At 43.1% G+C, this 57,505-nt stretch carries 54 protein-coding genes and 3 pseudogenes (1 of these 57 only partly in view); 47 read left to right on the forward strand and 10 right to left on the reverse strand.

Annotated features, from left to right (window positions below; translation table 11 throughout):
- The 8 genes from AC6I8Y_RS17935 to AC6I8Y_RS17970 form a co-directional block, all read left to right on the forward strand.
- On the forward strand, positions 1-47 hold the final stretch of the coding sequence (locus tag AC6I8Y_RS17935) for a heparin lyase I family protein (RefSeq protein WP_498022492.1). Its footprint begins 697 nt before the window's first position; the window shows 47 of its 744 coding nt (coding positions 698-744); the start codon falls outside the window, past its left edge; it ends in the stop codon at positions 45-47.
- Positions 48-50: 3 nt separating this feature from the next.
- Positions 51-1,292: an O-antigen ligase family protein gene (locus AC6I8Y_RS17940; RefSeq protein WP_498022493.1), complete on the forward strand. Its 1,242-nt coding sequence runs from the start codon at positions 51-53 to the stop codon at positions 1,290-1,292.
- Positions 1,293-1,528: 236 nt separating this feature from the next.
- The gene (locus AC6I8Y_RS17945) at positions 1,529-2,425 is read left to right on the forward strand and encodes a hypothetical protein (protein ID WP_498022495.1); all 897 of its coding nucleotides are present in this window, start codon (positions 1,529-1,531) and stop codon (positions 2,423-2,425) included.
- An 83-nt stretch (positions 2,426-2,508) separates the two neighbouring features.
- Positions 2,509-2,934, forward strand: a complete 426-nt coding sequence (locus AC6I8Y_RS17950) for a hypothetical protein (RefSeq protein ID WP_498022496.1) — start codon at positions 2,509-2,511, stop codon at positions 2,932-2,934.
- On the forward strand, positions 2,927-4,201 hold the full coding sequence (locus AC6I8Y_RS17955) for an ATP-binding cassette domain-containing protein (protein WP_498022498.1): 1,275 nt from the start codon (positions 2,927-2,929) through the stop codon (positions 4,199-4,201). Before AC6I8Y_RS17950 ends, AC6I8Y_RS17955 begins: the two co-directional genes overlap by 8 nt.
- Positions 4,202-4,208: 7 nt before the next feature.
- The gene (locus AC6I8Y_RS17960) at positions 4,209-5,519 is read left to right on the forward strand and encodes an HlyD family type I secretion periplasmic adaptor subunit (RefSeq protein WP_498022500.1); all 1,311 of its coding nucleotides are present in this window, start codon (positions 4,209-4,211) and stop codon (positions 5,517-5,519) included.
- Positions 5,520-5,582: 63 nt separating this feature from the next.
- Positions 5,583-6,470: a UTP--glucose-1-phosphate uridylyltransferase GalU gene (galU, locus tag AC6I8Y_RS17965; RefSeq protein ID WP_498022502.1), complete on the forward strand. Its 888-nt coding sequence runs from the start codon at positions 5,583-5,585 to the stop codon at positions 6,468-6,470.
- A 104-nt stretch (positions 6,471-6,574) separates the two neighbouring features.
- The gene (locus tag AC6I8Y_RS17970; RefSeq protein WP_498022504.1) at positions 6,575-7,582 is read left to right on the forward strand and encodes an acyltransferase family protein; all 1,008 of its coding nucleotides are present in this window, start codon (positions 6,575-6,577) and stop codon (positions 7,580-7,582) included.
- Here the strand turns inward: AC6I8Y_RS17970 and AC6I8Y_RS17975 are convergent.
- Positions 7,564-8,465, reverse strand: a pseudogene (locus AC6I8Y_RS17975) (LysR family transcriptional regulator). The gene AC6I8Y_RS17970 and the pseudogene AC6I8Y_RS17975 sit on opposite strands and share 19 nt — an antisense overlap.
- A gap of 109 nt (positions 8,466-8,574) precedes the next feature.
- Here AC6I8Y_RS17975 and AC6I8Y_RS17980 point away from each other — a divergent pair.
- The 6 genes from AC6I8Y_RS17980 to AC6I8Y_RS18005 all read left to right on the forward strand — a co-directional run bounded on the left by AC6I8Y_RS17980 (position 8,575) and on the right by AC6I8Y_RS18005 (position 14,332).
- Positions 8,575-9,516: a DMT family transporter gene (locus AC6I8Y_RS17980; RefSeq protein WP_498022506.1), complete on the forward strand. Its 942-nt coding sequence runs from the start codon at positions 8,575-8,577 to the stop codon at positions 9,514-9,516.
- A gap of 115 nt (positions 9,517-9,631) precedes the next feature.
- Positions 9,632-11,776 (forward strand): LruC domain-containing protein, encoded by a 2,145-nt coding sequence (locus AC6I8Y_RS17985; protein ID WP_498022508.1) that lies wholly within the window; start codon positions 9,632-9,634, stop codon positions 11,774-11,776.
- A gap of 10 nt (positions 11,777-11,786) precedes the next feature.
- Complete coding sequence (locus AC6I8Y_RS17990) at positions 11,787-12,284, forward strand: hypothetical protein (protein WP_498022510.1); 498 nt, start codon at positions 11,787-11,789, stop codon at positions 12,282-12,284.
- 119 nt (positions 12,285-12,403) lie between these two features.
- Positions 12,404-12,919, forward strand: coding sequence for an RNA-binding S4 domain-containing protein (locus tag AC6I8Y_RS17995; protein WP_498023049.1), 516 nt, complete (start codon positions 12,404-12,406; stop codon positions 12,917-12,919).
- Between the two features lie 108 nt (positions 12,920-13,027).
- Positions 13,028-13,771: a phosphatase gene (locus tag AC6I8Y_RS18000; RefSeq protein ID WP_498022512.1), complete on the forward strand. Its 744-nt coding sequence runs from the start codon at positions 13,028-13,030 to the stop codon at positions 13,769-13,771.
- A gap of 150 nt (positions 13,772-13,921) precedes the next feature.
- Positions 13,922-14,332, forward strand: a complete 411-nt coding sequence (locus AC6I8Y_RS18005; protein WP_445206124.1) for a cytochrome b562 — start codon at positions 13,922-13,924, stop codon at positions 14,330-14,332.
- Positions 14,333-14,413: 81 nt separating this feature from the next.
- On the opposite strand, the gene AC6I8Y_RS18010 is transcribed toward AC6I8Y_RS18005, so the two are convergent.
- The gene (locus tag AC6I8Y_RS18010; protein ID WP_498022514.1) at positions 14,414-16,117 is read right to left on the reverse strand and encodes an FAD-dependent oxidoreductase; all 1,704 of its coding nucleotides are present in this window, start codon (positions 16,115-16,117) and stop codon (positions 14,414-14,416) included.
- A 213-nt stretch (positions 16,118-16,330) separates the two neighbouring features.
- Between AC6I8Y_RS18010 and AC6I8Y_RS18015 the strand changes: the two genes are divergently transcribed.
- From AC6I8Y_RS18015 to AC6I8Y_RS18040, 6 genes are all read left to right on the forward strand, one after another.
- Entirely contained in the window at positions 16,331-16,609 is a 279-nt protein-coding gene (locus AC6I8Y_RS18015; protein WP_252017229.1) for an ArsR/SmtB family transcription factor, read from the forward strand.
- A 91-nt stretch (positions 16,610-16,700) separates the two neighbouring features.
- Positions 16,701-17,117: a YeeE/YedE family protein gene (locus AC6I8Y_RS18020; RefSeq protein WP_234496785.1), complete on the forward strand. Its 417-nt coding sequence runs from the start codon at positions 16,701-16,703 to the stop codon at positions 17,115-17,117.
- 9 nt (positions 17,118-17,126) lie between these two features.
- Entirely contained in the window at positions 17,127-17,570 is a 444-nt protein-coding gene (locus AC6I8Y_RS18025) for a YeeE/YedE family protein (RefSeq protein ID WP_252017183.1), read from the forward strand.
- A gap of 180 nt (positions 17,571-17,750) precedes the next feature.
- The gene (locus AC6I8Y_RS18030) at positions 17,751-18,755 is read left to right on the forward strand and encodes an efflux RND transporter periplasmic adaptor subunit (protein ID WP_394151041.1); all 1,005 of its coding nucleotides are present in this window, start codon (positions 17,751-17,753) and stop codon (positions 18,753-18,755) included.
- 8 nt (positions 18,756-18,763) lie between these two features.
- The gene (locus AC6I8Y_RS18035; protein WP_498022517.1) at positions 18,764-21,952 is read left to right on the forward strand and encodes an efflux RND transporter permease subunit; all 3,189 of its coding nucleotides are present in this window, start codon (positions 18,764-18,766) and stop codon (positions 21,950-21,952) included.
- Between the two features lie 88 nt (positions 21,953-22,040).
- Entirely contained in the window at positions 22,041-22,229 is a 189-nt protein-coding gene (locus AC6I8Y_RS18040) for a YgaP family membrane protein (RefSeq protein ID WP_252017186.1), read from the forward strand.
- 123 nt (positions 22,230-22,352) lie between these two features.
- Here the strand turns inward: AC6I8Y_RS18040 and AC6I8Y_RS18045 are convergent, their stop codons facing one another.
- Positions 22,353-23,159 (reverse strand): endonuclease/exonuclease/phosphatase family protein, encoded by an 807-nt coding sequence (locus AC6I8Y_RS18045; protein ID WP_498022520.1) that lies wholly within the window; start codon positions 23,157-23,159, stop codon positions 22,353-22,355.
- A gap of 386 nt (positions 23,160-23,545) precedes the next feature.
- Between AC6I8Y_RS18045 and nrdD the strand changes: the two genes are divergently transcribed.
- From nrdD to AC6I8Y_RS18065, 4 genes and pseudogenes are all read left to right on the forward strand, one after another.
- Complete coding sequence (gene nrdD, locus AC6I8Y_RS18050) at positions 23,546-25,666, forward strand: anaerobic ribonucleoside-triphosphate reductase (protein WP_498022521.1); 2,121 nt, start codon at positions 23,546-23,548, stop codon at positions 25,664-25,666.
- A gap of 39 nt (positions 25,667-25,705) precedes the next feature.
- Positions 25,706-26,177, forward strand: a pseudogene (nrdG, locus tag AC6I8Y_RS18055) (anaerobic ribonucleoside-triphosphate reductase-activating protein).
- A 209-nt stretch (positions 26,178-26,386) separates the two neighbouring features.
- Entirely contained in the window at positions 26,387-27,574 is a 1,188-nt protein-coding gene (locus tag AC6I8Y_RS18060; RefSeq protein ID WP_498022522.1) for an amino acid aminotransferase, read from the forward strand.
- Between the two features lie 41 nt (positions 27,575-27,615).
- Complete coding sequence (locus AC6I8Y_RS18065; RefSeq protein WP_498022523.1) at positions 27,616-28,317, forward strand: ATP-dependent zinc protease family protein; 702 nt, start codon at positions 27,616-27,618, stop codon at positions 28,315-28,317.
- 102 nt (positions 28,318-28,419) lie between these two features.
- Here the strand turns inward: AC6I8Y_RS18065 and AC6I8Y_RS18070 are convergent, their stop codons facing one another.
- On the reverse strand, positions 28,420-28,956 hold the full coding sequence (locus AC6I8Y_RS18070) for a hypothetical protein (protein ID WP_234496775.1): 537 nt from the start codon (positions 28,954-28,956) through the stop codon (positions 28,420-28,422).
- Positions 28,957-29,196: 240 nt separating this feature from the next.
- Here AC6I8Y_RS18070 and AC6I8Y_RS18075 point away from each other — a divergent pair, with 240 nt between their 5' ends.
- The 4 genes from AC6I8Y_RS18075 to modC are packed head-to-tail and all read left to right on the forward strand — an operon-like array spanning position 29,197 to position 33,260.
- Positions 29,197-30,675 (forward strand): cobyric acid synthase, encoded by a 1,479-nt coding sequence (locus tag AC6I8Y_RS18075; RefSeq protein WP_394151048.1) that lies wholly within the window; start codon positions 29,197-29,199, stop codon positions 30,673-30,675.
- Between the two features lie 7 nt (positions 30,676-30,682).
- Positions 30,683-31,438 (forward strand): molybdate ABC transporter substrate-binding protein, encoded by a 756-nt coding sequence (gene modA / locus AC6I8Y_RS18080; protein ID WP_498022525.1) that lies wholly within the window; start codon positions 30,683-30,685, stop codon positions 31,436-31,438.
- Between the two features lie 20 nt (positions 31,439-31,458).
- Positions 31,459-32,151 (forward strand): molybdate ABC transporter permease subunit, encoded by a 693-nt coding sequence (gene modB, locus AC6I8Y_RS18085; RefSeq protein WP_394151050.1) that lies wholly within the window; start codon positions 31,459-31,461, stop codon positions 32,149-32,151.
- Positions 32,148-33,260, forward strand: a complete 1,113-nt coding sequence (gene modC, locus AC6I8Y_RS18090) for a molybdenum ABC transporter ATP-binding protein ModC (protein ID WP_394151051.1) — start codon at positions 32,148-32,150, stop codon at positions 33,258-33,260. The genes modB and modC overlap by 4 nt, the downstream gene beginning before the upstream one ends.
- A gap of 45 nt (positions 33,261-33,305) precedes the next feature.
- Here modC and AC6I8Y_RS18095 read toward each other — a convergent pair whose 3' ends face one another.
- A complete protein-coding gene (locus tag AC6I8Y_RS18095; RefSeq protein WP_498022527.1) occupies positions 33,306-33,743 on the reverse strand; it encodes a DUF3069 domain-containing protein in 438 nt (145 codons plus the stop codon).
- A 235-nt stretch (positions 33,744-33,978) separates the two neighbouring features.
- On the opposite strand from AC6I8Y_RS18095, the gene AC6I8Y_RS18100 reads away from it, so the two are divergent.
- A complete protein-coding gene (locus AC6I8Y_RS18100; protein ID WP_128648724.1) occupies positions 33,979-34,941 on the forward strand; it encodes a GGDEF domain-containing protein in 963 nt (320 codons plus the stop codon).
- A gap of 156 nt (positions 34,942-35,097) precedes the next feature.
- A pseudogene (locus AC6I8Y_RS18105) lies at positions 35,098-36,050 on the forward strand (Solitary outer membrane autotransporter beta-barrel domain).
- A gap of 19 nt (positions 36,051-36,069) precedes the next feature.
- Here AC6I8Y_RS18105 and AC6I8Y_RS18110 read toward each other — a convergent pair.
- Entirely contained in the window at positions 36,070-37,308 is a 1,239-nt protein-coding gene (locus AC6I8Y_RS18110) for a GGDEF domain-containing protein (protein WP_394151053.1), read from the reverse strand.
- 297 nt (positions 37,309-37,605) lie between these two features.
- Between AC6I8Y_RS18110 and AC6I8Y_RS18115 the strand changes: the two genes are divergently transcribed.
- From AC6I8Y_RS18115 to AC6I8Y_RS18145, 7 genes are all read left to right on the forward strand, one after another.
- Positions 37,606-37,881 (forward strand): HlyU family transcriptional regulator, encoded by a 276-nt coding sequence (locus AC6I8Y_RS18115; RefSeq protein WP_234496768.1) that lies wholly within the window; start codon positions 37,606-37,608, stop codon positions 37,879-37,881.
- A 388-nt stretch (positions 37,882-38,269) separates the two neighbouring features.
- Positions 38,270-39,808 (forward strand): Re/Si-specific NAD(P)(+) transhydrogenase subunit alpha, encoded by a 1,539-nt coding sequence (locus AC6I8Y_RS18120; protein WP_498022530.1) that lies wholly within the window; start codon positions 38,270-38,272, stop codon positions 39,806-39,808.
- 9 nt (positions 39,809-39,817) lie between these two features.
- Positions 39,818-41,221 carry a Re/Si-specific NAD(P)(+) transhydrogenase subunit beta gene (gene pntB, locus AC6I8Y_RS18125; RefSeq protein ID WP_234496765.1) on the forward strand — a complete coding sequence of 468 codons (1,404 nt, stop codon included), beginning with the start codon at positions 39,818-39,820 and terminating at the stop codon, positions 41,219-41,221.
- Between the two features lie 63 nt (positions 41,222-41,284).
- Positions 41,285-41,437, forward strand: a complete 153-nt coding sequence (locus AC6I8Y_RS18130; RefSeq protein ID WP_498022532.1) for a hypothetical protein — start codon at positions 41,285-41,287, stop codon at positions 41,435-41,437.
- Positions 41,438-41,676: 239 nt separating this feature from the next.
- Positions 41,677-42,162, forward strand: a complete 486-nt coding sequence (locus AC6I8Y_RS18135) for a hypothetical protein (RefSeq protein ID WP_498022534.1) — start codon at positions 41,677-41,679, stop codon at positions 42,160-42,162.
- A 296-nt stretch (positions 42,163-42,458) separates the two neighbouring features.
- Positions 42,459-42,752, forward strand: coding sequence for a hypothetical protein (locus AC6I8Y_RS18140; RefSeq protein WP_498022536.1), 294 nt, complete (start codon positions 42,459-42,461; stop codon positions 42,750-42,752).
- 9 nt (positions 42,753-42,761) lie between these two features.
- A complete protein-coding gene (locus AC6I8Y_RS18145) occupies positions 42,762-43,205 on the forward strand; it encodes a hypothetical protein (protein WP_498022537.1) in 444 nt (147 codons plus the stop codon).
- Positions 43,206-43,240: 35 nt separating this feature from the next.
- On the opposite strand, the gene AC6I8Y_RS18150 is transcribed toward AC6I8Y_RS18145, so the two are convergent.
- Positions 43,241-43,702, reverse strand: coding sequence for a hypothetical protein (locus AC6I8Y_RS18150; RefSeq protein ID WP_498022539.1), 462 nt, complete (start codon positions 43,700-43,702; stop codon positions 43,241-43,243).
- 150 nt (positions 43,703-43,852) lie between these two features.
- Positions 43,853-45,379, reverse strand: a complete 1,527-nt coding sequence (locus AC6I8Y_RS18155; RefSeq protein WP_498022540.1) for a hypothetical protein — start codon at positions 45,377-45,379, stop codon at positions 43,853-43,855.
- 332 nt (positions 45,380-45,711) lie between these two features.
- Here AC6I8Y_RS18155 and AC6I8Y_RS18160 point away from each other — a divergent pair, with 332 nt between their 5' ends.
- The 7 genes from AC6I8Y_RS18160 (at position 45,712) to AC6I8Y_RS18190 (ending at position 52,124) form a co-directional block, all read left to right on the forward strand.
- Positions 45,712-46,563, forward strand: coding sequence for a TIR domain-containing protein (locus AC6I8Y_RS18160; RefSeq protein WP_498022541.1), 852 nt, complete (start codon positions 45,712-45,714; stop codon positions 46,561-46,563).
- A 152-nt stretch (positions 46,564-46,715) separates the two neighbouring features.
- Entirely contained in the window at positions 46,716-46,886 is a 171-nt protein-coding gene (locus tag AC6I8Y_RS18165; RefSeq protein ID WP_498022542.1) for a hypothetical protein, read from the forward strand.
- A complete protein-coding gene (locus AC6I8Y_RS18170) occupies positions 46,870-47,802 on the forward strand; it encodes a BT4734/BF3469 family protein (protein WP_498022543.1) in 933 nt (310 codons plus the stop codon). Before AC6I8Y_RS18165 ends, AC6I8Y_RS18170 begins: the two co-directional genes overlap by 17 nt.
- Positions 47,803-47,808: 6 nt before the next feature.
- Entirely contained in the window at positions 47,809-47,964 is a 156-nt protein-coding gene (locus AC6I8Y_RS18175) for a hypothetical protein (RefSeq protein WP_498022545.1), read from the forward strand.
- Positions 47,961-49,886 (forward strand): helicase C-terminal domain-containing protein, encoded by a 1,926-nt coding sequence (locus tag AC6I8Y_RS18180; RefSeq protein WP_498022547.1) that lies wholly within the window; start codon positions 47,961-47,963, stop codon positions 49,884-49,886. The genes AC6I8Y_RS18175 and AC6I8Y_RS18180 overlap by 4 nt, the downstream gene beginning before the upstream one ends.
- 968 nt (positions 49,887-50,854) lie before the next feature.
- Positions 50,855-51,634, forward strand: a complete 780-nt coding sequence (locus AC6I8Y_RS18185) for a hypothetical protein (RefSeq protein ID WP_498022548.1) — start codon at positions 50,855-50,857, stop codon at positions 51,632-51,634.
- A 22-nt stretch (positions 51,635-51,656) separates the two neighbouring features.
- Complete coding sequence (locus AC6I8Y_RS18190) at positions 51,657-52,124, forward strand: hypothetical protein (protein WP_498022550.1); 468 nt, start codon at positions 51,657-51,659, stop codon at positions 52,122-52,124.
- Between the two features lie 43 nt (positions 52,125-52,167).
- On the opposite strand, the gene AC6I8Y_RS18195 is transcribed toward AC6I8Y_RS18190, so the two are convergent.
- Positions 52,168-53,028 (reverse strand): hypothetical protein, encoded by an 861-nt coding sequence (locus AC6I8Y_RS18195; protein WP_498022551.1) that lies wholly within the window; start codon positions 53,026-53,028, stop codon positions 52,168-52,170.
- Positions 53,029-53,190: 162 nt separating this feature from the next.
- On the opposite strand from AC6I8Y_RS18195, the gene AC6I8Y_RS18200 reads away from it, so the two are divergent.
- From AC6I8Y_RS18200 to AC6I8Y_RS18210, 3 genes are read left to right on the forward strand one after another with little or no spacing between them, the layout of a single operon-like run.
- A complete protein-coding gene (locus AC6I8Y_RS18200) occupies positions 53,191-54,300 on the forward strand; it encodes a hypothetical protein (RefSeq protein ID WP_498022553.1) in 1,110 nt (369 codons plus the stop codon).
- Entirely contained in the window at positions 54,278-54,676 is a 399-nt protein-coding gene (locus AC6I8Y_RS18205) for a hypothetical protein (RefSeq protein ID WP_498022554.1), read from the forward strand. The genes AC6I8Y_RS18200 and AC6I8Y_RS18205 overlap by 23 nt, the downstream gene beginning before the upstream one ends.
- Positions 54,673-55,350, forward strand: a complete 678-nt coding sequence (locus tag AC6I8Y_RS18210) for a hypothetical protein (RefSeq protein ID WP_498022555.1) — start codon at positions 54,673-54,675, stop codon at positions 55,348-55,350. The genes AC6I8Y_RS18205 and AC6I8Y_RS18210 overlap by 4 nt, the downstream gene beginning before the upstream one ends.
- Positions 55,351-55,377: 27 nt before the next feature.
- On the opposite strand, the gene AC6I8Y_RS18215 is transcribed toward AC6I8Y_RS18210, so the two are convergent.
- Complete coding sequence (locus tag AC6I8Y_RS18215; RefSeq protein ID WP_498022556.1) at positions 55,378-57,327, reverse strand: recombinase family protein; 1,950 nt, start codon at positions 57,325-57,327, stop codon at positions 55,378-55,380.
- Between the last annotated feature and the right edge of the window lie 178 nt (positions 57,328-57,505).

A 57,505-nucleotide genomic window follows, 5' to 3' on the forward strand; every position in this document is an offset into this window, starting at 1 on the left:
AGAATGATCATATTGCATTATCGGTCAGAAATGTGGAGTTTGAGTAAGTTATGTTGATCAATAGAGATAAATTTGACTCATTTTGCTTAAGCTGCATGTTAGCGCTGTCATTCTTTCGCTCAACAAGTATGTGGATTGGCTATCCATCAGCTCAACACCAACTTGCTCAAATCACCTACATGCCTCAAAAACTAATGCAAATACTCGTAATGTTATTGCTCATGGCTTACTTAGTTTTTTCGGGTTATCGGCTTTTGTTGGATATTAGATTAAAGAAAGTCGAGTGGTTGGTGATAGTTTCTATACTATTTTCAGTCGTATTGTCAGATTACAAAGTCCTATCAATGCGCTATTTTGTTTCATTTATGGTGATTACGTTACCACCCATATTTTATTATCATCGTTATGGACCTGAAGCATTACTTGTCTTCATAACAAAAATAATATCACTAACTGTGCTTGCAAACTTTGTTTATGTATTAGTTTCCCCCGGTTATGCCATCATGTCTGGTGTACATGAGGGCGCTTGGCGAGGTATGTTCGTACATAAAAATGTAGCGGGAGCTTATTTTGCATTAGTTAGTGTTATTTTTATTTCAAAGTGGTTCTACTTAGAAAATCTCAGGACTAGATTCGATCTAATACTATTTGTATTATGCTGTGTAATGGTGTTTGGATCTAAATCAATGACAGCGATACTAACATTTTTTATCGTACATCTTTCTTTCTGGCTATCTTACCTAATACTTAAGCATTCACTCGTCTCTCAAAGGCTTTTCATCGTCACAACGTATCTCCTAGTGCTAGTTGGCGGCGGATTTGTTGTAAGCTCGTATTTTGATGAACTTATGACCTTGCTAGGTCGAGACCCATCGCTTACGGGAAGAACCGGGCTCTGGGAGGTCTTATTACCTCTCGTTATTGAGAAACCTGTCTTTGGCTATGGCATCGGAGTATTCTCTCGCCCGGAGATTATGTACGAGTATTCCTTAGCCTTTGGGTGGATGGCGAAATCAACACACAGTTCCTTTTTAGATATATTATTAGGTGTGGGTTTTATAGGTGCTACATCAGTATTGGCTTGGTTATTTTACTGCTTGTTTTCCACTTTTCTGAAACAAGTGATTACTGCTAGATATGCTTTTCAATTATCCGGAGCTGTGAGTGTCATAATTGGCTGTCTCATAATTGCGACATCCTCAAGTGGGGTGTTAATTAGTGCAAATATATTTTGGATCCTTATTATTTGTATGGTTTACTTCTGTTATTCGCAGGAAGTTATTGAGGAATAAATTCCCATTCAACTTTTGATGAGGCTAAATTATTATTTAGCTAATACTTCTTGCCAGTGTCATAAAGTCTATCTCATTGCTGTTTTTAATGGGTACGTTAAAACGCTATGGCTTCAGTGTGCCTAGTTATTAGTGGGTGCATCATAATAAAAGTGATTTTAATCACGGGTAATAATAGAGAGTGTTACTTTTTATTCTATCAAAGTATTAGAGCATTTAATTATCAGGAGAAGACAATGAGTACTATCTATACAGGATCAACTAACACAACAGGTACAGGGTCCGCGACTGGGTTAACCGCAGAAAACGCATTCTTGGCCGTATTTTCGGGGGATTGGGTTCTTACAGAAGAATCGGTTTTTGTCAGTGATCTAGGTAATGATGTAATTGCTACCAACCAAGGCAAGTGGAACCAAGCTGGATATAAAGAAATAAGCATAGAAACGGATAAGAACTTTATCTTTGTAGACAATTTTGTCGACGTTGATGTCTTAGCGACGTCCAACCGAGGCACTGATGTCACGGTCCTTGATGCAAAGCGTGGCGATATTACCACAGGTAACGGGCGCGATGTTGTTGAGATCTCTGCCTACTCCAATGCTTCTAGCGCTACTGGGTGGGGGAATATGTTTAATGTAGATACCGGTGCTGGTAGTGACATTATCCAAATGACTCATAGTAAAAACTCACAATGGACAGAGTTCAATATTGATGCAGGACGTGGACACGACTTTGTCGATGTTTCTGAGTTGTATGACTCAGTTTCTGGGGTAAGCCGATTTGCTGATGGTGGTAGAGGCGTCGACTTTCTGAAGTTCTCCGGCGATAACACTTTAGAGTTTGAAAATTTTGAGGTAGTGATTGGTGGTGACAGCGCTGCTTTAGAGCTCGATGAAGATTTACTAGAAAGTAACGATTCACTCGCAGCTCTCAATATCGGCCTCGTGCTGAGCAATATTAACCTATCTACTGATCTGGCTTTTGAAACGAATGAGGGTCTATCTGTACAAGAGGTTCTTTTGCTTGAAGCTAGTGGTTTTGACTCGGCCGAGTTTACGTCAGTCACCCTGATGGGAGAAGGTGATAGTGAATACACCGTGCTCACCGACAGTGATGACTTTGCCATAGTTTAAGGCTTAGTTGCTTATCTAGTTTTGCTATAGAGAGCACTCAGTTTATGAGTGCTCTAGTTATCAACTAAAGATTGGTATGGTCTATGAAGGAACAATGGACATCATTCTTAGCCTATCGAAGGAAAGCACTCGTTTTCTTTGAGCTATTCTCTGTGTTCGCAAATATGCTGGTTTTAGTGTTACCAATATACAGCTTACAGGTGTTCAATAGAGTGTTGAGTTCAAAAAGCTTGGAAACGTTGTTGTATCTTACAGTGATTGCATGCTGTCTATTGCTACTTCAGCAGGTGTTGGAATATACACGTCAACGAATCTTAGGTAACTTAAAGAATATCTACGAGGCGACATTTGATACTAATGCGTTGTCTATTGCCCTGTCTAACACCAACGAAGACCCGACAGAGGTGCTAAAAAAGGCATCGCCAAGCCGCACTTTACCTGTCCTCACCTTACAAGCGTGCAAAATCGGATCTTCCATGGTCTATAGCATTTATTTTGGTCATGTTTAGCTTACATCCAGTCCTGGGAAGTTACGCGTTGTGTACTTCCATACTCTTGATTCTCATGATAGTGATGTTTTCAGGTTCAGTTAGGCAATTAGAAATGAGCTATCAACACTATAAGGGTGTCCAGACATCAGGGGCCGCTAGAATCGTTAGTCAAGCAGTACTTGCTAGATCTCTACGAATCTCGAATAAACTGATTGCTATATGGGATCATAAAAATCAACACACCTCACAATTACAACTTGATGCTTCCTCGAAAACAGCAGTGTTGCAATCGTCTATAAAGCTGTTGAGAACATTAATACAAGTCGGAGTTTATGCTGTTGGCGCAGTATTGGTTATCAAGGGTGATGTCTTAGCAGGAGCCTTACTTGCCTCTGCGATACTCATCAGCCGTATTGTTACTCCTATAGAACTTGCTTCCCAGCACTATAAAGAGTTCCAAGCACAGCGAGACTCATTTAATTGGCTCAATCATATACTAACCAGTCATAAATCGGTGACTAAGTTTGAAGTGGAACTTGATGATATAAAAGTACGCTTGCAAGACGTGTCTTTTAGCTGCCATGAGCGTGCACTTCTCAAAAGCATTAACTTTAAGTTAGCTCAAGGAAAGTGCTTGGAAATCAAAGGGCCCATGGGGTCTGGTAAAACGTTATTAATGGACACTCTGTCCAACCGTGTGCAACCGACGGACGGCAAAGTGTTGTTCAACGATATAGATATACGCAATATTGATGAAAATACGCTATCAGAAAGCGTTGGTTATCTTAGTCAAAATCCAAGCTTTTTTAATGGCACCATTGCAGAGAACATATGTGGCTTTCATGATGTCGCATCGAATTCAGAAAAAATATTGGCGACAAGTGAAGCTGTTGGTCTGGTCGATGAGGTTACAAGACTGCCGGATAACTACAACACGGTTTTAGAGAGCGACGACATAAATTTGTCACAGGGACAAAAACAAAAGCTCGCATTAGCTCGCTGCTTTTATGGCAACCCCAAACTCGTTCTTTTAGACAACCCGACAGTCGCGTTAGATTCCACTACAAAAGTAAAACTGTTGAATACGCTCATTAGTCTAAAAGAGAGTGGAACGACCATTATTTTTATAAGTGATGACGCCTCGTTACAGAGCCTTGCCGATTATGTTGTTGAGCTCCAAGAAGGCACTGTCGTGAAAGGTTACTCAATCAACAAAAACTCATCAGGCAGTAAAAACGTGACCGATCTAAAGCCTGCAGCGCAATATCAAAGTATTACTTATTGAGTAGCTTATGAACCATTTGGACTCAGATTTAACACAAAACAATAACAAACTTGTTTTGACCACGCTTTTAATCCTCGTGATCGGAGTTGTTCTGTTCGTTGGTTGGTCACTCAAGGCTAAGCTAAGCTCCGCAGCGATTGCACCGGGGCTTATTGTTGTGGAAAACAAACGCAAAACGATTGAGCATTTAGAAGGGGGAATCGCGTACTCTGTGCTCGTATCTGATGGTGAACACGTAGTTGTTGGTCAGCCTCTGCTTAAAATTGCTGACATTGCAACACAAAGTGCGCTTAGAAGGGGGACTCTTCACTGGTTGAGTAAACGTGTTGAATATATGAGATTGATCGCCGAGCGAGATAACAAAGAAGAGTTTGAATCGTCACTCGAGCATGAGCAGTTTGCGGGATTACGTCTCGAATACATAACCATGGTTGAAAACCAGCAGTCGCTTTTTGCTAGTCGTAAACAGATGCGTGCCCTTGAACTATCGATTATGTCTTCAAGAAAGGCAGAGCTAGAAGCCAGAAGATCCTCATTTCGTAGCAAGCTTAGCCAAAATTCTCTAGCTAAAGGCTACTTGCTAGAAGAGATAAAGATGCACGAGCGGCTACTTGAAGATGGCTACACTTCTCGGATAAAACTGCTTGAATTGAAGCGCTCACAAGTCCTTCTAGATTCAGACATTATTGGGATTCGAGCAGAACTCGCCTCAATTGAACAAAGCATCATTGAGGTTACACGTCAATTACACGCTATTGAACAAAAACATACTTCAGAAATAGAGCAGTTGATCGCCCAGGTGAAGAACGATCTTATCGCTGCGGAGGCCGAGCTGAAGATAGCGAGAGACAGCCATGAACGCTCGCTCATCACTAGTCCTTCCGATGGAATCATACAAAACATTACCGTTCACTCGTCAGGACAGGTGATTAAAGCTGGTGAAGTGCTCATGGAAGTCGTACCGAACAATGATCGCTTGATCGTTGAAGCGATTGTCTCGCCACAAGACATCGATATGGTTCAAAGCGGCCAGAGCGCATCGGTGCGATTATCCGGTTTGAATCATATGACAGTACCACCTGTTAGCGGGGAAGTTATCTACGTCGATGCAGATGTGTCGGAAAGTCCAGATGGGTCTTCGACAGGTTTTAAAGTCAAAGTTAGCATCAACCAAAACAGCATTGAGGGTCTATATCAAGTTGATCTTACACCAGGAATGCCTGCAGAGGTGTTCGTTCTGTTAGAGCAAAAGAGACCAATTGATTACTTGTTAGAGCCTTTATCAAATAGCTTTTATAAAGCTTTTAGAGAGCAATAATTTTAGTTAGTGACGTTCACTAACACTTTAACCATTACTTTTATAAAACAAGGAAGTGTCGAAATGATTAAACATTGCTTATTCCCGGCAGCGGGTTATGGAACGCGTTTTTTGCCTGCAACCAAATCCATGCCTAAAGAGATGATGCCGATTGTAAACAAACCATTAATTGAATACGGAGTCGATGAAGCGATTCAAGCCGGTATGACAAACATGGCAATTGTCACCGGACGTGGGAAGAACTCTCTTATGGATCACTTTGATAAAAACTATGAGCTAGAGCACCAGATTAGTGGAACTAACAAAGAAGAGATGCTTGTTGATATTAGGTCACTCATTGACTCCGCGCAGTTTACTTATATCCGCCAGAGAGAAATGAAAGGGCTAGGGCATGCCATTCTTACGGGTAAGCAGTTGATAGGAGATAACCCGTTTGCTGTCGTTTTGGCTGATGACTTGTGTGTCAATGAAACGCAAGGCGTGCTTGAACAGATGGTTAAGCTGTTTAAGCAATTCAGATGCACAATTGTTGCTGTTGAGGAGGTGCCTAACGATGAGACGCACAAATATGGGGTTATCGCAGGTGAGCATTTAAGTGATGATCTGATCCGAGTGACTGACATGGTTGAAAAGCCAGAACAAGGAACCGCGCCTAGCAATTTAGCGATTATTGGTCGTTATATTCTCACACCGGATATCTTCGAACATATTGAAAACACTGAACCTGGGAAAGGTGGTGAGATACAAATAACCGACGCCATTCTAAAACAGGCCAGCAATGGGTGCGTTATCGCCTATCGCTTTAAGGGAAAACGGTTTGATTGCGGTAGCGTGGATGGGTATATCGATGCGACAAATTACTGTTATGAAAACATATACTTAAAAGATGACAGCGTGGAACTCAAGAAGCTTGCTACGTTCAAAAACGATCATGATCGAAAATGTGCTTGATTGAACTTGGCTTGTTAGTAGTGGCAAGGCTATGAGCAGAGCGCTGCTTTGCTCTGGTCTTGTTATGTTGCTCGTTTTCTTACACATATGGCTAAGGAACAGTGATGAATGAGAAATTGAGAATAGACACATTGCGTGGGACTGCGTGTGTGCTATTGGTGTTTTTCCATGTTATTGGCTCTAACCCAAACAATGGATTAAAAATCGACGATGGCTTTTATCGCGATTTCAACGACGTGCTCGGTTATCTGCGCATGCCACTGTTTACATTTTTATCGGGTTACGTTTATGCCTATCGGCCTTTTCAAGTAGGAGCGACGAGCTTTCTATTCAAAAAGGCGCGACGATTGTTGGTTCCAATGTTGACTGTAGGTTCGGCGTTTGCGGTTCTTCAGAGTCTGACCCCAGGGACCAATGTTGAAGGGTATAACTGGCTATTGTTACACATTAAGCCTGTCGCGCACTTTTGGTTTATTGAAGCGCTGTTTCTAATATTTATTCTTATCGTCATATTAGAGAAATCAAATGCATTTGAGTCTCTAGCGAGATGGGTTCTGGTATTGGCTGTCACTTCTGTGGTTTACATTTCGCCTTTGTCTATCGACTATTTTTCGATAAATGGATTCATCTACCTTTGCCCGTATTTTGTTTTAGGTATGGGTGTGAATAGATTTAAACTATTGAAATGGTTAAGGGTAGAAGCAGTTTTCATAATGCTGCTAGGGGTAGGCTTGGTTTTATCTTTATTGTACTTTGATGTACTCTCAGCCGATTCAAAGAGGACGCTGCTAGCATTAATACTTGGAATGCTAGGCTGTATTGGTTTGTTGGGCTTAAAGCTTAAGTTTAACTTTCTGGCTGTAATTGGTGCTTTTTCTTATTCAATCTATCTCTATCATGTGTTCTTCACATCCTTTACTCGGATTTTGATAAACAAAATGCCCGTTAATCTTGGCCTGGAAGTGGTCGTCTTGTTAGGTGTTGCTGCTGGCGTTCTGGGACCCATAGTTGTTCAAAAAATAATGGCTAATAATAATACAACCCGTCTGCTTTTTTTGGGTATGGGTAAACAGAAGAACATTCAAACGAATACTCAGTCGTTGGCAACTTGAAACTCCTTCTTAAGCCACCGCCTCAGTGCCAGTGTGCTCTCTAGTTTTAACTGCTCAGGTAGACAAGCAAAGTGATATTCCTGATGAGGGTTGACGACCGGACTGCCAATCTCGATTAAAAACTGGTTCTCAACTTCGTCTTTAATAAACAACCTATGTGTCACCAGCATGCCCAAGCTTCTTATTGCGGCGTGAATGGCTTGTACTGACGCGTTGAATTTGAGTGTTCCATGTTTACTAGGTGATGAAATGTTATGGGCCATACACCATAAGTCCCAATCGTGTTTTCGTCGATCGTTCGTCACCCAGATGCTAGGGTATCGTTCTAAAAGTCCTTCTACATCGTCCTTTGAATAAGATTTGGCTATGGAGGGACTGCATACCATAACTAACTCGTCATCCCCAAGTTTTTCACTGTAATAATCGCTCCAATCGTCGATGTTGCCATGGACTATGGCAACATCGACCCCTCACGTTCTAAGTCGAATGGACCAATTAAGTTAGAAATTCGAACATCTAGCGATGGAATTTCTTTTTGTAAATCTTCGACTCGGGGAATCCACCAGTGAAGCGCTAATGAGTTAACCATGTTAATCGTTAGTCGTTCGTCTCTATGCTTGTTAAGCAGTGCCTCGCTTGCTCGTACAATTTGCTCTAAAGCGGGGCCAACATCTCTGTAGTAATTCTTTCCTTCTTTTGTGAGTTCTACACGACGTCCTACGCGATGAAACAGCTTGGTATTAAGTTGAGATTCAAGACTTTTGATGCTCTGACTAATGGCTGAGTGACTTACGAATAAGTGCTCTGCGGCTAAAGTCATGCTACCGAGCTCTGCGACGGCAACAAAAGAATAAAGAGACTTTAATGCAACGTGTTGCTTCATAGTATTAATCTGTTAGTAAAACTTACATTAAGCTTAACTAAAACTCGTTATTTTTCAGAGAAACGTATCACTATAATGCGATTATGATTTGAATTTTCGAGATGTATCAATGAAAGTGAGCCAGTCAACCCTTGCTATGAGCTATATGCTGTCCTCAACCCTGAGTTTGTCCGTAACTGGTTTGATAACTGGGTATTTAGCGAATTATTTTGTTGCTGTCGATCTTGCTCTGATTCGATTCTTAGTTCCTGCCGTTATTCTGTTTGTTGTCCTTACAATAACGGGTTTGCGATTACCTCCCACATCGATGCGTAAAGTGTTAGCGATACGCGCGTTTAGCATCGCAGCTTGTCAGTTGTGCTTTATCTATGCGTTGGGGAAACTGTCACTAATCGAAAGTGTTGTGTTATTTGGTACTGGTCCTCTGTTTATCGCACTGTTCGAGAAGTGCCTTTACAACATTGAGCTTGCTGTTCGGACTACCACTGCATTGCTGTTTACGTTTATTGGGGTGATTTTCTTGGCTGGCGACCCCTCAGGTTTCACTTTCAAGCCTGAACTCCTTATAGGGTTATTGTCGGGAGTGTTTAATGCAGGTTCACAGTTGAGTCTACATCGTGCATCAAAAGGAGAGATGTCGGGAGTTGAAAACAACGCGTGGACGTTCTTAATCGCGGGTATCTTCTTAATACCTTTTGCTGTGATATTTCATAAGACCATAGGTGTTGATTACGGTATTGGAGACATATCAACCATTATGTATGCCGCCATTGCAGTGTTAACAGTGATGATCATCAACACTCAGGTATGTAGATACAAAGCTTACAAGAGTGCAGCAACCAACACGCAAGTTGCTCCACTGATCTATACCAATTTAGTGTTTACCGCGATGTTCCAGATTACTCTGTTTGACACAACATTTACTTTAAGTCAGTTAGCTGGCATCGCACTGATCATTTTAGGAAACAGCATTCCTGCTTTATACCCATTACTTAAGCTGAGATATTTTTCTCACAACCAGAAAACTCAACCTCAAAACGCGCCAAATTGATTCTCATAATGAAAAATGAAACTTGGTGTGGTATAAGTAATTGAATTTAAAAGTTTAAATAATTGGCACGTGTTTTGTACCTTCAGTCTCAAGCCATCAGCAAAGGGACAAACTCATGGTACTAGCACACAAATACAGATCACTAACAATACTTGGGAGCGGGTTAGCAGCATCGCTGCTAGGCTTCGAGAGTCACGCGACTGCGTTCGATACTTGCCCTAGCAAAGCCTATCTTTTCCAAGCAAACCCTGTAAAAGTATACGGCGTCAACTTGGTGACAGGCTCAACGAGCTTGTTGCAAGGCGATACGGGGCTTAACGCAAATATTAACGGGGTAGGTTTCGACTTTGATGGCCGATACATCTACGGCTACGATACCACGAACAAACGTATCGTTCGCTTGGGTAAGGATTTTCAAGCAGAGATATTGAATACTTCCGGACTTCCCACAGACCATACGTTTTACGTAGGTGACGTATATGAAAGTGTGTATTACCTCTACCGTAAAGGAAAGGGTCTATTCACCATTGATCTAACTCCACTTGAGTCGGACTCAAGTGCAGTGCTTGCCGTAAATCGTGTCACTACACGCGCTGTGGTTAACCTAACAGACTTCGCGTTTCATCCTAGTGACGGGAAACTGTATGGTATCGACAACAATTCCGGCGCTCTATATTCGTTTGATGCGAGTACGGGGCAAGAAACGTACATCGGTGACACTGGTGAGACAGGGACGTTCGGAGCAGGGTATTTTGACGTCGACGGCTATTATTATGTCGCTCGCAACCAAGATGGTCAGATATACCGCATTGATTTGTCAGAGGGTAACGCTTCAAACATAGCCAATGGTGTTGTACCTGCAGTGAAGTTCGCCGATGGTCCTAATTCTAGTCAAAACGATGGTGCTCGCTGTGCAAACGCACCGGTTATCGATGAGGACTCTAACATCGACTTCGGTGACGCTCCTACTACTTATCAAACCAAACTCGCCGATAATGGCCCTCGACATGAGTTGGATGGCTCAACATGGCTAGGTGATTCAGCACCTGATGGCGACCAAGACGGCAGAGCTAATAATCTCGCCGATGACGAGACTGGGATTGATGACGAAAATGGTGTTGGCTTCGTGACGGCTATCGAACCAGGTCTGGATAGCATCGTCCGCGTAAATGCGTCAACCTCGGGATATTTATCCGCTTGGTTCGACTGGAACCAAGATGGCGATTTTGCAGATGATGGCGAGCAGGTATTTGCAGACCAACTACTCGACGCAGGTAACAACGATCTTATCTTTACAGTTGATGCAGCCGCATTTATCGGTACTACTTGGAGTCGATTCCGCTTCAGTCAACAAACTGGTCTAGATTACTTCGGTGGGTCTACCTCTGGCGAAGTTGAAGATCATGAAGTAGCAGTCACAGGTGAAGGGTTGTCTGTGCGTTACTACCCAAGTGCGACAGATTATGCCACCGTCGCTTATGAAGATAACTGGCCTTATACAGCAGATTACGACATGAATGATGTCGTTGTTAGCTACCGCATCACAGAGATCCTACGAGACGACAATGTTGTTAAATCGAAAATCGAAGGTCATCTTGGAGCCGTTGGTGCTTCGTACCATAACGGCTTTGCTATTCGTCTTAAAGGTTTGAATAGAACGGATGTTGATGCAGCAACAACTCGTCTCATCAAGAATGACGTTCAAGCAGAGAGTAGTGGTTTAGAAGCCATTTCGAATGAGGCAATCTTTATCATCAGCGAAGACACATCCGAGTACAAACTTGAAAGCTGTGAGTTCCACAGAACCCTGTTGTCTTGTGCGAAGGAAGACGTACAGCTCAACTTTACTCTTCATGTCAACATCGTCGATGGTACGGACACCACGTCTCTTATGGCCATGCCTTACGACCCGTTCATTTTTGCTACGCCAGGTTACTACCATGGTGAAGGTTATTTCCAACCGGGCAGAAAGTGGGAAGTACACCTACCTAACTACGAACCGACAGAGCAGTTTGACGCCGATATGTTTAGTGGTTTAGGCCGAGATGTCAGTAATGCGGCAACAGGTACCTACTTCAAGACAGCAGAAAACTTACCGTGGGCTCTACTAGTCAATGACCAATGGCAGTGGCCGACAGAAAATACGGATTTGATAGAGGCGTACCCAGAATATGCAACGTATGCCGAATCTAGTGGCGAACAATCGCAAAACTGGTTCGAATCGCAATTCGCCACCCCAGGCAAATGTTATATCCCATAGGAGACGCGTCATGAAAGCACTAACATTAACATCAATTATTTCTCTAGGTTTAGTCGTTGGCTGTGGCGGTGGTGGTGGCGGCGATGGTGGCTCAGGTGGTAGTGTTGCGGCAGAGACTCCGCCGGCTGTAACACCTGCACCGGAACCCACACCAGCGCCTACGCCAACACCAGTTTCAGTTACGCGTACTATGGAGGATTTATCAATACCAGATAGCTTTGATTATCAACCGATTGAGGAATACTCACTAACAATTGATGCTTCTAGCGATGTAAGTGGAAGAGCTTTTGTCACTGTATATACCGAGTTCGAAGAGCTTGCCTCGGGAGAGGTTGAGCCTAAGTACGAAAGTAAAGTGGCGTCACAAGCACTGACTACTGGTAGAGCGAAGCTATCTTTCAACGCAGCTGAACATGTCGGTACCTTTTTAGTGGAAATATGGACGTATGATGGTAACGATCCAGTGAAAAAGCAGATATCTGCAACAAGCTCAACGTTGACCTGGTAGCTGCCAAAGACGTAACCCTATTTGCTGTGTGAAAAAAGCCCTGCCATCGCGGGGCTTTTTAATAGCTTGTCGATAGCCAAGGCAGTACAATGCACAAAAAGCCACAAGCGATAAAGACCATGAATCAAGAATACCTAAACGAGCCTGATGAATTTGACGATCAAGAAGGCGAAGAGATCGAAATTGAAGCCATTGGAATCGACGTCTCCAGCCATCCGATTGAGCTATATAAACTGTTCAAAGTTGCCAATTTAGTGGGCGGTGGCGGTGAAGCAAAACACTTTATTGCTGAAGGCTACGTGGCTGTTAATGGTGAACTGGAAACACGTAAACGTCGCAAGATGTACGATGGTGACTTCTTCGAATTCAACCAAGAGTACTACGTCGTTGTTTGCGATCAGCCACCTACTGAGCCAGAAGAGGTTAAGGTAGAGAGTAAACCTGAGCCAAAAGCTGCGAAATCGAAACAGAATAAGCCGCAAAAAGACAAACAAAAGAATAAAAAGACGAAGTCCAACAAGCCAGGTCAATCGTCAGCAAAAACCAATAAGTCGAACAAATCAAACTCAAGTAAATCGAACCAAAAGGGCAGTAAAGATCCGAATAGCGGACGCGGCTCTATCGATTTCTTCTAGTTACTCATTGTTGTCAATAGTAGCGCTGAGTTTAAAAGGATCTAGAACAAAACTGCAATATCAATGACCGATACTCAACCAAAGTATCGGTTTATCGAGGAGAGAATAATGAAGTTTGTGGTTGATACTCATACGCATACCTACGCCAGTGGTCATGCTTATAGCACCATTACCGAGAATGCTCAGGCGGCAAAGGCGAACGGGTTAGAAATTCTATGCACCACGGATCACGCAGAGTCCATGCCTGGCGCACCACACTTTTGGTTTTTCTCAAACCAGCGAGTGATTCCTAGGTTTCTTTCTGGTGTCGCGATCATTCGTGGTATTGAAGCTAACATTATCAATACTCAGGGCGAGATTGACGTTAATCCGACATCATACAAGGCGCTCGACTGGATCATTGGTAGTTTTCATGAACCTGTGTTTAATCCTGCTAGCAGAGAAGAGCATACCGAAGCGCTCATCAACGTGATCAAAAGCGGCAATATTGATGCTTTGGGTCACTTAGGTAACCCAAACTTCGACTTTGATTTTGATGCGGTGGCTCAATGTGCCGCCGAAAACAATGTTGCGATTGAAATTAATAATTCAACGCTCAAAGGTCACAGCCGAGTAGGGAGTGTTGACCGTTGTTATGAGATTGCTCGAGCGGTGAAAGCGGCAGGCGGCTATATTACGACCGGGAGTGACTCACATTTTTACGACACAATTGGTGAGTTCGAACTGACACGCCAATTGCTAACCGAAGTAGAAATGCCAGTTGAAAAGATCATTACTGCATCAGCGTGTCAATTTCTCGACTTCTTAGCGCTGAGAGGCCGTGAGCCGATCGCCGAGTTCTGCGATTTATAAGTCAATCGGTGTAGCGTAAACGTTACATGTTTTGATGCAATTTTTTGTGCCGTTGTTGCAGGAACTTCGAGTACAATAACCAAGACCTCAGGAAGCTGGGGTCTTTTGCAATCAAAAGGACATAGAATGACGACGACAGCGCTAACAAAAATGAAAACGCTCGCTAAACCAATCCAACTCCTCGGTTTGATGACTCTTTGCATCACTATCTCTACATCAGCGATGGCTTCAGGTGGTGTCGACCTTAAAAAGAACATGCAAGCGATGAAACTTGCGTTTAAACAGGCCGCAGAAGCGCAGTCAGTGGAAGCGATGCAGACCCCGATTACTGAGCTTGATCAGCTCATTGCTGACTCTAAACAAGGCAATTACCCACCAGAAAAAGCGGATCTTTACTTAGAAGGGTTCAAAAAGCTTTCGCAAGCGATTGATAATGTGGATGCGGATCTTAAAAAGGGCGATTTAGAGGCGGCTAAGCAATCTTTGCGTGAAGTCGATAGCCTTCGTCTTGAATATCATGACAAGCGCAATCCTAGTATTTGGAAGAAGCTTTTTGGTTAATCGATTAAGGTTTATACAAAATTAAAAGGAGCACCTAGGTGCTCCTTTTTTACGTCCAGTTAAATCATGTTCGACTGACGATTAAGCTTGCGCAAACTTATAAGTGCGGTAGCCACCAATCAAGTTACGAGCCTTAAAGCCATTGTTGACTAATTGGCGATAAGCCACGTTACCACGTAACCCAACTTGGCAGTAGATTACAATCTCTTTGTCTTTTGGTAGTTCATCCATTCGACCGCGTAGCTGATCGACAGGGATATTAATCGCACCTTCGATAAAGCCAACGTTCTCTAACTCACCTGGATTACGCACATCGAGCAGCACTTGATCGTCATTTAAGTTGTCTATTTCATCGAAGTGGATAGGGGTTGCATCGCCTTTCAGTATGTTGTTTGCTACAAATGCGGCTTGGTTAATCACATCTTTGGCGCTACCGTATGGAGGCGCATAAGTAAGCTCTAAGTGTTGGAGCTGTTCAACCGTCATGCTTGCACGCTGTGCCACCGCAAGAACGTCAATACGCTTGTCGACACCGTCTTTACCAGCCGCCTGTGCTCCAAGGATCTTGCCTGTTTCAGGGCTAAAGAGTAGTTTCAGTGACACTATCTCAGCACCTGGGTAATATCCAGCGTGACTTGCAGTATGAACGTATACTTTTTCGTAGTTGATGCCTTCACGTTTAAGGACTTTTTCATTTTTGCCAACTGACGCTACGGCCAAATCAAAGATCTTCACAATGGCAGTGCCTTGTGTACCTTGGTACGTTTCACTGCGTCCCAGCATGTTGTCTGCAGCCATACGACCTTGGCGGTTTGCCGGTCCAGCGAGTGGAACAAATCCCGCTTTGCCTGTGACAAAGTCTTTATCTTCAATGGCATCACCAACCGCGTAGATCGAAGGATCACTCGTCTGCATACTGTCGTTGGTATAAATGCCGCCAAGTTCGCCAAGTTGTAGACCTGCTTCTTGTGCTAGCTTAGTTTCTGGGCGTACACCGATTGACATAATCAGTAAGTCGGTTTCGAGTGTATCGCCATTATTCAATGATAGAGCCAACTTACCTTGCAGATGCTGATGTTCACTTGATTCACCGGAACTAGTATCAGCAACTTGAGTTGAAGGGATGTATTCAACAGATTCAAGCGCTGCACCTAAACGTAGATCTATGCCGCGTTGCTTGATTTCCGCGTGTGCAAATCCAGCCATTTCTTTATCGACAGGCGTCATTACCTGATCAGCCATTTCGATAAGCGTTGTTTTGATACCCAGCTGGTGGAAGGCTTCCATCATTTCTAGGCCAATGAATCCACCACCAATTACCGTTGCATGTTCTGGCTTATTCATCTGAATGGTTTGAATGATGCGGTCCATATCAGGAATGTTGCGCAGCGAATGGGTTAGGGGATTATCAATTCCCGGAATCGCAGGAACGAACGGTGCCGCACCCGGACTTAAAAGAAGGAAGTCGTAAGATTCCTGATATTCACTTCCGTCTATAAGATTTTTGATAGTCACCGTTTTGTCAGCTCGGTTGATCGATTTTACCTCGTTCATTACTCGAACATCGACGTTAAAGCGCGCCAAGAAGCTCTCTGGCGTTTGAAGTAGCAGTTTGGAGCGATCTTTTATGTCTCCTCCAATATGGTAAGGCAGTCCGCAGTTTGCAAATGACACGAATGGTCCACGTTCAAACATGATGATTTCAGCGTCTTCACTCAGACGACGAGCACGCGCAGCAGCGGAAGCACCACCAGCAACCCCACCTACAATTACAATCTTAGTCATACCTTACCTCTTTGTTTTCTTTGGTACTTTGCCCAAAAAATTAATTCAGTTCACTAACGGATGAGCAACACTATAATTCCTATAATTAGAAATGTCTAATATAATTTTGACTAAATATTAAAACCCTAATTAAGTATTGACTAAATTAATGAGTGCTTAGATAATGCATCCAATTATTCAACACATTGAGGTAGCAAGGTGAACTTACCGCAAATGAAAGCGAAAGTCGTGGATGTCGCTGACGTACTAAAAACACTGGCTCACCCGGATCGTTTGTTTGTGTTGTGCCAGTTAGTAGAAGGAGAGATGGGTGCTGGACAACTACAGGAAAACTCAGATCTCAGCCAATCCGCTTTTTCTCAACACCTAACTGTTTTGAAAAAGGCGGAGTTAGTCTCGGTTAGAAAAGAGTCCCAACACGTTTACTACTCACTGAAGGATGAACGTGTAATTGGGCTGATCCAACAATTGCATTCGCTCTACTGTCATTAAACCCCACCGTTTAAGTTGGTTTAACTTGCAGAGTTTTCTCATGAACTCTGCAACTTAAATCATTTTAAGTTTTAAATTCAATGAGGTAGTTATGGAATTTACATTTCCTTGGGGTTCGCTCTTGGGCGGAATGCTACTCGGTGTGTCTGCTACTTTACTGTTACTGTTTAACGGTAAAATAGCCGGTATTAGTGGTATTGTCGGTCGCATTTACAAAGCTAAAACTGGTGATACCAGTTGGCGCGTGTTGTTTGTACTTGGTATGGTTTTGGGCGGCGTTCTGTCTGCAAAATGGCTAGGTATCGCACCCGCTGAAATGGTGGTGTCTACTCCACTCGTAATAGTCAGTGGACTACTAGTTGGCATTGGTACCAAGCTGGGTAATGGCTGCACGAGTGGTCATGGCATCTGCGGAATGGGGCGTCTATCTAAGCGTTCGATTGCTGCCACAATGACCTTTATGGGCGTTGCCATGGTAACGACCTTCGTTATGCTTCATGTACTTTAGGAGACAAAGATGCAACGTGTTATTTCTATACTAAGTGGATTTTTGTTCGGTGCTGGCATGATCATTTCAGGCATGGGCGATCCAGCCAATGTCATGGCATTTCTAGATATCTTTGGAGCGTGGTCTCCAGATTTGGCGTTCGTAATGGGCGGTGCGCTACTTGTCTTTGCTCCGAGTTATTGGTTGGTGATCCGTAAGAAGCAAGAGCCAGTTTGTACCGATCAGTTTTGTTTAAGTGACAATAACAAGATAGACAAAAAGCTGTTGAGTGGCGCCGCGTTGTTTGGCATCGGCTGGGGTATTGCAGGTATTTGTCCTGGACCAGCGATCTCATCTATGGCAAATGGCAGTTTTGGGATTTTGGGTTTTGTGGCTGCTATGTTAGTTGGCATGGTGCTTACCGACATAGTCGTGGAAAAGCGCGCAACATCAGAGTTGGCAAACCAGTCATAATATCAACCAATTAAAGATAGTTTTTGTGGGCCCGATCGTACGATCGGGCCTTTTTTTGTCTAATTTTTAGAGGGATAGTGATGCTCATTTGGTAAATTAGCAAATTCTAAATTTAACATTAGACAAAGCTAATCTATGTGGTTATATTAGCAATATCTAATTATAACTCGTGAGGTCAAAATGAAATCTACTCTAGCTAAGTGGGCAGTAGTAGTCGCTGTTCTGGGAACACCAACAGCCTACGCTTTCGACACCACAATTATTGCTATCAAACGCGTTGATTCTATTGTGGAATTAGATGGCACCGTAGAAGCCGTTAATCGCGGAACGCTATCTGCACAAACCTCCGGTCGCATCGTTGCTGTGAATGCTGATGTGAATGACATCGTTAGCCAAGGTGATGTACTCCTAGAAATCAGTGCAGAGCAACAGTCAGCATCATTAGATGCAGCATTAGCCCAGTTAAACAGCGCCAATGCTCAAAATATTAAAGCGTTAGCGCAGATAAAGCGTTATCGCGAACTCTTTCCTAAAGGTGCAATTTCTAGAGAACGTTTAGATGCAGCTGAAGCCGAAGCGCGCTCCTCTGCTGCAGAGGTTAAACGAGCAACGGCCGCTGTCGCACAGGCGAAAGAGTCGTTGGGCTACACCAGCATTCGTGCTCCTTATACGGGAGTTGTTACTCAGCGTCATGTCGAACTGGGCGAAACGGTCGCTCCAGGCAGTCAATTGATGACAGGTTTTTCACTGTCGCCACTTCGTGTAGTAACAGAAATTCCTCAGCGCTACCGTGAAAAAGTCGCAGATGCCAATCAGTTTTCTATAACCACTCTCAATGGCGCGACCCTTGAGCCATACGAGGCTAAGCTGTTTAACTACGCTCATGAAAAATCTCGTGCCTTCCGCCTTCGTCTAGAGCTTCTTGAGCAGCCACAAAACTTACTACCAGGTGAGTGGGTGAAAGTCGCCTTTACCCATGATGAAAAACCATCGATTCAAATTCCAGAGTCCGCTGTTATTCGCCGCGGAGAACTGAGTGTTGTCTATCGTGTGGACGATGAAAAAGTGGCGATGAATCCAGTACGAGTGGGTCAATCCCATGACGGTCAACTTGAAGTACTTAGTGGCCTTGAAGTGGGCGATGAAATTGTTACCGATGTCGTCAGCTATTTGGCCGAGAAGTAGGGGGCGGTATGAGTCATAACATAAACGACGATAAGATGGGAATTTCTGGCCGTGTAGCAGCCGCATTCCAGTCATCGGCAATGACGCCTCTATTAGCTTTGATTGCACTGATGCTTGGATTGATGGCGATTGCCGTGACGCCTAAAGAAGAAGAACCGCAAATCGATGTGACCTTCGCCGATGTCTACATTCCATTTCCGGGCGCGTCACCTAGAGAAGTAGAGAGTCTGGTTACCAATCCGGCTGAGCAAATCGTGTCCGAGATCAACGGCATCGACAAAATATACTCGTTCTCCCAACCAGGTGGAGCAATGATTGTTGCGATATTCGAAGTCGGGATCCCAAGAAATGAAGCCGTGGTTAAGATATACAACAAGCTCTATTCCAACAACGACTGGATGCCGGCAAACATGGGGGTTGGGCAGCCTATTATCAAACCTCGTGGTATCGAAGATGTTCCGATTGTAAACGTGACCTTGTCACCTAAGTCAGACTCAGCATCGCTAGAAGAGATCACCAGTGTGGCTCATGGGTTGGAAACAGAGTTAAAACGTATTCCAGGTACGCGAGATATCTACACGGTTGGCCGTCAGCCAACAATTGTTGATGTTAGACTCGACCCTGCAAAAATGTCAGGTTACGGTGTCACTATAGATTCGCTTAATCAGATGTTGCCGGATGCTAACTCAGCATCACCTATGCTTGCTTTGACACAAGACAACCAGTCCATACCTCTGCAAATAGGTGAGTTTCTTACCAATGTTGATGAGGTTAAGCAGCTAGTGGTCGGTTTACATGATGGTCAACCTGTCTACTTGTCGGATATTGCAGATATCAATTTAGGAATAGATACGCCAACGCAAGTTGTTTGGACGAGTGACAAGAGTGACATTAAACCAGCAGTGACAATCGCGATAGCAAAGAAAAGCGGTGAGAACGCGGTGGATGTGGCTAAAGCGGTTGATGAACGTTTAGGTGAGCTCGAAAGCACTCTAATTCCAGATAACATTCAGGTAGATGTGACTCGCGATTATGGCCAGACTGCTGCGGATAAAGCCAATACATTGATTGGTAAGCTTGCTTTTGCAACGGGAGCGGTCGTTCTGTTGGTTCTTGTGACTATGGGCGTACGCGAAGCGGTTGTGGTTGGTGTCGCAGTCATTATCACTTTGTTGCTGACTCTATTCGCATCATGGGCTTGGGGATTTACCCTTAACCGTGTGTCGTTGTTCGCGCTTATTTTCTCGATCGGGATTTTGGTCGATGATGCCATTGTTGTGGTGGAAAATATTCACCGACATATGGTGAAAGGCAAGCAAAAATTGGCGGAGCTTATTCCTGGTGCAGTCGATGAGGTTGGTGGACCCACTATACTAGCGACTTTAACTGTTATCGCTGCTTTGTTACCAATGGCGTTTGTATCTGGCTTGATGGGCCCTTATATGAGCCCAATTCCGATCAATGCGTCAATGGGGATGTTGATCTCGTTGATTATCGCGTTTGTATTAACGCCATGGTTAGCTCGAATCCTGCTGAAAGAGAGCACTGACCATAAAGAAGAAGTCAGTAGCAAACAAGCGGCTTTCTTTAGAAAGGTAATGTCACCGTTTGTCGTTAGTCGAGTGCAAAAACGCAACCGTTTATTACTAGGTGTTGGTGTGTTGGTGGCGATTGCCGTATCAATGTGGCTACCTGTACAACAGCTCGTCGTCATGAAGATGTTGCCGTTTGATAATAAGTCTGAGTTCCAAGTAATTTTGGATATGCCAGAGGGCAATTCGTTAGAGCGCACGCAACGTGTGTTGTTCGAGCTCAGCGATGCACTTAATGACGTTGAAGAAGTTAGTGATTATCAGATTTACGCAGGCACTGCGGCACCTATTAACTTCAACGGATTAGTGCGCCACTACTTCATGCGTCAAGCACCAGAGAAAGGGGACATTCAAGTTAACTTAGTGGATAAGTCAGAGCGCGCTCGTTCAAGCCATGAGATAGCCGTCGAAGTGAGACCAAAGCTAGTAGAGATTGCACAGAGATTCGGTGGCAAAGTGAAAGTGGTTGAAGTACCTCCAGGCCCACCCGTGTGGTCACCAATTTTGGCAGAAGTGTACGGCCCGACACAAGAAGTCCGCGAACAAGCCGCACTGCAACTTAGAGAGATATTTCGCGAAACGGATGACATTGTTGATGTCGATCTCTATTTACCAGAAGCGCATCAAAAATGGCAGGTAGTCATTGATCGTAGTAAAGCCTCTCGCTTAGGCGTCGCCTATTCATCAATTGTCGATTCACTTGCGACTGCAGTAGGCGGAAAGCCTGTGAGTTACTTGCATAGCGAGCAGAGCAAATATCCGATTCCAATTCAGATCCAGGCCAAAGAGAGTGCCAAAGTGCGTTTGGAGCAGGTGATGAATATGAAGATCAATTCTGCATCGGGTACGCAGTATATCCTTGCCGATTTAATTAAGGTACGTGAGCAAGCGATGGATAATTATATTGTTCATAAAAACCTGGTCCCAATGATCATGGTTGTAGGTGACATGACCGGTGAACTCGATAGCCCTCTCTATGGTATGGCCGATATAGCAGCAAGCCTCTCGGATAAAGGTATGGATGTAGAGCAGTACTTTGTCAATCAGCCCTCAGGACTCAAAGGCGTAGAGATCTTTTGGGATGGCGAATGGACGATTACCTACGAAACTTTCCGAGACATGGGTATTGCCTATGCAGTTGGTATGGTGCTGATTTACTTGCTGGTAGTCGCACAGTTTAAATCGTATTTAGTGCCGCTGATCATTATGGCGCCGATTCCTTTGACTATTATCGGCGTGATGCCGGGTCATGCGTTACTGGGGGCTCAGTTTACCGCTACGTCGATGATCGGCATGATAGCGCTTGCGGGCATTATTGTTCGAAACTCAATACTGTTGGTGGATTTTATTAACCATCAGTTAAGAGATGGAATGGAGCTTGGTGAAGCGGTGATTGAGTCGGCTATCGTCCGTGCTAAACCTATCATGCTCACTGCACTGGCTGCGATGATTGGCGCGGTCTTTATCTTAGATGACCCAATCTTCAATGGGTTAGCGATAAGTTTGATATTCGGCATCTTCGTATCGACATTGTTAACCTTACTGGTGATTCCGATTCTGTATTACGTCGCATTAAATCGCGGCATAGTGAAAGCGGCTGTGTAGCAACGCCGTCGCAGCGGAGAGCTCCGTGTTAGAAACGGAGCTTTTATTTGCATAATTATATTAGCTATATCTTATTAAGAGGTTGTTTATGAAAGTTGAAAACGGCATTCGAATTCTCGCAGGATCCATGGTTTTGATCTCGCTAATACTGACTGTATACGTGAGCCATCATTTTGTCTGGTTTACGGTATTTATCGGTCTTAATTTGATTCAAAGCGGTTTCACCGGTTTTTGTCCGCCACGAAGACTGTTGTTAAAGCTTGGTCTAAAGGAATAGTCCTATTTAAGCGATTCTACCAAGGCTTGAAAGGTAGGATTGTTCAGGAGCTGTTGTCGCCCTTCATCGATGAGTAAGGTGACTGACTCATCATGAGTTTAGCCACCTTTAAGGTTTTACTGTCTATCTATACAGTTTTAGTAAGATTGGGCAATGATCGCTTATTTGGTAATCAAGAACACTCTTCGTCGGCATGACATTTTGTAGGGCTGGACTGCTGCGTAAATCGGGGCTGAGAACAATATGGTCGATCAACGACCGAAACTGATGAGTCTTGTTCGGGTTTCGATTAGAACGCACTTTACACTCGGCTTTAGTGGATTTCGTTGCCAGTCTTGGCACAGCATCGAGGTCTTTCGTGAGAGTTGCCCAGAGCCAGTCGCCTGAATAAGCGAGATTGTGGTTAAAGTCTCCAAGTAATACATACGATTCATCATTAGATTCTAGCTGTTTGAGCCAACTGTTAAGGACTCTGCCTTGTTGTTTGAGTGTCTTACACGAGTTGTTAGATGTGTATTTGCCACTGCATCCGGCTTTAAGGTGCACAGAAAGGAGGTTAATCCTAGACCCGTTGTCTAACGTCAACTCAATCGCAGAGGCAAAGCGAAGCCGCCCACCTTTACTTAGGGGGAAGTCAGCAACGTCTTTTACAGTATGACCATGACGAACGGCAAAGCCTGTATATTGATTTATTTCTGAAAACTGGTGCTGTTTATTGCTGGGTAATGATCGGTCTGAGAGGTAGATGTCATAATCGGGTCCAACAACTTGAGAAATTGCCTCTATGCTGTCCACTTCTTGGAATGCGAGAATATCAGGACTGGTTTGCATGAATTGCGTCTTCAGTGCGGAAAAGTCATCTTGAGTACGATAACTCGTTGGAAACTTTTTCGATGGCGTCGTTGTAAGCCACTCTATATTCCATGTCATTATCGTGGTCGCACCTACTAGTGTAGGAAAAAGTGATATTCCTATTAGTAGGGAAAATGTCAGGTAACCATAACGGATTGTTCTTATCATTTCCCTTGCCATTCATAAAAATCGTTTCAAGCAATGTGCCGCAAGCCTTGGCAAAAATGCAACTGTTTTTCCTGAAAATTTGGCATTGATTTGGGAAATTGCACCATATGAGATCCACTTCATTTAGATCGAATTCTTCTTGTTCACTACCCAGTTTTTATTGATCCAAATCAATACTTTCGGTTGGTGCTTTTCGTTAAATACACCACAATATATTGTGTCAGAATAAATGCTAACAACCCTATATAGTGTATTTGTGGATAACTCTGTGAGTATGTTAGGGGTAAGGAGAAAGGGTGAAAACAATCGTAATCAAGAGAGATGGCTCTCGTGCTCCGTTTACAAAGGATCGTATTGAAGCTGCTGTGGTAAGTGCGGCGGAACATGCAGACAAAGAGTTCGAACTGTACGCTAAAAATGTGGCGTTAGCAGTCGAGCTTAAGCTGCAGGATTGCGAACATGTGGATATTCAGGAAATCCAAACTCATGTAGAAAATGAGCTGATGCAAGGTCCATATAAAGGGCTGGCTCGTTCATACATCGAATACCGTCACGACCGCGATGTTGCGCGTGAGAAAAAGAGCGCTCTGACTAAAGAGATTGAAGGTCTTATCGAAGAGAGCAATGCCGATCTTCTTAATGAGAACGCTAATAAAGACGGTAAAGTGATTCCAACTCAGCGTGACCTGCTTGCAGGTATCGTTGCTAAGCACTACGCTAAAACGCGTATCTTACCGCGTGATGTTGTGCAGGCTCACGACGAAGGCGATATTCACTATCACGATCTAGATTACGCACCTTTCTTCCCAATGTTTAACTGTATGCTGATCGATCTTAAAGGCATGCTTACTCACGGTTTCAAAATGGGTAACGCAGAGATTGATACGCCAAAATCTATTTCGACGGCGACAGCGGTAACGGCACAGATCATTGCTCAGGTAGCAAGCCATATTTATGGCGGTACGACAATCAACCGTATTGATGAAGTACTAGCACCGTATGTTAAAGCTAGCTATGACAAGCATCTTCAAATTGCGCAAGAGTGGGACATCCACCAGCCAGAAGCATTTGCAACAGCTCGTACAGAAAAAGAGTGTTACGACGCGTTCCAGTCATTAGAGTATGAAGTGAACACCCTGCATACCGCTAATGGTCAGACTCCGTTTGTTACCTTTGGTTTTGGCCTTGGCACAAGTTGGGAATCTAAGCTTATTCAAACGTCTATTCTCAAGAACCGAATTGCGGGTCTAGGTAAGAACAAAAAGACGGCGGTATTCCCGAAACTTGTCTTTGCCATTAAAGATGGATTGAACCACAAGTCAGAAGATCCTAACTACGATGTTAAGCAACTGGCGTTAGAGTGTGCATCAAAACGTATGTACCCAGATATTCTTAACTACGACAAAGTAGTCGAGGTAACGGGCTCGTTCAAGACGCCGATGGGCTGTCGTAGTTTCCTAAACACTTACGAAGAGAATGGTGAACTGCAGCATGAAGGGCGTAACAACCTTGGTGTGGTGAGTCTTAACCTTCCTCGTATTGCAATCAAAGCAAATGGCAGTGTCGACAAATTCTATGAACAATTGAATGATCGCCTAGTGCTTGCACGTAAAGCGCTTGAGACTCGCATTAGTCGTTTAGAGAAAGTTAAGGCACGTGTCGCTCCAATTTTATATATGGAAGGTGCGTGTGGCGTCCGACTTAAAGCTGACGATTCGATTGCTCCAATCTTTAAAAATGGTCGCGCGTCGATTTCTCTTGGTTACATCGGTATCCACGAGACAATGACTGCACTGTTTGGAAACGATACTCACTTGTATGACGATAATCAAATGCGCGATATGGCGTTGGATATCATCAAGCATATGAAGAGCGTAGTAAACGAGTGGGCACAAGAGACAGGCTATGCATTCAGCCTTTACGGTACGCCGAGTGAAAACCTATGTAGCCGTTTCTGCCAAATCGATACGAAAGAGTTTGGTGTTATTGAGGGTGTGACCGATAAAGGTTACTACACCAACAGTTTCCACCTAGACGTGCAGAAGAAAGTAAACCCTTACGATAAGATCGACTTTGAGATGCCATACCCAGAAGTGTCATCAGGCGGCTTTATCTGCTACGGCGAGTTCCCGAACATGCAACGCAATATCGAAGCGTTGGAGAACGTGTGGGACTACAGTTACAGTCGTGTTCCTTACTATGGCACCAACACACCAATTGATGAGTGTTATGAGTGTGGCTACACGGGTGAATTTGACTGTACCAGTAAAGGCTTTACATGCCCTAAATGTGGTAACCACGATTCTACGCGTGTATCTGTAACTCGTCGTGTTTGTGGCTATCTAGGTAGTCCTGATGCTCGTCCATTTAACTTCGGTAAACAAGAAGAAGTTAAGCGCCGCGTCAAACACCTGTAAAAAACAAGCAAAACCAGTAATAGAAGAGAGTCACAATCAATGAATTATCATCAGTATCATCCAATCGACGTGGTCAATGGACCTGGTACGCGTTGTACTCTCTTTGTTTCTGGCTGTGTTCATCAATGCCGTGGGTGCTATAACCAGGCAACATGGTCATTGCATTCTGGGCATCCGTTTACTCAAGAGCTTGAAGACCAAATCATTGCTGATCTCAATGATACTCGCATCAAAAAAGCGCGGTCTGTCTTTATCGGGAGGCGATCCACTTCATCCTGCGAATGTCGATGCTGTGCTTAAACTCGTGCAACGAGTAAAAGCTGAATGTGTAGGTAAAGATATTTGGCTTTGGTCGGGTTATCTTCTAAGTGAACTCACGCCAGAGCAAAAACAAGTCGTTGATCTTGTTGATGTGCTGGTGGACGGTAAGTTTGATAAAGATCTTGCCGCTCCAGAGCTTGAATGGCGTGGTAGCGCCAATCAGGTCATCCATCGCTTTACTGATTTATGATAAAGGATCTTCGGCTCCTTTTTTGTTGTGTTGAACCTATTAATCGCTGAACAGCAATCTTACTAGGTTTCAAGGCTCATATAGATAATCTGGTTTACAGTGCGCTTTACAGAATGAATATCGCCCACTTATAACAAAACTATTTCAATATTTTTAATCTAATGATAACGTGAAGCCCATTGCTTGAATTTCAAAGGGTTGTGACTTTCATGTTCTCTCAGTTACCCGAGCCAGCGCTCGATCCAATTCTTTCTCTTTCCGTTGCTTACCGAAATGATCCCCGTACCGACAAAGTTGATTTAGGTATCGGTGTATACAGAAATAGCGACGGTCAAACTCCTATTATGAAGGCGATAGCTGAAGCTCAGCGTATCGTCACCGCGCAACAGCAAACCAAGGCCTACGTGGGTCTTGCTGGATGCGAAGAGTTCAACCAAAGCATTGCCAAGGTTGTTTTCGGTGAAACGCCGATCTACGACCGTATGTCAGTGATTCAAACGCCAGGTGCAAGTGGTGGTCTTCGTATGTTGGGCGACCTAATGAACGTGGCAGCGCCAGGTACCACGGTTTGGTTGTCAAACCCAAGTTACGTAAACCACAAGCCTGTCATGGAGGCCGCAGGTCTCACCGTTAAGTTCTACCGCTACTTCAATACAGCGACAAAACAAGTAGACCGCGATGCAATGCTGACGGATCTAAGTCAAGCAGGTCAGGGCGATGTCGTTTTACTGCATGGCTGCTGTCATAACCCAACGGGTGCTGACATTTCATTGGATGACTGGAAAGCGATCACAGAACTTAGCGTGAAAAATGGTTTTGTTCCGTTTGTAGATGTTGCTTATCAAGGTTTTGGTGATGGTCTTGACCAAGACGCCTTAGGTCTGCGTCACATGGCTGAAAACGTCGAGGAAATGTTGCTGACGACATCTTGTTCTAAGAACTTTGGTCTTTATCGAGAGCGTACAGGTGCAGCAATCGTAATTGGTAAGAATTCAGCAGAAGCAAACAACGCCAAAGGCAAACTGCTTACCCTCGCGCGAGCGACCTATACCATGCCACCTGACCACGGTGCTGCATTAGTAAAAACTATCTTAGCGGATGAGTATCTGACGAATATGTGGACGACAGAACTTTCTGAGATGCAACAGAGACTTGTGTCGCTTCGTGATGGTCTTTGCAAAGCATTGAAAAATTCACATGCAACGGATGAATTTGACTTCATCATGTCTCACAAAGGCATGTTTACTGTGCTAGGATTTACAGCAGAACAAATGCAACGCCTACGCAACGATTTTGGCATTTATGGTGTTGATGATGGTCGTATTAATATTGCGGGTCTGTCTGAGTCTCAATTGCCATATGTTGCTGATGCACTAGCAGCAGTAAGTCAAAAATAAAGATACACACGCAACGAGCTAACAATAATAAAGGTGAATGAATGAAACCTTGGAAAGTAATTTTGCCCCTGATGCTGTCAGGTGGTTTGGTCGCATGTTCGACAACACCAACGGAAACGGCGACGACGCCAGTGGTAGAGCAACCTTCAACGGAGGTCACTCCTGAGACTCCTGATACTGAAACAGCTCCAGAGGCCGTAGAGTCAGAGGCAAAACCAGATGAAAAGGTGACGGAGACAAAGCCAGAACCTAAGCCCGAAGAGCCTGTCGTTGAGAAAAAGCCTGAGCAACCAGTAGCCAAACCAGCACCTGTAAAAAGTGACGATGGCAAACTCATTCTTGGTGAGCAGGAGTATGTAAGCCTGGTAGACATCAAAGTATCGACTAAGGCACGTATCGATACAGGTGCAACAACATCTTCACTCAGTGCGGTAGACATCGTACCTTTTGAGCGTGATGGGAAAGACTGGGTTAAGTTTAAGATGAAGCATGACGGTGTGGAATCGAAAGAAGTGTCATTGCCTGTTGAGCGTTGGGTTAAAGTTAAACAATCTAGCTCAGAAGAAAGTGACAAGCGTCCTGTGATTGTTTCAGTGATCAAAATTGGCGACATGACCAGCAAAACAGAGTTTACGTTAGCGGATAGAACGCATCTAAAATATCCAGTGCTACTGGGTCGAAGCTTCTTCAGAGATGTTGCGATTGTCGACGTAAGCCGTAAATACGTACAACCGAAGCCTTAGATTTCTACTTGATACTAAAAAAGGGTTTTCCATAATAGGAAAACCCTTTTTTAATGCTATCTTATAACGCTATATTTGTTTACAACAAACTCAACTTTTTGGTTAGAAACCAAACTCTACAGACATTTGAACTTGAGGTCCGTAAATACCACCGTCTTTAAGGTCAGCACCTAAAGAGAGTGCCTCAGTAGAATGGAATCGAGCACCAACACTCCAGATAAACACGGTGTCGTCTCGACGGTTAAGCATACCTACTTGCCCAACACCTTCAATATTTTGAAGAAGCCAAACGCGTGAACCAATATTGAATTCCGACATAAACTCGCTGTCGAATTTTTCGTCGTCTTTTGTTTTAACGTTGTGGACCAATAGTTGACCATATACGTCTGCAAACTGACCGATAGGACCGTTAAACCCAATACCACCCGCGATATCCCAGTCGCCTTCAAATCGACTGTCTGCACGAGCAATAAAATGGGTGTTTTCTGTAAAAAAGGTCGTAAACTCAGTGCCCATAGTACCAGGGTTAGCACCCAAGCGAACCTCAAAAGAGTTATAGTTAAAATTATTTGCTTGAACCAGCGCAGGGGCGGCGACTGCTAATGTTAAAAGTGCAGCACGACTTGCTTTACCTAGCATGAGAACTCCATGATAAAAAGTGTTCGATATAAACTCGAATATTTAATTAAATCAGTATATAAAAAAAAGTACTGCAAAATACAGACCATTTTGATTATATCGAGATATTGTCACCATAATTAGAGCCTGATCAAGCTCTACAAAGCGTTATAAGTACTTAGAATTCAAAGCAAACCGTTGGTCAGCTAAGTCAAACAAGGTAAACTGTTCATAGAGTCTTACCAATAAAAACAGGTCAATATGCGTCGTACTTCACAAGCCCTAATGGTTCAGGGAACCACATCAGATGCAGGTAAAAGTGTCTTAGTGGCAGGGTTATGCCGTGTCTTGGCTCGTAAAGGGATAAACGTTGCCCCTTTTAAGAGTCAGAATATGGCGTTAAACAGTGCAGTAACATCTGACGGCGGAGAGATAGGGCGCGCGCAAGCAGTGCAAGCTCAAGCAGCCAACGTGAATCCAACCGTTCATATGAATCCTGTGCTCATTAAGCCTAATTCAGACACTGGTGCGCAAATTATCATTCAAGGTAAAGCGTATGCGAATATGGATGCCGTCGGTTTTCATGACTATAAACGTATGGCAATGCCGTTTGTAATGGACTCATTTGATAAACTCTGCAAAGAATTTGACTCAATTGTGATTGAGGGCGCTGGGAGTCCAGCGGAGATTAACCTCAGAGAAAATGACATTGCAAACATGGGGTTTGCAGAAGAAGCAGACGTTCCGGTGATCATCGTAGCAGACATCGATCGTGGCGGTGTTTTCGCGCACCTCTACGGCACTTTAGCTCTATTATCTGAGTCAGAGCAGGCGCGTGTAATTGGCTTTGTTATTAACCGTTTTCGCGGCGATATATCATTATTAGAGCCTGGCTTGGATTGGCTAGAAGAAAAGACAGGCAAGCCAGTCATTGGCGTCATCCCATACCTACATGGGTTAAACATCGAGGCTGAGGATGCGATCGATGCTTCCCATGACGAAAAGTCCCACACCAAATTGAGCGTTGCTGTTCCGGTGCTTACGAGGATCAGTAACCACACGGATTTTGATGCACTTCGTCTACATCCTGATATCGACTTTCGCTATGTGGGTAAAGGCGAGCGTTTAGACTCGGCAGATCTGATCATACTGCCTGGCACAAAATCTGTGCGAGATGACCTCGCCTATTTACGTGAACAGGGCTGGGACAAAGATATTGCTCGCCACCTTCGATTCGGAGGTAAGGTTGTCGGTATCTGTGGTGGATACCAAATGTTGGGTGATGAGATTGCTGATTTGCATGGTATTGAAGGAAAGCCTGGTCGAAGTGAAGGCTTAAAGCTACTGAACTTAACTACTCAACTCGAAGCTGAGAAGCAATTAACGAATGTGAAAGGCTGCTTGAACCTTGGTGAACGAACTGTTGAGATCGAGGGGTATGAGATACACGCGGGTCAATCAAAAGTCTCGGGAGTTCAACCGGTGACTTTCTCTAATGGCGTTAAAGATGGTGCAATCAGCGAAGACAATCAAGTTCTAGGAACGTATGTTCATGGTTTCTTTGACTTGCCTGACGTCGTCAGCGTTATCTCGCAGTGGGTGAATGGCGCTAACGTAGAAAGTTTCGCCATTAACGATGAAAAAGAGAATGCGATTGATCGCATTGCTGACTCGATTGAAGAACATTTGAAACTGGATCTGCTTTGGCCAGATCTAACTGAAGCGGCTAGAGCAGAGTAGAGTATCTATGCGTCATTTACTATTAGTCATATTGGTTACACTGTCACATAGTTCACTGGCTAAGACATTGACTGTATTTGCTGCCAGCTCAATGACGAATGCGGTTAATGAGATAGCAGAAGAATTTGAGAACCAAGAAAATATTAAGATAAGAACTGTGTTTGCAGGATCGTCTTCTTTAGCGCGACAAATTCTGACAGGAGCACCTGCAGACATATTCATCTCAGCCAATACTCGTTGGATGGATTACTTACAGACAAAGGGGGCGTTTGAAGCTTCAAACGTACATGTTGTCGCCCATAATGAGTTAGCCCTTATTACCAGTAAGCAATTAAAGCATGAACAACTCGAGGCGGACTCCTTTGATTTATCTTCATCTGCGCAGTGGAGGTCGTTGTTGAAAGATAACAGGCTTGCAATCGGGCAAACAGATGCCGTTCCCGTCGGGATCTATACAAAACAGGCGCTAGAATCTTTAGGGATTTGGAGTGATGTAAGAAAACAACTGGCACCTGTGAATAACGTAAGGCAGGTATTGGCGCTCGTGGATAGACAAGAGGCGCCGCTGGGTGTGGTATATCGTTCTGATGTACTAGCGAGTGACGGCGTCACTATACTTGCGGTGTTTCCAGCTTCAAGTCATGACTCGATTGATTACCCAATGGCGAATTTGAATGGCTCTCAAGAGTCTATTCTGTTCGCGCAATTTATGCGTTCGGAAAAAAGGACAGGCTATATTGAGACATTATGGATTTATCACTGAAGGGACGTTAACCCGCTAATATGTTGACAGAATACGAAGTAGAAGCGATCTTTTTGAGCCTGAAAGTCGCGTCAGTTGCGATAATATGGTTAATACCAATCGGTGTGTTTTTGGCGTGGTTGTTGAGTAAAAAGGATTTTGTTGGTAAGAGCCTTTTAGACAGCGTTGTCCATTTACCGCTGGTTTTACCTCCCGTCGTGGTAGGGTATTTGTTGCTTATTTCTATGGGTCGACAAGGGTTCATTGGGCAGTTTATTTATCAGTATACGGGTATGAGTTTTAGCTTTAGCTGGCGAGGCGCGGTACTGGCTTGCATTATTGTCGCGTTACCACTCATGGTACGTTCTATTCGGTTATCTATGGAAAATGTAGATTACAAACTAGAACAAGCCGCACGAACGTTAGGCGCTTCTCCCCAAAAAGTATTTTGGACTATTACCTTGCCCTTGATCATCCCTGGCATAATTAGCGGTACCATGCTGTCGTTTGCTAGAAGCTTGGGTGAATTTGGAGCAACCATTAGCTTTGTTTCTAATATTCCAGGAGAGACGCAGACTATTCCTTTGGCAATGTATAGTTTTCTCGAAACCCCAGGGGCAGAATCTGCTGCGTTTCGTTTATGTGTCATTTCAATTGCTATTTCATTGGCGTCCCTCTATTTCTCTGATTCGCTTAATCGCTGGATGGGGCGTCGTTTAGGAGTGGTGAAATGAGCATAATTAGCATCGATGTTAAGAAGGAGTTCGAGTCTCAGTCTTTTCACCTTAAAACATCATTACCGGCTAAAGGTATTACTGCCATTTTCGGTCGCTCTGGTGCGGGGAAAACGACGCTTATCAACTTAGTCAGTGGGTTGGTCGAACCTGATGCAGGCTATATCGCAATTAATCACGAGCCGTTATTCGATTCTCAACACAACATCAATGTGCCCATCGAAAAACGCAAGATCGGCTACGTATTCCAAGACGCTAGACTCTTTCCACATATGACGGTCGAGCGAAACTTATGTTACGGCGTCACTAAAAGGGATGAGGATTACTTCAACGAAATCATAAAACTACTCGCTATTGAGGCGCTTCTCGATCGTTATCCAAGTCATTTATCTGGTGGTGAAAAGCAACGAGTAGCCATTGGACGAGCTTTACTAAGCAAGCCGAACATACTTCTTATGGATGAACCTCTCGCATCTTTAGACACACCAAGAAAGAGAGAGCTAATGCCTTTTTTAGAAGCACTTTCTAATCAGGTGGATATACCGATACTCTATGTTACGCATAGCCAGAACGAGATCCTCAGGTTAGCTCAACACTTAGTAGTGATTGATGACGGTAAGGTTGTTGAGTCCGACATAATCGAACGAGTGTGGGCAAGTAAATTGATGCAATCATGGCAGTCGTTTTCAGATAAAAGCGCGCTATTCAAAGGGACAGTGTTAGAACAGAACGACACCTATGGTTTAACCAAGGTAGCCTTGACGCCTGAGCATTATTTATGGGTCCAACATACCAATGCTGATGTTGGGGAACATGTTAGGTTGCGGGTCCGAGCCAGCGATGTATCTATCTCTTTAAACAGAGCGGAGAAAACATCAATACGAAACATTCTTCCGTGCGTCGTAAAATCAATTTCTCTGGGCGGTAAGGGAACGCCGAGGCAAAGCGTGGAAGTGGTGTTGTCACTAGATGAAGAGCGTGAGCTAGTTGCGACGGTTACACAGTGGGCGATAGATGACTTGAGCTTGAAGGAAGGACAAAAAGTGTATGCACAAATAAAAGGGGTGAGTGTGTCGCAAAAAGATGTGGCACTCGAACCGCACCTATAAAAAAAGAGCCACAGAAAGTGGCTCTTTTAGCATCTTTAAGACGAATTATTTTACAAAAACTTCTTTGAAATCACGCTTTAAGATAGCATCACGGCGCGCTTTCTTAATCTGCTTAACCATGTCTTTAATGCAGTTCTGTAGAACTTTATCAAGAAGCTCTGCTTTGTATGCTTCTTTATCGTCATCGCTCATATCTGATGGTAGTTCCATCGTAGTAAACTCTTCTAAAGCGCTCACGCCTGCGAATGCTTGACTCACAGAGATGAGTGCATGAAACTGCTCGAAATTATCAAGAATGTTCTGCGCGCTTGCTGGCAGAGAGTTCCACGCTTCACGAACCACTTCTTCAGTCACTTCGTGGATAGATACCACCATGTTGTACAGTTCTTCTGGTACCTCATCAAAAAGGATTACCTGTTTAAGCTCAGCGGAGACTGTCTCTAGGTCTACGATAGTGGTTTCGGTGTTTTGTGTTTCAGACATACAGCTTTCTCTGTGTAAAGATTGTCGATGATCCAGAGATCATCATTTCAAACGTCAATCATAATCCAAGTCGAGTCAGAATGCCCACTCAAAACTGTGATTTGGGCGCAAACAAACTGTTATTACTGCAATTTTAGTGGGACTGTTTGAATATTATCCTAATATGTGGTTTATATTAACCATATGTTGGTGTTATACAAAGACAAGGATGCTCATAATGTCCATAGAATCTTCGATGAAAATTCTTCTCGTAGATGATGCTCAGTTGGAGCGTATGCAGTTACAGATACGCCTCAAACAACTTGGGCATGAGGTAGAGGTAGCGGCTAGCGGTAGAGAGGCGCTTGCTTTGTATCCCACGTTTGACCCAGAACTCGTTTTACTCGACATTTCTATGCCAGAGATGGATGGGTTTGAGGTGGCAGCTGAAATTCGACAGCGTTACAAAGCTGACTGGATACCAATCATCTTTTTAAGCAGCCACGATGAACCTGAAATGATTGCGAAAGCTATCGATGCAGGTGGTGATGACTACTTGGTTAAACCCGTGAACAAAATAGTCTTGCAGTCCAAACTCATTGCGATGCAACGAATCGCTCAAATGCGTCGCGAGTTAAAACAGGCAAGCTCCCAGCTCGAAGAAGCTAATAGGGCACTGCAACACCAAGCCAACGAAGATGGTCTAACTAAATTGTTTAATCGTCGCTATATGGACGACAAACTAACAGAGCTGATTCAATGGCATGGAAGACACCAAATGCCCTTGTCTGTCATTCTTATGGATGTAGACCATTTTAAAGCCTACAACGATAACTATGGCCACACCGAGGGCGATCAGTGTTTGATAAACATTGCGCAGTTTCTTGACGTTATGTTTATTCGCTCTGGAGAGTATGTGGGTCGATACGGTGGTGAAGAGTTCGTTATCTTACTAAGCAAAAGCGATGTTCACGAAGCTGAAGAGAACGCAGCAAGGGTAAAAGATGGCATCGTCTCGCTAAACATTCCTCATGAGTTCTCCCAGACTTCTGATAGGGTGACGTTGTCACTTGGTGTGTACAGCACCATTCCTAATGGTAATGAGTCATTAAGCGAATTGTACGAAAGTGCTGATAAGCTGCTTTATCAAGCGAAGAGAAGTGGTCGAAATCGCTACGTTTCACAACTCGAAAACGATATTGTTAGTACCACCTCATAGACTCTTCTAGAATCACGCCCATGTAGAGCGCGACAATTATTTCATTGTACGCTTCTCTTTTTTCAATGTTTTTCTACACTTAATACAAAGCGTTACTGTAAAAAGTAACGCTTTTGTTATTGTTAGCGTTCATCAATCGTTATTGGGGTTTGTCCATTGAGACTTTTAACGGTCACTGTATCTATTATCGCATTAACTCATCTGACGGCTCGTGCTGACCCACAGTTTAAAGATATCTTCGAAGAAGATTTTGCAGCGGCGATCATATTAACGGACAGCGACGCATTAACCTTTGGCTTCAAGGATTTTGACCCTAATGACTTACTTAATATTGATAATGATGAAATTGGGTCACAAGAAGCCCTAGATAGACGAAAGAATATCGGCGTTTCGGCGCTGCCTCTGACATTCGATTTATCCGACAACAAGCAGTTTCAACAACGAGCGACTCTTAGGTTTTCTGCATTGCGCATCGAAGATCAAATCTTAGATATTGGCGATAGTCATCGTAAATACGTATTAGGGGTGTTCACAGGCTATGAGCAGGAGATTAGCTTCAGTGAACACTGGACGTTCGAGACAGGCATCGGCCTTCATCTTCAATACTTACATAGCAACTATGACTTTCAATCACCGTTTTCCAAACTCTTTCAAAGATTTATTGATGGAAAGTTGGTCAATACATCCGCATGGGCAACGTCAATTCAACCAAAATGGGCTTTAACTACTCCAAAGATAAAGGCTGGGGTCTGGTTAAATTGAAATCAACGTTTAATTATTTTTCTGGATACGGTTGGGGTAAAGCAAACGAGGGAGACGTCGGTACGCCAGAGGGTTGGTATTGGTCAAATGAAGCGAAGCTGTTTTACGATGTTACTGATTGGGGTCGATCAATCCAAACCGTGTATACAAGTATACGTCGAGTAGATATTGGTGGAGACACACTTGGCATCCTAGGCTCAAGTCATTACTACGAAGGAACGGTCGGATGGTTAATGACACCACCTTTTCATGTGCCATTTGTCGACAATGTTGGCATTGGGTTGAGCGTAAACTACGGAAGTGACTTAAAGGGTGGGAGTATTGTACTGTTCTTTAACCAAGACTAATCAATCAGGTTAAGATGCTTTAGCGGGCGCATTGAACTTGGTTACGTCCTTTCTCTTTAGCGGAGTAGAGTGCCTTGTCTGCCTTTTTGAGAACGTCTTCAGGCTTACGAGTATTTTTACTGTCTGCCGCACCGATACTCACCGTTACGCTCACTGTAGATTGTTTACTGTTAGAACCGCGATTCTTGGCCCCCTGTTTGTGGTCATTGGGGCGTTTTAGTTCGTCACGAATGACCATTTCATAATTTTGAATCTCCTTTCTTAGTTCCTCTAAGAAAGGCTTACTGTCTTTCGCGGTTTTTCCCTTGAACAATACAGTGAATTCTTCACCACCATAACGATAGACTTTAGCGTTTCCGCCAACACTAAGCATACGAGATGCAACAAGTTTGAGTACGTCATCGCCAGTATCGTGCCCGTAGGTATCGTTGAACGATTTGAAGTGGTCAACGTCTAGCATCGCAATGGTGAACTTACGACCTAAGTGCTTCATATCCATTTCTAAAGCACGGCGACCAGGAATATTAGTCAGACGGTCATTAAACGCCATTTGATGGCTTGCAGATATGACGTAGATAATTATTAGGACACCGGCTAGTGAGAACAGAGTGCTTGAGATATATGGGATGTGAAAGAAAATAAACGTCCCACCGGCCATAAAAATGGATGCATAAACAGCTGCATCAATTGGGCGGTTGAAATTGAGCAAGAAAATACCTGTGGCACCGATAATAGCCAGTGTATAAAGAACTAGCACAAGAGGCAGTCGAGATATCTGAGGTACTGCCATCAAAAGATCGTTGTCGAAGCCTAAAAAGCCACCAGTTGCAAAATGAGACAGGATGAGCGCGGTCCATCCGATAAAACTGACCAGAATAGCACCAAAGATAGCCATGCCTTTGCTAATGACTCCGGTATCTGAAAACAAATACGACAAACTGCACGACACAGGTAACAGCAAGCTTAGCAAAGAAAGCTCAAGTAATGTCGTCCCCGAGCTAAGGGGGCTTTGTAATCGAAGCTGTATAACAAGGTAGGCGACAAGCATGGATAAAGCGACCATCGCCATTCTAGATTGTTTGAATGTGTGGCTGAGGGCGACAGCGGTTCCAAACAATATATAAGGTAGGTTAGTGACAAAACCTGAATTCGCTTTAGTTGCGTCAATGATGTGATTTACGCTGACCATTACACCAATCATCATCAACATAGGCATGAAAAGACGAAACAGATTGGAACTGGTAAAAGAGGTCGCCATTAACTAAGAACTCAGGTACTTCAGGTTGTTTATAATTCGATTCTTTAGGATACGGTAATTTAATGTTTTGCCAAGTATTTTGTCATTCTTGCACTCAAAAGCCGATGCTAATCCGCAAAGTTTATAAATATCTCAATAGAGGTTAAATGTTTAGAAAACACTGACCGTAGACAAGACGAGTCCCATAGAACCAAGTTTTGCCTATAAGTGCCGCTAACTTTTACACTTTAGGGTTGACCCTCCACTAGAAAATAGACAACATTAATCATTAATATTACTGCTTGTTAAGGAAAGCTTGTGGGATTCTTTTCAAAACTGTTCGGAGGCGGCAAAGCACCGCAACCCAAAGAAGTTGAGCCTGTAGAATATAAAGGGTTTCTTATCTACCAAGAAGCTATTGCGGAAAATGGGCAATATCGTATCGCTGGTCGAATCACCAAAGAAGTAGATGGCGAACTAAAAGAGCATCGATTTATTCGCTCTGATGTACTCGGTTCTGAGTCTGACGCGAACGAACTGATGCTCAATAAAGCACAGATGTTCATTGATCAGATGGGTGAGTCAATTTTCTAATCTGTTTCAAAATTGCATAGCATCAGAAGGCCCTTCATTGATATGAAGGGCTTTTTAATAAGTTTTGGTAATCATCATGATGCATTTTTGTTCTGGAAAGACCAGTTTCAGTTGATTGATTATATTGATGTTGGTCATCTGTTTGCAGCAATAATTGTCATAATATGACCTACTTACACGAAAAATTCCCGAGACTCGGTATTATTGCACTGGTATGACCTCCAATTCGGGGTTTTCGTGTGGTTTTTTTACTAGATTGGTTTGTATAAAAGTCATTACTTTCCGTTATATGTAATGAAATTATGTATTTCGGTTACAAATCACTTGATGTTACGAACTCAGTTGGTTAAAAAAGAACAATACTTCTGCCAATAGTTAAGGAATAGCTATGCAAATTGGTGTGCCAAAAGAAATACTCGCGGGTGAAACGCGAGTAGCTGCAACGCCGAAATCGGTTGAGCAGCTTTTGAAATTGGGATTTGATGTCTCAATTGAATCGCAAGCAGGTTTGCTTGCAAGTTTTGACGATGCAGCTTATGTCGCTGCGGGAGCGACGATTAAGTCTTCTGAAGAAGTATGGCAATCAGACCTAGTTCTGAAAGTTAATGCTCCTACCGATGAAGAAATCGAATCACTGAAAGAGGGCGCTAGCTTAGTGAGCTTTGTGTGGCCTGCACAAAACCCTGAGTTAATGGAAAAGCTCTCTAGTAAGAACATCAATGTAATGGCAATGGATGCGGTACCGCGTATCTCTCGCGCACAGGCATTAGATGCATTAAGTTCAATGGCGAACATTGCCGGCTATCGAGCGGTAGTGGAAGCAGCTCACGAGTTTGGCCGTTTCTTCACGGGTCAAATTACGGCAGCAGGTAAAGTTCCACCTGCGAAAGTATTTGTTGCTGGTGCTGGTGTTGCGGGTCTAGCAGCGATCGGTGCAGCAGGAAGTCTGGGTGCAATCGTACGTGCTTTTGACGTGCGTCCAGAAGTTAAAGAACAAGTAGAATCGATGGGCGCTGACTTCTTAGAAGTTGACTACCAAGAAAACTCGGGTTCGGGCGACGGTTATGCAAAAGAGATGTCTGATGACTTCAATAAGAAGGCAGCAGAGCTCTACATGGAACAAGCTAAAGACGTCGACATCATTATCACAACAGCCCTTATTCCGGGACGTCCAGCACCTAAACTTGTCACCAAAGAGATGGTTGACGCTATGAAGCCAGGCAGCGTTATTGTTGACCTTGCTGCAGCCAATGGCGGTAACTGTGAATATACAGTGGCAGATCAAGTGATCACGACAGAAAACGGCGTGAAAATCATCGGTTATACCGATATGGTTGGCCGTCTACCTACACAGTCTTCTCAGCTTTACGCAACAAACCTAGTTAACCTTCTTAAGCTACTTTGCAAAGAAAAAGACGGAAACATCGACATTAATTTTGACGATGTGGTTCTTCGTGGTGTAACGGTCGTTAAAGAAGGTGAGGTTACGTGGCCAGCGCCACCAATTCAAGTTTCTGCACAGCCAGAAGCACCAAAAGCGGAAGCGCCAAAACCAGCTGAGAAAGTTGAAGAGCCAACTTCTCCAGTCAAAAAGCTTGTAGGTCTTGCTGCGGCAGTCGGTGTATTTGGATGGGTAGCATCTGTAGCACCTGCAGCATTCTTATCTCACTTTACGGTATTTGTACTAGCTTGTGTGGTTGGTTACTACGTTGTATGGAACGTGACACACGCGCTGCATACACCGCTAATGTCAGTAACGAATGCTATCTCAGGCATTATTGTTGTTGGTGCGCTATTACAGATTGGACAAGGCAATGGCGTTGTTTCCTTCTTAGCCTTCATCGCTGTATTGATTGCCAGCATCAACATATTCGGTGGTTTCACCGTCACCAAGCGCATGCTTGAAATGTTCCGTAAAGATAAATAAGGAGTCACAATGTCTGCAGGATTAGTACAAGCAGCTTACATTGTAGCTGCACTATTTTTTATCATGAGTTTGGCGGGACTTTCTAAGCAAGAGTCAGCTCGTAACGGTAACTACTATGGTATCGCCGGTATGACGATCGCGCTGATTGCGACGATCTTCAGCCCTGATGCTCAGGGTTTTGCATGGATTATTGTTGCGATGGTAATCGGTGCTGCGATTGGTATTTTCTACGCTAAGAAAGTAGAAATGACTGAAATGCCAGAACTGGTTGCAATTCTTCACAGCTTTGTAGGTTTAGCCGCAGTGCTTGTTGGTTACAACAGCTACATCGATCCACCGGCCATTCCAAATGTTGAAACACTGGCTGCTGCTGAAGTTCACGCTCATCACGTAATTCACCTAGTGGAAGTTTTCCTTGGTGTATTCATCGGTGCAGTAACCTTTACCGGCTCTATTGTTGCCTTTGGTAAACTTCGCGGTGTGATTTCATCGTCGCCACTTAACATTCCTCACAAACACAAGTGGAATCTGGCTGCTGTTGTTGTTTCAACACTACTTATGATCTACTTCGTCAAAGCTGACGGCAGCATGTTCGCTCTATTAGTGATGACAGCGATCGCACTTGTATTTGGTTACCACTTGGTAGCATCAATTGGTGGTGCGGATATGCCGGTTGTGGTTTCAATGCTGAACTCATACTCAGGTTGGGCAGCAGCAGCGGCAGGTTTCATGTTGTCAAACGACTTGCTAATCGTAACCGGTGCGTTGGTTGGTTCTTCAGGTGCCATCCTGTCTTACATCATGTGTAAAGCAATGAACCGTTCGTTTATTAGTGTTATCGCCGGTGGCTTCGGTCAAGAAGTTGTTATTTCTAGCGATGAAGAGCAGGGCGAACACCGTGAGACATCAGCAGAAGAAGTTGCTGAGATGCTGAAAAACAGCAAGTCAGTCATCATCACACCTGGATACGGTATGGCAGTAGCCCAAGCTCAGTACCCAGTACATGAAATTACTGAAAAGCTACGCGCACAAGGTGTTGAAGTACGATTTGGTATCCACCCAGTTGCCGGTCGCTTACCGGGTCACATGAACGTACTGCTAGCGGAAGCGAAAGTACCTTATGACATCGTGCTTGAAATGGACGAGTTAAATGATGACTTTGGTGACACAGATACTGTTCTAGTAATCGGTGCGAACGACACAGTTAACCCAGCTGCACTAGAAGATCCAAACAGCCCAATCGCTGGTATGCCAGTGCTTGAAGTTTGGAATGCACAAAACGTTGTCGTGTTTAAGCGTTCAATGAATACGGGTTATGCGGGCGTTCAAAACCCACTATTCTTTAAAGAGAATACATCGATGTTGTTCGGTGACGCTAAAGAAAGTTGCTTGAACATTATTGAGCACATTTAATGTATCAAACTATTATAAAGGAGGCTTCGGCCTCCTTTTTTTATGCGTGAACAAGGAGAGTACATGAGAGGTTCTTATGAATGTGAGTACTTTGGAACGATTTATTATGTTCGGTTTCCAGATGGCAGCAGTGTTGAATCACCACACAAAGAAGATATTGATGAAATCTGTAAAGAGCGTGGAATCGAGGAAATAGAAACAAGTAATCAGATATAGCCCTTTGCAACCCACACCTTGCTAGCCTCTTATCATCGATAACTATGGGTTAAGAGGCTCATTCCAATAGTTCATTAGAAAGCTACTCTATTAGTCATACAATTACAGGTGCGTTAACTTGATGTTTATCAGAGGTTTTGTCATCTGACTCCCATCTGATTGAATCTTAGAGAATCTACCTACAAAGAGAACAATGAACTGCTCAAAGTGTGAAAGAAGAGCGCGAAAAAGACCAGAAAATGGTTGAACGTGTGAATCGTGCTGAACATGAAAATCGTAGTCTTAAAGCTCGTATAGCAGAGCTAGAAAGTAAAGACGCTTTTGTAGGTGAAATGCCAGAAGGTCTAGTGTGGTCACTTTACATCGCTGCTAAGAAAGCAAATGAAATTCTTAGTGACCGAGTTGCTGATTACGTCGAACAACGTGACAAAGCTTTAGACAGTGCTGAGCGTGCAATGGCCGTTGTAGATGAGGCACAACGGCAAAGAGAGCTAGCTAACTCTGAAAGATTAAGAATGACGGCAAAATGGTCTAATGTCTGTGATTCTAATAATCAATTACGAGTTAAGTTAGAACAAGCCAAAGAAGAGCGCGATGCTGCATTAAAGGCTGTAGAGAGTGCTCTGTGTCAGTCAGAAACTACCAAAGGGCTTTTAGAAGCCAACATCAAACTTGAAACCATGGTCAATGAGCTTAGCGGCTTGATTAAAGGTTCAACAACATAACCATATAGGCAGTCAATTACTAAGTGATGTTTCGTAAAGTCATGCTTTAACGAAACGTCATTTTATCAGCACAAGGATGTGTCTTTTTTATAGAGGCAACAATGAAAATATTACCGCTATTCCTATCCTTATTTGTCACATCGTCTTTCGCACAATCCACATTTGATGTGTTTCCACCGACTGAAACGAATGCCCGAAAAGAGCACAAAGTTTGTCAGTCAATCAGTACCGGCAAAACTTTTACGGTGTATGACCGTCGTTGTCCGAGCGGCAGTCGTCAAGTTTGAGGTGCAATTATGTTAATTGTCTTGGGTTGCGCAGTAGCGTTTTGGTGTTGGTGTATTCATCGTGGTTCTTTATATACGCGAGCATTCATGTATCAGAACTTTGTCAACGAGGAAGAGCATCAAAAAGGAAGAGAACTCACTTTGCATGAGTGTGAGGAAATCAATCGACAAGTGCAGTGGACTTGGAAGAATCAGCCTGAGTCCAAATCATTCTGGATTCAACAAGCACAAGCGTACAAGCGTGGTGGAGCTAGCCAACTTGAGGTAATAAAGTTCAGTCGTCTTAGAGGTTTCACAAGCTGAGGAGCTAGTATGTTTGGCCTATTTAAATCGAAGAAGCAAAAAGCAAGAGAATTACAACTGGAAGCAGCTCAAACAGTAGCTCGTCAGTTTCATATACCGAACCAGTTAAGCCATCAACTAATTAATGGTTGTCCTGAGTTTACTTGGGAAGGGTATATCGCTGTAATGGAGGACGTTGGCATAAGTCGGTCCTCAGTACACGGGACAATGTGTTTTATCACTCAAATGAACAACATAGGGCGAGGGCTAATTGTATCAGGTGATGACATGGCTTTAGGTGAAGAAATGCTTAGAGTAGTAAACATATTTCACTCTCAAGCACCTAGACTGTCGTTTGGGAATGAGGTTGAACTTGCAACACGTGCTTTAAAACAGGCTGGTCAATACTTTGATGATGATACTGCGAGGAGAGCGAGTATGATTAGTGAAGAGTTTGAGAAGTTTGGCTCATAAATTGGTAGGCAGCACACATGTGCTGCCTTTTTAAACTATTCCATGTTAGCCATCAGATAGTCCGTCAGGGCATTAGATGAACGTCTCGTTATTTCATCCACAAAGTAGGATGCTGAATCACTGCCCGTTCCACCTTGCATAAGGGTGCCGTACATCGGTCTGTCATACAGAACATAACTACCGTCAGCGTGTCTGGTGCCAAATCTGATATCAACGTACGTACTATTGCCTCTAACTGAACCATTGACGCTTCTTTGTGGCAAGCAGACAACTTGAACGTTCATGTAAAGTTTGTCGCTCTCAACTGGCTTTATACTAGCGCGTAAAAACTCACCTTTTATCGACTTGTTAAGTGTATTTGAGTCGAACATGCACTCATTTAATACTTCAACATACAAACCGAGTTGTTTAGGTTCTTCTGTTTTAAGCCAAGTTGGCAGAGATGCTTGTGAAAGGAGAGGTGTCATTGCTAACACCCAAATGAACAACTTTTTCATGATAAATCCATACAATAATACTTTGAGCGTATTATCTCTGATATCCATCACTATGCTTTGATGGATATCAGAATTGACCCCGTATTTTAAACCAACTGCATTCCGATATAGATACGTTCTATATGCGTAGGCTATAGGTAGACTAGAGGGTTAGTTTTTACCTGCCTTGATAATTGTAGCTAGGTCTTTTAGCACAGAGGTGTTTAACTCAACAGAGCCTGATTGTGCCTGCGTGAATACTTGTGTTATGAGTTTGATTTTGGTGTCACGGGTAAAGTTGATAACTTCTTTCTCCGTCATCTTTTCATTGCACTCCATGGAGTCTGTGATTTGCTGAGCGAGAACTGAGGCTTTTAACATAGCCATCTTTTCTGTATTGAGTGACACAATGTGCTTTATCAAAAAGAAGAGCACCGTAGACAAGCCACCAACCACTAAAGTAGTTGCTGTAATCATTGGTAGTCTGCTGATTAGGATGTTCCATGCACTAGCTTCAACCGCAGTTAGTTCAGAGAGCAAATCTTGGAAGCTTTGAGCGTTGTGGTACATGTACGTAACGAAGCCGACAAGACCAGAAAATACTAAAAGCGTTAGTCCGTAGTAGCCCTTTAACTGATTTCGTGTTTCTTTGCGGTGTCCGTCAATATCCAGCGTTGTTAATGTCTTTTCATTCTCAGCGTCACTTAACACTTTTCGAGTGGCTTTAACCTTTTTATCTAGTTCTAGCAGCTCTTTGCGTTTTTCAGCACATGTATCTCCAAATTCTTTTATTTCCTTTTCTTTCTCAGCTATTCGACCATTAATGTTGGACAGTTCATTAGCTTTATCGTCTAAATCTGTATTGAAGCTATCAATTTCGGCCTGTAGTTCAATTACCTGCGCTTGAACTTCTGTCAGGTCGCTTTTTGCTCTAGCAACCGACCCTTTTGTTGACGAAAGCATCTCTTTTTGCAGCGATAGTTCATTGCTAGTGTTTTCAAAGACAGTGAGCTGCGTTTTGATAATCTGCTGCAACTCTGAATACTTAGCCGCCGCATCCAAACCTTCGATGCTGGCATCTTTGCGAAGTGACGAAATGGCATGATTTATGTCATTAAGTTTGTTGCTGTTTTTGAAAATATCCGAGACAAAGACATATTCAATAGAGTCTAAGTAAGCCTCTTTGGGCAAAAAGAAACCAATGACCGTATCGTTAATCTCAAAGAGTGTGCCTCGTTTGGCTTCTACTGGTGTATCATCGCGACTAACAATACGGTTAAACAGGCGACCAGTAGAGGCAACTTGCGAGATGCCACCGTTATTCTGAGTTAACCTGATAATTGACTTGCTCGGCGCTAGTTCTGAAACAAGAACTTTAGTTACTATGGCAGGCTCTTTGAACAGGATTATATGCTCACCAACCATATCTTCAACAACATCAACGGAATAGTTATTCGAACCTATAAAGTGAGAGAAAGCATCATCTGGGTAAAAGTTCCGACGATAAAAGACATCTTCTTCTGCGTTGAGTTTATTTGAATGTAGGACTTTATAAAATCTGTCAAGGGATTTTGAAAGCTCGCCATACCGCGTTGTAATCGACTTGGGTGATAAGCTTCCCAATACCTCATTAAAGCGCTCAAAAGCAAAATCCTGTTGATTCTCCATATCGCCTTGCTGTTCTTTTATAAATTCCACAATATTCTCCGTAAGTCTCGACTGATTAGATGATACTTAGAAACAATTGCTTTAGGTAATGTTTTGAAGTGTTTTTTTGCGTAATATCAATGATATGCAAGCTCAATAAGCTTCATTGATATGCACGGTGAATATATTGAGTCTGTATCATTCACGAGAGTTTCGTTAAAAACTGAACCAATTTTCATTTTTCAACGAATGTGCTGAGTCTATCTGTTGTTTCGCGAAAAAATGAACAGGTTCACTAATCTGCGAGATTAAAGCACAGTGTGATGACGTTAACTTTTGTGCATATTCAAGCAGTGTTATCCTTAAAGAAAAGAGGATATTTAATGGCGCTACCAAGAATCTTTATTGGCTCATCAGCCGAGAGTCTGAACGTCACACAGGCGTGTAACGTATGTTTGGACTATAAAGCAGAACCTTCACTATGGCCTCAAATTTTCGAACCAGGTGGCGGTACATTGCAAACGCTGACTGATAAGGCTAATGAAGTCGATTTTGCGCTATTCATTTTCTCTCCTGACGACGTAACCAAGATGCGCACCAATACATTGCAAACGGTCAGGGATAATGTGCTGTTCGAACTGGGGCTTTTTATTGGGTCATTAGGGCAGGAGCGCTGTTTTGTTCTTAAACCGAGAAATGCAGAACTCCACATGCCGACTGATTTACTCGGACTTAACACGTTAAGCTACAACGCCGAGCGTACCGATGGTGACCTTGAGTCAGCAGTAAGTGCTGCTTGCTCAAAAGTCTTAACGCAAATGGATAAGCTCGGTCATTTCGAAAAGAAGACGAAGGACTTTTCAAAGGTAGGTAGCAAACACAAAACGTATGAACTAGATGAAAGCTGTTTTCGCTTGATGATTCACCTTATAGAGACAATGACAAGCGTGGATGCGATTGCGGATTTTACTCTGAAGTCAAAATGCAGCGGCATTAATGAGTTAACTTACAACGTATCATTGATTAAGCTCTTGCGCTCAGGTCTCGTAGAAAAGACAAACGAAAGCGACTATCACGGAAACGAGTGGTACGGCTATCGCTTGACCGCTGACGGTGTAGAGTACGTTCTTGAAAACGAATCTAAATTCAATGAACTTATGTACCCAAGACCACAGGTTGTTGCATCGGGTGATGAGCTGCCTATGGACTTCGATGATGACATACCACAGTTTTGACACTGAGTCAGATTGTTTATTGCTCACCATTTACATGAGATAATGATACTCAGGTAAAGACATTTCTAAAGCACACGTCCGTGTGTTTTTTTATACCTATTTTTTAGAACACTAAATAGAACAACAAACGACAAACAACAAAAGGACTTCAAATGTTACGAAAATCAGTGACAGGACGCCCCGCGCTCCAACAGTCGGCAATCTCAAAGATTGAGTATTATGTGAATGAGGGTTACTCACTCAGAAGTATCGCAGAACACTTGGGTTTGTCATTACAAACCGTGTTTAAGTATAAGAAGTTGATGAATGAAAATAGCAACTAAGAACCTTGAACAAACACACTTCGACAGTGTACGCGCAACTTTAGACTTAAAGCCATACACGACGATTGAGCTTATGTTGAATCTCATTAAGTCGGACCGATACAAGTCAGAAATCGAGAAGATTAGAAGCTTAACAAAAGAACAAGCAAAGCCTTACAAACAACAGTTACCAGCTTTCTTTGCTGTTGATTTTGATAACACTAGCGCCGTTATCGATGATGTTATTTCCAACACTGGAATAATGATTTTTGATGTTGATATCTACGACCTAGAAGACAGTGTTCTTCATAAAATCAGCTCTCTAGCTCAAACAGCGTTTTGTTTTCGTAGTCCATCGAACGGCATTAAGTTTGGCATTCAAACTAACTATACATGCACAGATAATGAGTTACACAAAGCTGTCTATAGTGCTGTAGCGAAAGTACTAGAGCGCAAAGGCATTGTGTGTGAAGTAGATAGACAAACCAGCAATATCAATCGCATGTGCTACCTGAGCCACGATAAGACTGCTTACTATAATCCTAAACCTGACACATTGAATGTTAGTAAAATAGTCGATAAAGCTTCGATAGAAATACAAGAGAAAGCAGAGCAGGCAAAGCAGTATCTTGCGGCGCTACCAAAGAAGACACGCTATCAAGAACGAATGACCGAGATTGCGGAGCAAAAGTTCCTACACATGATAGCACCTCGAAATCGAGACAAAACAATCTATATCTACGCAATGGAGCTGTTCAGATGTGGCTTAACCCAAATAGAGGTGGAGTACAAACTTACTGAGCACAGTCATTTGATGGGCGACCACAAACACAACATAAAGCACAAAACAGAGTGCGCATTCAAAGCGTGGCAAAAAGATGGCTGTTCGATTTACGAGCCACGATTTAAATCAATAGACCTTACAAAAATACAATAGGTGAACATGAAAGACAGACATGCTGACAACAATGTGTTGATTCAGCTTTCAAACAAAACAAAGCGCACGCTAGAACAAGAGGCAGTGCGCAGCGGCAAGTCAATTCAGGCTGTCATGAGAAAAATTCTAAATGATACTGCAAAAGGATTTGGCAGCAAATGAACATCGACTTAACCACTAATCAGTATCTAAGTGCTGAGAGTCATCAGCTACCAACCAAGGCAGGCTTGTATTTGATAAATGCGAGTACAGGTGTTGGCAAGTCAGTTCATATGACCAATCAATCTGACTTAAACAATGATGTGGTCGTTTTTCCACAGAAAAGCATACTAGCTCAACAACAAGCTAAAGCAGAGAAGAGCGGTAAAAGACTTAACGTATTGCAGCTTGAGAAGTTCAACAAGAAAGCACTGAGTGATTTTGTAGGCTATGAATGCAAAGCGATTCATGTCGATGAAATTCAATTGTTATACGAAGCTGATTATCGAGCACAGGCAGTTAGTGAACTTAAAGAACAAGTGACAAGTCTAGCGAAGCATTACCCAGTGTTCTGCTATTCTGGCACATACCTTTTAGAGTTAAGCCCGCTTGATTTTGATGAGATATACAACATCAACAAACCTTCTGAACCCATAGAGTTTGATGTTGTATTCACCACTCCCAAGAAACAAGAGCAAGGCTATAACGGCATAACCAATGAATGCCTGCGTGAAACGATTTACGATTGCTTTCACGAGTACAGCAGACCCGTTCTGTTTTTTAACAACGACCACAAGCAGAACGTGGACCTTGCAGAGCACCTTTCACAAAAAGGCCTTAGAACTCTTTGTATAAATCGAGACGCTGTTAGAGACAAAGAAAACAAGTTTCATGAACTTGCAAAGCATGAGCAGATTAGTGACATGCAGGTTGATGTGGTGTTGAGTACGTCAGCATTAGAAGAGGGCATCAATGTACATGACGAACTAACGGTTATTAGCGTACAGACGGCACCAGAGCGAATTGTTCAGCAATGGGGTCGTGCGAGGAACAGAGACAAAGCTAAGTTCATTCTTGTGTGTGGGTACGGTGACAGCCATATCAGTGAAAAGAAAGCGCTTGAGACTGTTAAGGCGCTAGACCATCAAGATTTTGATGCTGCACGTTCTCGTTCAGCTCACGGTATTGATGAGAAAGCAATGTTGATACCAGACTCTAAGCATAGACTGGCGGTCATGGCTCGTGCTTCACAAGTCACTAAACTTCAAAGACCTGCTTATGCTATGCAAGTTATCGACGGCTTAAAAAAGTATGGCTTTCAAATGAGTGACAATATCATGCAGTTTGATAAGAGTATGACTTTGAGCGCTACTAGAGTTAAAAGAAGTGATGTTGTAGAGGCGATTGAGCTGAACTTGTCAGTTGAGGAGTTCGCAAACAAACATCAAATGCACATAGCGCACGCGCATTGTGCGATTAAAAAGGCTCATGACTTTGAGAGCCGTTTCTACGAAACAGCAATGAATGGTGCGGTTGATTATCTGACACAGAAAGCAGTCGAGACAGGGCAAGTCGATTTAGTTAAAGACTACTGGCTGAGCGCTTATAACAGCATCACAGAAAGCGCAATTACATGGCTCAGTAACTTATCTAGTGAGCAGTTAGCGCAATGTCGTACTGCTATACAGGCTTTGTATGGCAATGAGAATGTTAGACGTAGAAACAAAGCTCAAATGGCAGAGTTAGCAGACAGCTTCTGGGGATACTTGTATTCAAGTGACGGTGACATCAAGCCTGAATGGCTATGTTCGCAGAGCTGGTTAGAGCCGGAGTATGACAGAGCTAGACTAAAGCTGTTCCGGTTTATGATGGGCTATGAGTATGATGCGGGGCACGCAGTTTACATACTGAATAAACTTGATTGGTGGAAGGCTGAGTTGACCAATGCACAGCGCAACAAATACAACGTACGAAAGAAATACATTGAGAAAGTCACGTCCATAGAGCAGTTTCATGAAGAGACAAGGCTAGACCGAGTTCAAGTATCAAACCTCAAGACCAAAGATGTTAAGCAACTAGTCAATGAGATAGATTGGGGTGACTAAAAACGTGTGTTTATAGTGTGTTTTGCTCATTTGTTGTTATAAAGGAAAACAGTGAAACACACTACTTTCACACGTTTTTACTGTTTGAATGTTTAACGAACCCAAACTAACTGACAAGGTGTTTTAACCAATCGAGTGTCAAGTTATACGTCACTTGATGACGTAGATTGAAAGACTAAAAAACGTGTGTTTATGTTGTGCTTTGTTTATTTGTTCTTATAAAGGAAAACAGTGAAACACAACACTTTCACACGTTTTTGACTGACTGAATATGAATGATGTCTTGAAACAATGAACCTAAACTAACTGACAAGATGTTTAACTAATCAAGTCTCAAATCATACGTCACTTGATGACGTTGATTGAAAGACTAAAAAACGTGTGTTTATGTTGTGTTTTACTTATTTGTTCTTATAAAGGAAAACAGTGAAACACAACACTTTCACACGTTTTTTGAGTATGTCAAACGCTTAGATTCGTCGTATGACGTAAGTGAGTAATCGATACTTCATCAGTGTCGTAATCCAACCTCATGATGCTTGAGTGTAACAATGTGACTTACTTAAATGACTGTCATTTCAGTGCGTCTTAGCGCCAGCTCTTGTCTTAACTCTTCATAGAACAACTCCTTCGACAGTAGATTGGTTATTGAGTCACACAGTTTATTGTCGGTGGGCTATCTGATTGCCCCAACACTGTTGTCATAGCTTTCATTCAATAGCCATCGCACACCCTGTTTCCTCGTGAGTGTCCCGTGTTAGCGCAATGCGTAAGCGTGTAGCGGTCGCTATCTGTCTATGTTCCTCACTCATTGATAAGCCTCACTAAATACAGATGTCACTAGGGTGTGAACACTCAAACTATCTTTAAAGCAAAGGCTTAGTGAGTGTTCAAGCCCGCGCAATTCGTGACATTTTTTTATCAGAATAAGTATCCGTTACGACTACTTCGTAACGTAAGGAACAACAATGCACAAGCAGAAAACAACTAAAGTTTGGGTTTGCGACCAGTTAGGAATCGCTAGACCAACATTCGATGCGTGGTGTCGGAAGCACAGCTTTGATATGAACCAAGCACCAGAACAGGTGATGTCTGACATCGCTAAAGCGCTACACAGTGAGTTAGAGAAAATCGACCCAACAGGTCAAATTAGAGCTGGCCGCTCTAGAGCTAATGACACAACGTTAGACAGCCCGAAAGCTCGCTTAGAGTTAGCGAAGCTTCAAAAAATCGAACAAGAACTCAAGGTTAGAGACGGAGAGTTAGTAGAGATTGAAGATGTGAACAAAGAATTCATTGGTTTAAATCACTCGTTAAAAGCCCTCCTGCGCGGTGTCGGCCATAAAGCTAGCGCACGCATTCTGCCAACAATGTCAGTAATTGAGAGAGCTGAGCTAATTCAGGGTACTGTCGATGAGTACTCCCAGATTCTCGAAGGCAACAAATACAACCCTGAGCTTCCTTCTGAGTTTGAAGGCATTAATGGACAAGACGTTGTTTATGAGTTCTTGAGAGCAAGATGGAAATCTATAGGGATGTCTGATGACCAGATTATGAGCTACGAAGAGTGGGTTAAAGACAAGCTTGACCGCGAAGGCGTGCACATCACGAAATCGGCATGGCAGTCAAATGAGATTAAATCGAATGATGAGCTGTTAAAGCATGTCCACGATAAGCTCGGCACCATTTCCGCTAAATGCCTTAAAGAGCAGATTAACTATTACATGGAAAAGATAGCTACGAAGTAGCCAGAATTAATATAGGAATAAAATGAAAATTACATCTGTAGAACAAGCCAACAAGAGCGGCTTAAAAGTAATCGATAGCATTATTGCTCATAACGAAGCTATCCACGAACGACAAAAAGAACTAAGACAGTCGGCGTATGAGTTCAACAAACAAGCTGATGAGAAAGAAGCGCAAAATCTATCTGACTGGTTAGCCACACAAAGAGACAAAAAAATGGAACATTTTCAAGCTTTTGTCACAAGACAAAACGAAGTTATCCATGAAGACCACGAAGAAGACCCTATTCAAAAGCGTATTAACAGGTTTATCTATCGTGAACTTGGCTTTTCGGCTAAACCTAACAATCACTGTGGTGAAATGAGTTGGGCTATCAAACAGCTCGGTTTGGTAGATAGACAAACTCGAAGAAAAGCATCTTTGACTAGTGCTGAAGCAGAAGCGCTAGGTCGTAGAACTATACGACGTACAGACAAAAAATGGTTTACATGAGATAGCCGCCCAATTGGGCGGCTTTTTTATGTTGGGTTATTCGCTATAAGTATCTATTCTGCATGTTTTGATATTCGGGGTCTTGAGGCTCTTGATAAACGTATTCTTGTTCAAATCCACTTAGTACTGTCTTAGGCACTCCGTTATATTGCTTACATATAACAGGGTCTAAAATTCGTTCTGCGTGTTCGTTAAGGTCATGTATGGCGCTCAAATACAGGTGGTATAGACTATCACTAAACGACAATACGCCTTCAGTTTGAAGTGTAAAATTAACCAGGTCGTAGTACTTAACCTTTCCCTCAAAGTGTTTAATCTGGACTGATTCATTGTCAGTTAGTTGGCTTTTGACTTCCACAATTGCGTCTTCAAACTTTGATTCTCTCACTTGTTGCTGTTTTCTCAAGTACATAATCAGCGCATCATAGTCTCGCAGGAGGGATTGAATGTGCTCTTTGTTTGTACCGTGCGTGGAAAGCTCTTCTGAGTCCAGCGGTTCAAGGTGAAGGCGAGACAGAAACTGTATTTTCCCAATCGATATGTTACAGGGCTCATCTGGTAGTGCAGTGCTGATAAATGCGAGTGCCCTGAGGTGATGTTCGTGTTGAGTCACGTTTTTGGAATGCTCTCTGATGAGCCAAAGTGTTTTTAGTCTAACGCCGAGGGCGCTTAATAATTCCGAGTATGTGTTGTATTCCTCTCTCGCTAGTTTTCTACGCTCATTCGCATCCATATGAGCGAATGCTGCCATAGCAGTAAGCAACGCAATCAAAAGGGTCAGTGTAAATCTAAGGAAAATAGAGCCCAATGCTGGCTCCCAAAAGTACATAAACAGGCTCAGTAGAAATGCCACTCCCCATGCAGTTCCCCACGACCGTATCCTTGTGTATAAAAATGAATCCATTTCTTATCCATCTGATTTGTAGTTAAAAATCCAAAACGCTATCCTGCAGTTTTAAAAAACAATAATCACACAGTTGTGCTCGTTTTTTAGAGGTCAGAGATAGATTTGCATTGTTTCATATGTCAAAATAAATGCAATTAGTTGGTTATGGAATAATTTTTAATGGATACGATTTCTAAAGCGAAAAGTCTTTCGCGCTCACTGCTATATCGAGTCGCATGGGAAACTCAATGTAAGCCATTGTTACACTTGAACTCTATCGCAACAGGACTTGGTGCTGAGCGCACGTTAGATAAGCTTTCTATCGGCTTTGACAAAGAGGAATACGCTCAGAAGTTCATCGAGTTATATGATGGATATTACATGCAGTCATTACTTGCTGGTGACCGTACCATAAAGATATTCCAACTAAGCGACGAAAAATTTGAAGCCGTTCAGAATGCCTATTGCAGCGCTACTCCAGAAGAGGGTGTGGACACTGAGTTTTTCCCGTACTACATAGATGCAGACAGAGCAGACGAGCTAGGTAAAGACACTAAGCTGACAAACGTTATGCAAGTGTACGAAAAGACCTATTTCTTCTTCTCGACAAACCGCTCAATTACAGAAAAAAATGACCTCAATGCAAATGTGTATGGAGACAATCCAGAAATAGTTGAATTTCTGAGAAAGTTCTCTAAGGTTACGGCATTCACTGACCAGTCTAGGCAATACATCGATATCGTATGTTTGAATGCTAAAGACAAGACTATCGAACTACGCTTGGACACGTCTTCCGCTGTAGCTGCGAAGGACATTAGCTTGCTGTTCAGAAGCGTGCAAGAGGCATTCATAGACCTCGTGCCTGAAAGGTTGGATTTTGCAATTTTCGTTGATTCAATGAACTTTTTCCCGCTAGTAAAAAGAATATGCGGTTCTGAGTCATGCAGAGTCGTGGAACTGAGCTTTACTACAGATGATGGTTACATTCATCACGAACGAGACAGAAACGGTTCTAAAGGTGGTGATGTCCGTACTGGAGAGTTCCACAAGGGCGGTGTTGAAAAATGTGATATCAACCCGTACAGAATTTCCGCCCGTTGGAAGGGAAGTTTTACCGCTGAACTGAAATATGAGTACGAAATGTCTCTCAATGCAAGTGTTAGAGAGTTAAGCAATACAGGTGGTGGGCAACTTAGCCATGCAATCGTGTCTATGTGTCCATGTGAAAGTGACTTAGATGCACTAATAGATATCTTGAAGACGCCAAATGAGATACCAGAAACTGCTTGATTTAGTCAGGCATGACTTAGAGAGCATGCCGAACTTAGCTTCGGCATGTGAGATTATTATCGAAAAGATTAGCCAAAAGGATGCTAAGGCATGGCAGCACCTGACTTTTGCTTCAATCGACAAGCTGTCAGACTCTATACTTGAACCTCATGATGTAGTACGAATTACTCAATACTTGGCAGGTGAACGAGTAGGTTTATTGAAAACTGGTTTTGAATACATTGGTGATGAAGGTCATTTCATCCTAGACAAAGAAAACAGTTATCACGCCTATCACGAGAACGCGATAGCACACCCACATACAGGGAAGTTGATTGAAGACGTTAAAAAGGACGTTTTCATGTTCTTCTCTGTCGATGAGGAGGTGCTAAAGTGACGCCTATACAACTTGAAGACATGTCAATGGCACAGATGGCTGTACTTGAAAGAGTTATGCCCGAGGTTGGCGGCTTCCCGAGTAGAGTAATAGCGCTTGAAAAAGGTTATGAAGAATGGCTTGAGCGTCTTTATAGAGACCTTGACTACATCATTAAAGAAACCATCTTTCCTACGGCAAGTTTCCGCCAGAATGATGGTGAAGATAGATTCAATGTTGAAATTGGTAACTCACTAAAGTTACTCGGCTATCAAGCAACACATGACAGGTGGTGCAACGGTCATCCAGATATTTTTGTTGAAAGTCCGGGTTACGGTTACAAATGGACTGGAGAGTCAAAGATTCATAGCACGTATGACTATTTGCTCGAAGGCTACAAGCAGCTTTGTGAGCGTTATTCATCTGGCTTTGAACACCAAGACAAGGGTGCGATTCTCGTTATAACTAAGAACATCGACATTAAAAGTTTGATGGATAACTGGCGAGAGAAGTTGGCCCAAGACGTGGATTATCAGAATGCAGGTGTATCTGTGTATGATTGTAAGTTCGACAAAACGTGCTTTGTGTCGTCACATAAACATAGCGTGTCAGGCGAGGACTTCGAAGTTAGGCACATACCGATAAGCATAAGATTTCAGCCTACCGATAAAAGTGCGATGAATCGAAAAAAATGACTGAAAGGCGCTATGAAGCGCCTTTTTTTATTCGTCAGGTATTGCTGATATTTTCACAGCGTTAAACATGGCCCTGACTCCATCGCGGTCCCACACTCTGTATATGACTGTTTTGCGCTGCTTAGTGTAGTTGGATGTCGTAATCTCTATTTGCTTAACAGAAAAACCGTACTTCGACACATCTACATCTTTAAACTGTTGCCACTGAGTAGATGTTGCTCCCGCATTCATAATTGCTTTGCGTTTCCACTCGTAGATATCTTCAGTAAGGATTTCAAAAAACTCAGCCTCTGGGTCTTTTGGTTCGACTTTAATCACGGGTAGGGGATTCGGCACATCTTCTACAAACAGGTCTAAATCTCGTACTTCATCAATCGTTACATGATTGACCATACTAGGTTCTACGCTTCTAAGCTGAGCTATGGTGTCTGCGTCATGAATCTTGATAGGTACATAGAAGCGCTGATGTACTTTCTTGCCATCACGCCTTCTCAACAGATACATGTATTCGTACTGACCATCACTTAGTTGAATTTCAACAATGTGCTTTTCGTCTATTGTTATCTTTGTTACTAAGCGTTTTATCGTATGACGAATTTCTGCTTTGAGTTCATCGTCACCTTCAATGTAACGTTGTAGCTGTTCATCCTGTGACAGGTAATGCCTCAAAGCCTCATCAAATTCAGCTAGCGCAGAGTAATCAACTTGACCACTTGCAACTTTTGCTTTCTCTTGCTCGTAGTCAGAGGTTAATGAATCTACGTCCGCCTTTAGTTCACTGATAATGTCCTGAGCGGTATCGCCAGCATCATCACCTAGAAGCAAGAATCGTTTTACAGCATCTTTGTGTTGCTTTTTCTTCTGTATAAGTTGTTGCTCAAGACCATCGAGAGTACTTGTGTCTTTTGCTTCAACATCAAACACATGCTGCCTTACAGCGTTTAGTACTAACGTATCAACAAGGTTTTGCTTTAAAGGGGAGAAACAACCTCTTAGACAGCGGTAGTATGAGGTGCCGTTTCTTGCATCTCTTGAGGCACCCATAGACCACCCACATTTGCAGTACAGCTTTTGCATACCAGCTAGAATACTGACTCTCTTTCTCTGACTATTCGATTCTTTCGTTAACTTCTGTTTTATAGCTCGAACCTGATAGTACTCATTCTCTGTTGCTATAGGGGGATAGTAGTTTTTAAGCACATAGTCGAAAGGCTTTCCTGAATCGTCGATATGTCTGATGTGAAGGTCACCATAGGTAGAATGGCTTCTGAACATCTTAGCTACAGTGCTATAGCTTAGTTTCAAGCCAACCGATTCTGCATACTTTAAAAGAGTAGGTGTTCCGTGACCTTGTAACGCTTTCGAAAACATGGCCTTTGCGATATCGAAGTTTACCTCATGTGGTTGAACTACCTTATCTTTTAGCTGTATCCAGAACGGATGACGACCAATCCCAATGTCGTAGGCTGTACCATTATCAGGCTTGTCACCCTTGAGAAACTGTTGAATTCGATGAGACGCATATCGATTTGTGAGATGACTTTTCTTTGCACTTTCTTCGTTTGCTGTCTTTAACGCGAGAGTCGCCAAGATTGAACTCATTGGGTCATCTTTCTTATATAGAAAGCTATCAATCGTTGTATATATCTGAACGCCTGCTGAAATGATAGTGTTGTACAAAACCTCAGAACTTGTGAGATTCTGACGACTCAATCGGTCGAGCGCACGCATAACAATGATATCGCCTTGTTTGATTAGACCAGACTCAATGTCACTAATGAGCTTCGCAAGCTCGCCTTCTTTGGCGTTCTTACCTTTGTAGCTCGATACACCTTCATCGTTGTAAAGTAGATGACTGACAGTAGTGTTATGCTCTCTAGCAATCTTTTCTAAGAGACTTTCGTCACCCTGTAACGTCATTGACAAACCTTCTAATTGCTTGCCTGAACTAACACGAGCATAAGGGATAATAGCCATTTTTTACCTCAACACACTAAACTTCAAATATTATACATTAAGTATATTGATTTTAGTGATGCAAAAGAAAGCGTAGACGCGATTTCTAAAGCGCTTTAAAGAGCAATAACTTAAGAAAGCCAGCGAAAGCTGGCTTTTTTCGTTTACAATTTCTACAACAAACATGGAATTAACAAAA

This window comes from Vibrio sp. KUL78, assembly GCF_059725505.1.

Excerpts from the sequence above, each read along its gene's own strand:
- AC6I8Y_RS17995 (WP_498023049.1), top strand. The coding sequence starts at position 12,404 with ATGAATCAAGAATACCTAAACGAGCCTGATGAATTTGACGATCAAGAA.
- galU (WP_498022502.1), top strand. The coding sequence starts at position 5,583 with ATGATTAAACATTGCTTATTCCCGGCAGCGGGTTATGGAACGCGTTTT.
- AC6I8Y_RS17940 (WP_498022493.1), top strand. The coding sequence starts at position 51 with ATGTTGATCAATAGAGATAAATTTGACTCATTTTGCTTAAGCTGCATG.
- AC6I8Y_RS18140 (WP_498022536.1), top strand. The coding sequence starts at position 42,459 with ATGTTAATTGTCTTGGGTTGCGCAGTAGCGTTTTGGTGTTGGTGTATT.
- AC6I8Y_RS18020 (WP_234496785.1), top strand. The coding sequence starts at position 16,701 with ATGGAATTTACATTTCCTTGGGGTTCGCTCTTGGGCGGAATGCTACTC.
- AC6I8Y_RS18170 (WP_498022543.1), top strand. The coding sequence starts at position 46,870 with ATGAAAATAGCAACTAAGAACCTTGAACAAACACACTTCGACAGTGTA.
- AC6I8Y_RS17950 (WP_498022496.1), top strand. The coding sequence starts at position 2,509 with ATGAAGGAACAATGGACATCATTCTTAGCCTATCGAAGGAAAGCACTC.
- AC6I8Y_RS18045 (WP_498022520.1), bottom strand. The coding sequence starts at position 23,159 with ATGACATGGAATATAGAGTGGCTTACAACGACGCCATCGAAAAAGTTT.
- AC6I8Y_RS17945 (WP_498022495.1), top strand. The coding sequence starts at position 1,529 with ATGAGTACTATCTATACAGGATCAACTAACACAACAGGTACAGGGTCC.
- AC6I8Y_RS17990 (WP_498022510.1), top strand. The coding sequence starts at position 11,787 with ATGAAAGCACTAACATTAACATCAATTATTTCTCTAGGTTTAGTCGTT.
- AC6I8Y_RS18000 (WP_498022512.1), top strand. The coding sequence starts at position 13,028 with ATGAAGTTTGTGGTTGATACTCATACGCATACCTACGCCAGTGGTCAT.
- AC6I8Y_RS18075 (WP_394151048.1), top strand. The coding sequence starts at position 29,197 with ATGCGTCGTACTTCACAAGCCCTAATGGTTCAGGGAACCACATCAGAT.
- AC6I8Y_RS18095 (WP_498022527.1), bottom strand. The coding sequence starts at position 33,743 with ATGTCTGAAACACAAAACACCGAAACCACTATCGTAGACCTAGAGACA.
- AC6I8Y_RS18130 (WP_498022532.1), top strand. The coding sequence starts at position 41,285 with ATGAGAGGTTCTTATGAATGTGAGTACTTTGGAACGATTTATTATGTT.
- AC6I8Y_RS18065 (WP_498022523.1), top strand. The coding sequence starts at position 27,616 with ATGAAACCTTGGAAAGTAATTTTGCCCCTGATGCTGTCAGGTGGTTTG.
- AC6I8Y_RS18070 (WP_234496775.1), bottom strand. The coding sequence starts at position 28,956 with ATGCTAGGTAAAGCAAGTCGTGCTGCACTTTTAACATTAGCAGTCGCC.
- AC6I8Y_RS18200 (WP_498022553.1), top strand. The coding sequence starts at position 53,191 with ATGGATACGATTTCTAAAGCGAAAAGTCTTTCGCGCTCACTGCTATAT.
- modA (WP_498022525.1), top strand. The coding sequence starts at position 30,683 with ATGCGTCATTTACTATTAGTCATATTGGTTACACTGTCACATAGTTCA.
- modB (WP_394151050.1), top strand. The coding sequence starts at position 31,459 with ATGTTGACAGAATACGAAGTAGAAGCGATCTTTTTGAGCCTGAAAGTC.
- AC6I8Y_RS18015 (WP_252017229.1), top strand. The coding sequence starts at position 16,331 with ATGAAAGCGAAAGTCGTGGATGTCGCTGACGTACTAAAAACACTGGCT.
- AC6I8Y_RS18195 (WP_498022551.1), bottom strand. The coding sequence starts at position 53,028 with ATGGATTCATTTTTATACACAAGGATACGGTCGTGGGGAACTGCATGG.
- AC6I8Y_RS18100 (WP_128648724.1), top strand. The coding sequence starts at position 33,979 with ATGAAAATTCTTCTCGTAGATGATGCTCAGTTGGAGCGTATGCAGTTA.
- AC6I8Y_RS18160 (WP_498022541.1), top strand. The coding sequence starts at position 45,712 with ATGGCGCTACCAAGAATCTTTATTGGCTCATCAGCCGAGAGTCTGAAC.
- AC6I8Y_RS18030 (WP_394151041.1), top strand. The coding sequence starts at position 17,751 with ATGAAATCTACTCTAGCTAAGTGGGCAGTAGTAGTCGCTGTTCTGGGA.
- AC6I8Y_RS18180 (WP_498022547.1), top strand. The coding sequence starts at position 47,961 with ATGAACATCGACTTAACCACTAATCAGTATCTAAGTGCTGAGAGTCAT.
- AC6I8Y_RS18025 (WP_252017183.1), top strand. The coding sequence starts at position 17,127 with ATGCAACGTGTTATTTCTATACTAAGTGGATTTTTGTTCGGTGCTGGC.
- AC6I8Y_RS18060 (WP_498022522.1), top strand. The coding sequence starts at position 26,387 with ATGTTCTCTCAGTTACCCGAGCCAGCGCTCGATCCAATTCTTTCTCTT.
- AC6I8Y_RS18150 (WP_498022539.1), bottom strand. The coding sequence starts at position 43,702 with ATGAAAAAGTTGTTCATTTGGGTGTTAGCAATGACACCTCTCCTTTCA.
- AC6I8Y_RS18040 (WP_252017186.1), top strand. The coding sequence starts at position 22,041 with ATGAAAGTTGAAAACGGCATTCGAATTCTCGCAGGATCCATGGTTTTG.
- AC6I8Y_RS18215 (WP_498022556.1), bottom strand. The coding sequence starts at position 57,327 with ATGGCTATTATCCCTTATGCTCGTGTTAGTTCAGGCAAGCAATTAGAA.
- AC6I8Y_RS18005 (WP_445206124.1), top strand. The coding sequence starts at position 13,922 with ATGAAAACGCTCGCTAAACCAATCCAACTCCTCGGTTTGATGACTCTT.
- AC6I8Y_RS18010 (WP_498022514.1), bottom strand. The coding sequence starts at position 16,117 with ATGACTAAGATTGTAATTGTAGGTGGGGTTGCTGGTGGTGCTTCCGCT.
- AC6I8Y_RS18120 (WP_498022530.1), top strand. The coding sequence starts at position 38,270 with ATGCAAATTGGTGTGCCAAAAGAAATACTCGCGGGTGAAACGCGAGTA.
- AC6I8Y_RS18135 (WP_498022534.1), top strand. The coding sequence starts at position 41,677 with ATGGTTGAACGTGTGAATCGTGCTGAACATGAAAATCGTAGTCTTAAA.
- modC (WP_394151051.1), top strand. The coding sequence starts at position 32,148 with ATGAGCATAATTAGCATCGATGTTAAGAAGGAGTTCGAGTCTCAGTCT.
- AC6I8Y_RS18175 (WP_498022545.1), top strand. The coding sequence starts at position 47,809 with ATGAAAGACAGACATGCTGACAACAATGTGTTGATTCAGCTTTCAAAC.
- AC6I8Y_RS18145 (WP_498022537.1), top strand. The coding sequence starts at position 42,762 with ATGTTTGGCCTATTTAAATCGAAGAAGCAAAAAGCAAGAGAATTACAA.
- AC6I8Y_RS17980 (WP_498022506.1), top strand. The coding sequence starts at position 8,575 with ATGAAAGTGAGCCAGTCAACCCTTGCTATGAGCTATATGCTGTCCTCA.
- AC6I8Y_RS18185 (WP_498022548.1), top strand. The coding sequence starts at position 50,855 with ATGCACAAGCAGAAAACAACTAAAGTTTGGGTTTGCGACCAGTTAGGA.
- AC6I8Y_RS18165 (WP_498022542.1), top strand. The coding sequence starts at position 46,716 with ATGTTACGAAAATCAGTGACAGGACGCCCCGCGCTCCAACAGTCGGCA.
- AC6I8Y_RS17960 (WP_498022500.1), top strand. The coding sequence starts at position 4,209 with ATGAACCATTTGGACTCAGATTTAACACAAAACAATAACAAACTTGTT.
- AC6I8Y_RS18205 (WP_498022554.1), top strand. The coding sequence starts at position 54,278 with ATGAGATACCAGAAACTGCTTGATTTAGTCAGGCATGACTTAGAGAGC.
- AC6I8Y_RS18110 (WP_394151053.1), bottom strand. The coding sequence starts at position 37,308 with ATGGCGACCTCTTTTACCAGTTCCAATCTGTTTCGTCTTTTCATGCCT.
- pntB (WP_234496765.1), top strand. The coding sequence starts at position 39,818 with ATGTCTGCAGGATTAGTACAAGCAGCTTACATTGTAGCTGCACTATTT.
- AC6I8Y_RS17985 (WP_498022508.1), top strand. The coding sequence starts at position 9,632 with ATGGTACTAGCACACAAATACAGATCACTAACAATACTTGGGAGCGGG.
- AC6I8Y_RS17970 (WP_498022504.1), top strand. The coding sequence starts at position 6,575 with ATGAATGAGAAATTGAGAATAGACACATTGCGTGGGACTGCGTGTGTG.
- AC6I8Y_RS18035 (WP_498022517.1), top strand. The coding sequence starts at position 18,764 with ATGAGTCATAACATAAACGACGATAAGATGGGAATTTCTGGCCGTGTA.
- AC6I8Y_RS18190 (WP_498022550.1), top strand. The coding sequence starts at position 51,657 with ATGAAAATTACATCTGTAGAACAAGCCAACAAGAGCGGCTTAAAAGTA.
- AC6I8Y_RS17955 (WP_498022498.1), top strand. The coding sequence starts at position 2,927 with ATGTTTAGCTTACATCCAGTCCTGGGAAGTTACGCGTTGTGTACTTCC.